The organism is Williamsia sp. Y712, assembly GCF_059445525.1.
This window is the reverse complement of record NZ_JCAIUN010000001.1, coordinates 2,443,491-2,500,578: the sequence shown is the minus strand read 5'-3', so window position 1 is coordinate 2,500,578 and position 57,088 is coordinate 2,443,491. Positions and strand designations below refer to the sequence as shown.

At 64.3% G+C, this 57,088-nt stretch carries 55 protein-coding genes and 2 tRNA genes (2 of these 57 only partly in view); 22 read left to right on the top strand and 35 right to left on the bottom strand.

Annotated elements, in window-relative coordinates; translation table 11 throughout:
- Positions 1-412 carry the 3' end of a CaiB/BaiF CoA transferase family protein gene (locus tag AC1D75_RS11415; protein ID WP_495515330.1) on the top strand. The gene continues 794 nt to the left of window position 1, outside the view, so 412 of the gene's 1,206 nt are visible here — the last part of the coding sequence; the start codon falls outside the window, past its left edge; its stop codon occupies positions 410-412.
- A gap of 49 nt (positions 413-461) precedes the next feature.
- Here AC1D75_RS11415 and AC1D75_RS11410 read toward each other — a convergent pair whose 3' ends face one another.
- From AC1D75_RS11410 to AC1D75_RS11395, 4 genes are all read right to left on the bottom strand, one after another.
- Positions 462-1,196, bottom strand: a complete 735-nt coding sequence (locus AC1D75_RS11410; RefSeq protein WP_482135048.1) for an alpha/beta fold hydrolase — start codon at positions 1,194-1,196, stop codon at positions 462-464.
- 158 nt (positions 1,197-1,354) lie between these two features.
- Positions 1,355-2,023 (bottom strand): HNH endonuclease family protein, encoded by a 669-nt coding sequence (locus AC1D75_RS11405; protein ID WP_495515329.1) that lies wholly within the window; start codon positions 2,021-2,023, stop codon positions 1,355-1,357.
- A 22-nt stretch (positions 2,024-2,045) separates the two neighbouring features.
- Positions 2,046-4,349: an ATP-dependent DNA helicase RecG gene (recG, locus tag AC1D75_RS11400; RefSeq protein WP_495516053.1), complete on the bottom strand. Its 2,304-nt coding sequence runs from the start codon at positions 4,347-4,349 to the stop codon at positions 2,046-2,048.
- Positions 4,346-5,998: a DAK2 domain-containing protein gene (locus AC1D75_RS11395; RefSeq protein WP_495516052.1), complete on the bottom strand. Its 1,653-nt coding sequence runs from the start codon at positions 5,996-5,998 to the stop codon at positions 4,346-4,348. The genes recG and AC1D75_RS11395 overlap by 4 nt, the downstream gene beginning before the upstream one ends.
- A 238-nt stretch (positions 5,999-6,236) precedes the next feature.
- Here AC1D75_RS11395 and rpmB point away from each other — a divergent pair, with 238 nt between their 5' ends.
- Positions 6,237-6,428, top strand: a complete 192-nt coding sequence (rpmB, locus tag AC1D75_RS11390) for a 50S ribosomal protein L28 (protein WP_036517975.1) — start codon at positions 6,237-6,239, stop codon at positions 6,426-6,428.
- Between the two features lie 2 nt (positions 6,429-6,430).
- Positions 6,431-7,249 (top strand): enoyl-CoA hydratase/isomerase family protein, encoded by an 819-nt coding sequence (locus AC1D75_RS11385; RefSeq protein ID WP_495515328.1) that lies wholly within the window; start codon positions 6,431-6,433, stop codon positions 7,247-7,249.
- Positions 7,250-7,349: 100 nt separating this feature from the next.
- Here the strand turns inward: AC1D75_RS11385 and AC1D75_RS11380 are convergent, their stop codons facing one another.
- Genes AC1D75_RS11380 through AC1D75_RS11370 form a run of 3 tightly spaced genes read right to left on the bottom strand, consistent with a single transcriptional unit; the run spans position 7,350 to position 9,578 of the window.
- Entirely contained in the window at positions 7,350-8,030 is a 681-nt protein-coding gene (locus tag AC1D75_RS11380; RefSeq protein ID WP_495515327.1) for a uracil-DNA glycosylase, read from the bottom strand.
- 6 nt (positions 8,031-8,036) lie between these two features.
- On the bottom strand, positions 8,037-8,558 hold the full coding sequence (locus AC1D75_RS11375) for a gamma carbonic anhydrase family protein (RefSeq protein ID WP_495515326.1): 522 nt from the start codon (positions 8,556-8,558) through the stop codon (positions 8,037-8,039).
- Positions 8,559-8,600: 42 nt separating this feature from the next.
- Complete coding sequence (locus tag AC1D75_RS11370) at positions 8,601-9,578, bottom strand: thiamine-phosphate kinase (RefSeq protein ID WP_495515325.1); 978 nt, start codon at positions 9,576-9,578, stop codon at positions 8,601-8,603.
- A gap of 124 nt (positions 9,579-9,702) precedes the next feature.
- On the opposite strand from AC1D75_RS11370, the gene AC1D75_RS11365 reads away from it, so the two are divergent.
- Entirely contained in the window at positions 9,703-9,951 is a 249-nt protein-coding gene (locus tag AC1D75_RS11365; RefSeq protein WP_495515324.1) for an Lrp/AsnC ligand binding domain-containing protein, read from the top strand.
- On the top strand, positions 9,948-10,493 hold the full coding sequence (locus AC1D75_RS11360) for a DUF3515 domain-containing protein (RefSeq protein ID WP_495515323.1): 546 nt from the start codon (positions 9,948-9,950) through the stop codon (positions 10,491-10,493). Before AC1D75_RS11365 ends, AC1D75_RS11360 begins: the two co-directional genes overlap by 4 nt.
- 47 nt (positions 10,494-10,540) lie before the next feature.
- Here the strand turns inward: AC1D75_RS11360 and AC1D75_RS11355 are convergent, their stop codons facing one another.
- The gene (locus AC1D75_RS11355; RefSeq protein ID WP_495516051.1) at positions 10,541-11,536 is read right to left on the bottom strand and encodes an NAD(P)H-dependent glycerol-3-phosphate dehydrogenase; all 996 of its coding nucleotides are present in this window, start codon (positions 11,534-11,536) and stop codon (positions 10,541-10,543) included.
- A gap of 124 nt (positions 11,537-11,660) precedes the next feature.
- Between AC1D75_RS11355 and cofC the strand changes: the two genes are divergently transcribed.
- From cofC to AC1D75_RS11340, 3 genes are read left to right on the top strand one after another with little or no spacing between them, the layout of a single operon-like run.
- A complete protein-coding gene (gene cofC, locus AC1D75_RS11350; RefSeq protein WP_495515322.1) occupies positions 11,661-12,356 on the top strand; it encodes a 2-phospho-L-lactate guanylyltransferase in 696 nt (231 codons plus the stop codon).
- A 7-nt stretch (positions 12,357-12,363) separates the two neighbouring features.
- Positions 12,364-14,565, top strand: coding sequence for an RNA degradosome polyphosphate kinase (locus AC1D75_RS11345; RefSeq protein WP_495515321.1), 2,202 nt, complete (start codon positions 12,364-12,366; stop codon positions 14,563-14,565).
- Complete coding sequence (locus AC1D75_RS11340; protein ID WP_495515320.1) at positions 14,562-15,470, top strand: NUDIX hydrolase; 909 nt, start codon at positions 14,562-14,564, stop codon at positions 15,468-15,470. Before AC1D75_RS11345 ends, AC1D75_RS11340 begins: the two co-directional genes overlap by 4 nt.
- A gap of 78 nt (positions 15,471-15,548) precedes the next feature.
- On the opposite strand, the gene AC1D75_RS11335 is transcribed toward AC1D75_RS11340, so the two are convergent.
- The 3 genes from AC1D75_RS11335 to leuC all read right to left on the bottom strand — a co-directional run bounded on the left by AC1D75_RS11335 (position 15,549) and on the right by leuC (position 18,394).
- On the bottom strand, positions 15,549-16,169 hold the full coding sequence (locus tag AC1D75_RS11335) for an HU family DNA-binding protein (RefSeq protein WP_495515319.1): 621 nt from the start codon (positions 16,167-16,169) through the stop codon (positions 15,549-15,551).
- Between the two features lie 130 nt (positions 16,170-16,299).
- On the bottom strand, positions 16,300-16,926 hold the full coding sequence (leuD, locus tag AC1D75_RS11330) for a 3-isopropylmalate dehydratase small subunit (RefSeq protein ID WP_495515318.1): 627 nt from the start codon (positions 16,924-16,926) through the stop codon (positions 16,300-16,302).
- Between the two features lie 25 nt (positions 16,927-16,951).
- Positions 16,952-18,394 carry a 3-isopropylmalate dehydratase large subunit gene (gene leuC / locus AC1D75_RS11325; protein WP_495516050.1) on the bottom strand — a complete coding sequence of 481 codons (1,443 nt, stop codon included), beginning with the start codon at positions 18,392-18,394 and terminating at the stop codon, positions 16,952-16,954.
- Between the two features lie 71 nt (positions 18,395-18,465).
- On the opposite strand from leuC, the gene AC1D75_RS11320 reads away from it, so the two are divergent.
- Both AC1D75_RS11320 and AC1D75_RS11315 read left to right on the top strand, forming a co-directional pair.
- A complete protein-coding gene (locus tag AC1D75_RS11320) occupies positions 18,466-19,185 on the top strand; it encodes an IclR family transcriptional regulator (protein ID WP_482135062.1) in 720 nt (239 codons plus the stop codon).
- A gap of 84 nt (positions 19,186-19,269) precedes the next feature.
- The gene (locus tag AC1D75_RS11315; RefSeq protein ID WP_495515317.1) at positions 19,270-19,770 is read left to right on the top strand and encodes a pyridoxamine 5'-phosphate oxidase family protein; all 501 of its coding nucleotides are present in this window, start codon (positions 19,270-19,272) and stop codon (positions 19,768-19,770) included.
- A 502-nt stretch (positions 19,771-20,272) separates the two neighbouring features.
- Here AC1D75_RS11315 and AC1D75_RS11310 read toward each other — a convergent pair.
- From AC1D75_RS11310 to AC1D75_RS11290, 5 genes are all read right to left on the bottom strand, one after another.
- Positions 20,273-20,345 (bottom strand) — tRNA-Glu (locus AC1D75_RS11310).
- 29 nt (positions 20,346-20,374) lie between these two features.
- Positions 20,375-20,446: transfer RNA gene (locus AC1D75_RS11305), tRNA-Gln, on the bottom strand.
- Positions 20,447-20,547: 101 nt separating this feature from the next.
- A complete protein-coding gene (gltX, locus tag AC1D75_RS11300; protein WP_495515316.1) occupies positions 20,548-22,020 on the bottom strand; it encodes a glutamate--tRNA ligase in 1,473 nt (490 codons plus the stop codon).
- Positions 22,021-22,067: 47 nt separating this feature from the next.
- Positions 22,068-22,895 carry an alpha/beta fold hydrolase gene (locus AC1D75_RS11295; protein WP_495515315.1) on the bottom strand — a complete coding sequence of 276 codons (828 nt, stop codon included), beginning with the start codon at positions 22,893-22,895 and terminating at the stop codon, positions 22,068-22,070.
- A 3-nt stretch (positions 22,896-22,898) separates the two neighbouring features.
- The gene (locus AC1D75_RS11290) at positions 22,899-23,672 is read right to left on the bottom strand and encodes a fumarylacetoacetate hydrolase family protein (protein ID WP_495515314.1); all 774 of its coding nucleotides are present in this window, start codon (positions 23,670-23,672) and stop codon (positions 22,899-22,901) included.
- Positions 23,673-23,819: 147 nt separating this feature from the next.
- On the opposite strand from AC1D75_RS11290, the gene AC1D75_RS11285 reads away from it, so the two are divergent.
- On the top strand, positions 23,820-25,025 hold the full coding sequence (locus AC1D75_RS11285) for an MFS transporter (protein ID WP_495515313.1): 1,206 nt from the start codon (positions 23,820-23,822) through the stop codon (positions 25,023-25,025).
- Positions 25,026-25,135: 110 nt separating this feature from the next.
- Here AC1D75_RS11285 and AC1D75_RS11280 read toward each other — a convergent pair whose 3' ends face one another.
- Together AC1D75_RS11280 and serA are read right to left on the bottom strand one after the other, a co-directional pair.
- A complete protein-coding gene (locus AC1D75_RS11280; protein WP_495515312.1) occupies positions 25,136-26,149 on the bottom strand; it encodes a 3-isopropylmalate dehydrogenase in 1,014 nt (337 codons plus the stop codon).
- Positions 26,146-27,741 carry a phosphoglycerate dehydrogenase gene (serA, locus tag AC1D75_RS11275; protein ID WP_495515311.1) on the bottom strand — a complete coding sequence of 532 codons (1,596 nt, stop codon included), beginning with the start codon at positions 27,739-27,741 and terminating at the stop codon, positions 26,146-26,148. Before serA ends, AC1D75_RS11280 begins: the two co-directional genes overlap by 4 nt.
- A gap of 271 nt (positions 27,742-28,012) precedes the next feature.
- Here serA and AC1D75_RS11270 point away from each other — a divergent pair, with 271 nt between their 5' ends.
- Complete coding sequence (locus AC1D75_RS11270) at positions 28,013-28,675, top strand: S1 family peptidase (protein ID WP_495515310.1); 663 nt, start codon at positions 28,013-28,015, stop codon at positions 28,673-28,675.
- 126 nt (positions 28,676-28,801) lie between these two features.
- Here the strand turns inward: AC1D75_RS11270 and ilvC are convergent, their stop codons facing one another.
- The 3 genes from ilvC to AC1D75_RS11255 all read right to left on the bottom strand — a co-directional run bounded on the left by ilvC (position 28,802) and on the right by AC1D75_RS11255 (position 32,334).
- Positions 28,802-29,803, bottom strand: a complete 1,002-nt coding sequence (ilvC, locus tag AC1D75_RS11265; RefSeq protein WP_495516049.1) for a ketol-acid reductoisomerase — start codon at positions 29,801-29,803, stop codon at positions 28,802-28,804.
- A gap of 84 nt (positions 29,804-29,887) precedes the next feature.
- On the bottom strand, positions 29,888-30,391 hold the full coding sequence (gene ilvN / locus AC1D75_RS11260; RefSeq protein ID WP_482135071.1) for an acetolactate synthase small subunit: 504 nt from the start codon (positions 30,389-30,391) through the stop codon (positions 29,888-29,890).
- Positions 30,388-32,334, bottom strand: coding sequence for an acetolactate synthase large subunit (locus tag AC1D75_RS11255; protein ID WP_495515309.1), 1,947 nt, complete (start codon positions 32,332-32,334; stop codon positions 30,388-30,390). Before AC1D75_RS11255 ends, ilvN begins: the two co-directional genes overlap by 4 nt.
- A 325-nt stretch (positions 32,335-32,659) precedes the next feature.
- Here AC1D75_RS11255 and AC1D75_RS11250 point away from each other — a divergent pair, with 325 nt between their 5' ends.
- The gene (locus AC1D75_RS11250) at positions 32,660-33,097 is read left to right on the top strand and encodes a PH domain-containing protein (RefSeq protein ID WP_495515308.1); all 438 of its coding nucleotides are present in this window, start codon (positions 32,660-32,662) and stop codon (positions 33,095-33,097) included.
- Between the two features lie 104 nt (positions 33,098-33,201).
- On the top strand, positions 33,202-35,049 hold the full coding sequence (gene ilvD / locus AC1D75_RS11245) for a dihydroxy-acid dehydratase (protein ID WP_495515307.1): 1,848 nt from the start codon (positions 33,202-33,204) through the stop codon (positions 35,047-35,049).
- A gap of 94 nt (positions 35,050-35,143) precedes the next feature.
- On the opposite strand, the gene AC1D75_RS11240 is transcribed toward ilvD, so the two are convergent.
- Positions 35,144-36,175, bottom strand: a complete 1,032-nt coding sequence (locus AC1D75_RS11240; RefSeq protein WP_495515306.1) for a DoxX family membrane protein — start codon at positions 36,173-36,175, stop codon at positions 35,144-35,146.
- Positions 36,176-36,281: 106 nt separating this feature from the next.
- On the opposite strand from AC1D75_RS11240, the gene AC1D75_RS11235 reads away from it, so the two are divergent.
- The gene (locus tag AC1D75_RS11235) at positions 36,282-37,424 is read left to right on the top strand and encodes a PQQ-dependent sugar dehydrogenase (protein WP_495515305.1); all 1,143 of its coding nucleotides are present in this window, start codon (positions 36,282-36,284) and stop codon (positions 37,422-37,424) included.
- An 83-nt stretch (positions 37,425-37,507) separates the two neighbouring features.
- Here AC1D75_RS11235 and gatB read toward each other — a convergent pair whose 3' ends face one another.
- On the bottom strand, positions 37,508-39,010 hold the full coding sequence (gatB, locus tag AC1D75_RS11230; protein WP_482135078.1) for an Asp-tRNA(Asn)/Glu-tRNA(Gln) amidotransferase subunit GatB: 1,503 nt from the start codon (positions 39,008-39,010) through the stop codon (positions 37,508-37,510).
- Between the two features lie 191 nt (positions 39,011-39,201).
- On the opposite strand from gatB, the gene AC1D75_RS11225 reads away from it, so the two are divergent.
- Genes AC1D75_RS11225 through AC1D75_RS11215 form a run of 3 tightly spaced genes read left to right on the top strand, consistent with a single transcriptional unit; the run spans position 39,202 to position 42,238 of the window.
- Entirely contained in the window at positions 39,202-40,431 is a 1,230-nt protein-coding gene (locus tag AC1D75_RS11225; protein WP_495515304.1) for an ABC transporter substrate-binding protein, read from the top strand.
- Positions 40,428-41,450 carry a FecCD family ABC transporter permease gene (locus AC1D75_RS11220; protein WP_495515303.1) on the top strand — a complete coding sequence of 341 codons (1,023 nt, stop codon included), beginning with the start codon at positions 40,428-40,430 and terminating at the stop codon, positions 41,448-41,450. The genes AC1D75_RS11225 and AC1D75_RS11220 overlap by 4 nt, the downstream gene beginning before the upstream one ends.
- A complete protein-coding gene (locus AC1D75_RS11215; protein ID WP_495515302.1) occupies positions 41,447-42,238 on the top strand; it encodes an ABC transporter ATP-binding protein in 792 nt (263 codons plus the stop codon). The genes AC1D75_RS11220 and AC1D75_RS11215 overlap by 4 nt, the downstream gene beginning before the upstream one ends.
- Before the next feature lie 75 nt (positions 42,239-42,313).
- On the opposite strand, the gene AC1D75_RS11210 is transcribed toward AC1D75_RS11215, so the two are convergent.
- The 3 genes from AC1D75_RS11210 to AC1D75_RS11200 all read right to left on the bottom strand — a co-directional run bounded on the left by AC1D75_RS11210 (position 42,314) and on the right by AC1D75_RS11200 (position 45,421).
- Entirely contained in the window at positions 42,314-43,348 is a 1,035-nt protein-coding gene (locus tag AC1D75_RS11210) for an ATP-dependent 6-phosphofructokinase (RefSeq protein WP_495515301.1), read from the bottom strand.
- A 122-nt stretch (positions 43,349-43,470) separates the two neighbouring features.
- Entirely contained in the window at positions 43,471-44,124 is a 654-nt protein-coding gene (locus AC1D75_RS11205) for a response regulator (protein ID WP_495515300.1), read from the bottom strand.
- Positions 44,125-44,152: 28 nt separating this feature from the next.
- A complete protein-coding gene (locus tag AC1D75_RS11200; RefSeq protein WP_495515299.1) occupies positions 44,153-45,421 on the bottom strand; it encodes a sensor histidine kinase in 1,269 nt (422 codons plus the stop codon).
- 155 nt (positions 45,422-45,576) lie between these two features.
- Between AC1D75_RS11200 and AC1D75_RS11195 the strand changes: the two genes are divergently transcribed.
- A complete protein-coding gene (locus tag AC1D75_RS11195; protein WP_495515298.1) occupies positions 45,577-46,191 on the top strand; it encodes a hypothetical protein in 615 nt (204 codons plus the stop codon).
- Between the two features lie 56 nt (positions 46,192-46,247).
- Positions 46,248-47,402, top strand: coding sequence for an alpha/beta-hydrolase family protein (locus AC1D75_RS11190; RefSeq protein WP_495515297.1), 1,155 nt, complete (start codon positions 46,248-46,250; stop codon positions 47,400-47,402).
- A 59-nt stretch (positions 47,403-47,461) separates the two neighbouring features.
- On the opposite strand, the gene gatA is transcribed toward AC1D75_RS11190, so the two are convergent.
- Both gatA and gatC read right to left on the bottom strand, forming a co-directional pair.
- Entirely contained in the window at positions 47,462-48,955 is a 1,494-nt protein-coding gene (gene gatA / locus AC1D75_RS11185; protein ID WP_495515296.1) for an Asp-tRNA(Asn)/Glu-tRNA(Gln) amidotransferase subunit GatA, read from the bottom strand.
- A complete protein-coding gene (gatC, locus tag AC1D75_RS11180) occupies positions 48,952-49,251 on the bottom strand; it encodes an Asp-tRNA(Asn)/Glu-tRNA(Gln) amidotransferase subunit GatC (protein ID WP_495515295.1) in 300 nt (99 codons plus the stop codon). Before gatC ends, gatA begins: the two co-directional genes overlap by 4 nt.
- Positions 49,252-49,426: 175 nt before the next feature.
- Between gatC and AC1D75_RS11175 the strand changes: the two genes are divergently transcribed.
- A complete protein-coding gene (locus tag AC1D75_RS11175) occupies positions 49,427-49,768 on the top strand; it encodes a YbjQ family protein (RefSeq protein ID WP_495515294.1) in 342 nt (113 codons plus the stop codon).
- A 74-nt stretch (positions 49,769-49,842) separates the two neighbouring features.
- Positions 49,843-50,511 carry an ACT domain-containing protein gene (locus tag AC1D75_RS11170; RefSeq protein WP_495515293.1) on the top strand — a complete coding sequence of 223 codons (669 nt, stop codon included), beginning with the start codon at positions 49,843-49,845 and terminating at the stop codon, positions 50,509-50,511.
- A gap of 26 nt (positions 50,512-50,537) precedes the next feature.
- Here AC1D75_RS11170 and AC1D75_RS11165 read toward each other — a convergent pair whose 3' ends face one another.
- The 7 genes from AC1D75_RS11165 to AC1D75_RS11135 form a co-directional block, all read right to left on the bottom strand.
- Positions 50,538-51,092, bottom strand: a complete 555-nt coding sequence (locus AC1D75_RS11165; protein WP_495515292.1) for a YdcF family protein — start codon at positions 51,090-51,092, stop codon at positions 50,538-50,540.
- Between the two features lie 149 nt (positions 51,093-51,241).
- Positions 51,242-52,576 (bottom strand): cation:proton antiporter, encoded by a 1,335-nt coding sequence (locus AC1D75_RS11160; RefSeq protein ID WP_495515291.1) that lies wholly within the window; start codon positions 52,574-52,576, stop codon positions 51,242-51,244.
- A 304-nt stretch (positions 52,577-52,880) separates the two neighbouring features.
- Entirely contained in the window at positions 52,881-53,696 is an 816-nt protein-coding gene (locus AC1D75_RS11155; protein ID WP_495515290.1) for a metallophosphoesterase, read from the bottom strand.
- Positions 53,696-54,391 (bottom strand): HAD family hydrolase, encoded by a 696-nt coding sequence (locus tag AC1D75_RS11150; RefSeq protein WP_495516048.1) that lies wholly within the window; start codon positions 54,389-54,391, stop codon positions 53,696-53,698. The genes AC1D75_RS11155 and AC1D75_RS11150 overlap by 1 nt, the downstream gene beginning before the upstream one ends.
- A 29-nt stretch (positions 54,392-54,420) precedes the next feature.
- The gene (locus tag AC1D75_RS11145; RefSeq protein ID WP_495515289.1) at positions 54,421-55,539 is read right to left on the bottom strand and encodes an ABC transporter ATP-binding protein; all 1,119 of its coding nucleotides are present in this window, start codon (positions 55,537-55,539) and stop codon (positions 54,421-54,423) included.
- Positions 55,536-56,246: an ABC transporter permease gene (locus tag AC1D75_RS11140; protein WP_495515288.1), complete on the bottom strand. Its 711-nt coding sequence runs from the start codon at positions 56,244-56,246 to the stop codon at positions 55,536-55,538. Before AC1D75_RS11140 ends, AC1D75_RS11145 begins: the two co-directional genes overlap by 4 nt.
- Positions 56,247-56,410: 164 nt before the next feature.
- Positions 56,411-57,088, bottom strand: partial view of an ABC transporter permease gene (locus AC1D75_RS11135; RefSeq protein ID WP_495515287.1) — the 3' portion only. The gene runs 201 nt beyond the window's last position; 678 of the gene's 879 nt are visible here — the last part of the coding sequence; the start codon falls outside the window, past its right edge — the gene reads right to left on this strand; its stop codon occupies positions 56,411-56,413.

Sequence of the window (57,088 nt, the reverse complement as noted above, 5' to 3'; positions counted from 1 at the left end):
CTGGGCCGATGTGTGCCACCATATCGACCGTCCCGATCTCGCGGACGATCCCCGCTTCGCCGACGCCGCGCTGATCGCCGCCAATACCGATGTGGCAGTGACTATTCTTCGTGAAGTCCTCGCCGGCCGAACCCTGGCAGAATGGACGGAGCGTTTCGCCACCTTGGCGGGCCCGTGGGCACCGGTGCAGGATTCGTTGCAGGTGTCCAACGACGCGCAGGTCGTGGCCAATGAATATATGCTGCCGGCGGGCGAACTGACACTGGCCGCCAACCCGGTGCAGTTCGATGTCACTGCACCCGAGCTCGGCCCCGGACCCGAGTTCGCCGCCCACACCGACGAAATTCTCGCCGAGCTGGGCTTCGATTGGGATCGCATCGTCACGCTGAAAATCGCGGGCGGAGTGACCTGACCGGCCCGCTCGACGACGACTTCGGCACGGTCGACGGCGGGCTGCCCGGTCAGTCGCGGCCCGCCTCGACGATCTTTTCCGCAAGCCGAGCAGGGGCGGTGAACATCAGTTCATGGCTCCCCGGCGTCTGCACGATCCGGCACAGGCCCAACCGGCTGGAGAACCTGGGATGCCATGCGAACTCGCCGTGAGGCATGGCGGTGTCGTCGGTGCAGTTCAAGTAAGAGGCGCGTAGTTGACCGGCCGCGATGAGTTCGTAGAACTTGCTCAGCTCGAGTTTGTCCTCCAGCATCCTGACAGGGGTCGCGCAGATGGTCTCGTAGGCTCGCAACGCGACATCACGATCGGCATCATTCAGGAATGCTTCCCGCCACACATCCCACGGAAGCATAAACATGCCGTCCACCGCGAACGCTTGAGTCATTTCTCCATAATGCGCCGGAGATTCATCGTTGATGCTATTTCCGTCCGCGAGGACGAAAGCGTTCCAATAGACAAGACGTCGAATGCGTTCGGGAATCTGTTCGGCGACCTTCGAGATGATCGTGCCGCCAAAGCTGTGTCCGAGGAGAACAAAATCTGTTAGTTCACGATCATTGATGTACTGCAGCACCGAATCAACGCCATCTGCGTGCGAAGCAGTCGATTTCTCCTCGCCGAAACCGGCGACTGTCGGAGTATGCACCCGATGCCCGGCCTTCTCCAGAAACTCCACCACTGGGGCCCAATGTTTTCCGGTATGCCACGCCCCATGTACCAGCACGAATGTGTACGACTGCGCCATTGTCTTCTCCTGAACGGTTGTTTCCGGAAGAGTAAAGCACATTTCTCTTTTGTTCCAATGAAACAATCTGTCGGCGATAGACAATTTCCTACCGATTGCATTCTGCAATTCATCTATAGCGATGCAATAAATCGGCCCCGCCCGATCACGACACCACGTCAGCAACGACGCAGTGCCGACTTCAACACCGGCACGGACAGGGCATCGAGATACAGCCCGTAGGTCCGCATCACCACCACGAACTGTGCCGCGTATTGACAGTGAAAAGACTCGTTCTCCGGCATCCACCGCGACGGCTGTTTGTCACTCTTGTCCTGATTCGCGTCGCCATCGACCGCGACCAGATTCGCCGGATCATTGGCAAAGCGTTGCCGCACTCGCGAACTCCAGTTCCGGGCACCCATATCCCAAGCAAAAGACAGCGGGACGATGTGGTCGATCTGAACCTTGGCGCCGGTCCCCTGCCCACGCCGGAAGACCACCCACCGACCGCTGTAGGGGCTACGGAACTCACCTGTGGCCACCGCCCGTGCGCAGCTGGTCAACACTGCGAAGGTCTTGTCCTGAAGATCACGGTCGAGGATGTCGTTGCGGGTGTCGCATCCGTTGCGTGAACCACCCGCATCGGTGTCGTCCGTCCAAGCGGTACCAAAGGCGCTGCGGTCGTAGTCCGGCGCATCCGGCCGGGCGGCGAGTGCCGGAATCAGCGTCAGCTCACCGAGCAGCCGCTGCGCGTCGGGTGAGATGGCGGGCGGGCGGTTGATCGCAATCCCGACACCGGCGACCACAACAGCCGAGGCAGCGAAAACAATCAGTAACGCCCACACCCGGGCCGAGAGTTGCCCTCCGCTAGGACTTGTCCAAAAACGCCAGCCGGACCGGCCCCAGAATCGAATCGACAAGCGCTGCCATCGGTTTGTGCTCGACCAGGGTGAGGTCCGAGCTGACCACCTCGTCGGCCAGGGCCCTCGTGTCATCGATGAGGTCACCGTCGGTGAGGAGCGAGAGGAAGCGGAGCGAGGAGGTCTGACCGGACTGGAGCGAGCCAAGCAGATCACCTTCCCTTCGCTGAGCCAGATCCACGAGCGACAATTCGAACCCGTCATTGGACGCCGCGACAGCACGCAAACGTTCCATGGCCGGCGACATATCTGCCGCACCGGTCATCAACAGACACAGGCCGGGCAACCCACCACGACCGACACGACCACGGAGCTGATGCAGCTGGCTCACGCCGAACCGTTCGGCATCGACGATCACCATGGTGGTGGCGTTGGGGACGTCGACACCGACTTCGATCACGGTGGTCGAGACCAGGATGTCGATATTGCCTGCCGTGAAGTCGGCCATCACCTGAGCTTTGTCATCGGCGTGAAGCCGCCCGTGCAGCAATTCGATTCGATACTTGCCCAGTGGACCCGTCGACAACGTGTTGAACATGTCGACCGCTGCGATGGCCGGCTCGCCACCCGCCTCACTCGATTTCTGCGCCGACTTCTGGCCGGCGGCGGTCCCGTCATCGCCGATCCGCGCACACACCACATAGACCTGGCGGCCGGCCTGCACTTCCTCGTCGACACGTTCCCACGCCCGCTGTACCCACTTCGGGTTGCCCTTGGGCACCACGCTGGTGGTGATCGGCTGACGACCCCGCGGCAGTTCCCTCAGCGTGGAGGTCTCGAGATCACCGAACACGGTCATCGCGACCGTGCGCGGAATCGGGGTCGCGGTCATCACCAACAGATGCGGAACGATGTGGTCGCGGCCCCGCGATCGGAGCGTATCCCGTTGTTCCACACCAAATCTGTGCTGTTCGTCGACGACAACAAACCCCAGGTTGAAGAAGTCGACATGCTCTTGCAGCAGGGCGTGGGTGCCGATGAGGATGCCCACCTGGCCGGTGACCGTCTCGAGGAGTGCGGTGCGTTTGGCCGCGGTCTTCATCGAGCCGGTGATGAGAGCGATGCGGGTGGCGCCCTCCTCCCCTTCGAGTTGACCCTCTTTGGCCAATCCACCGAGCATGTTTTCCAGCGTCCGGAAGTGCTGCGCGGCAAGAACTTCGGTAGGTGCGAGCAGCGCGCACTGGTACCCGTTGTCGATCACCCGGAGCATGCTGAGCAATGCCACCAGGGTCTTACCCGATCCGACCTCGCCCTGCAGCAGTCGACTCATCGGCGCGACCTTGGTCAGTCCCTCGGACTCCGGACGTGCCATATCTGCGGTGATCTCGTCGATGACCTCGTTCTGTCCGTCGGTGAGAGTGAACGGAAGACGTTTGAGAAACCGGTCTTCGAGCCCTCCGTCCACGTGGGGGCAGGAGGGGCCTTCCGCGCCGCGATCCACATATCTGCGCTGCGCCAGCGCCAGTTGGAGGGCCAGCGCTTCGTCGAACTTCAGGCGCGCCGATGCCTGGTCGATGTCGTTCTGCCCTTCGGGGATGTGGATCTTGCGCAGCGCCTCGTCGGCACCGATCAGTCCGCGGGCCTTGCGCTCGTCGTCGGGCAAGGAATCCTCGATCGGATCGAGATAACCCAGTACCGCGCGCACGCACTGCCAGATCGTCCAGGCCTGCAGCTTGGCAGTGGCCCGGTACACCGGTATGACGTCGCGCAGGAACTCGGAGAAATCGATTGTGCCGTCGACTTTTTCACCGCTACCGGCATCGGTCGCCAATGCCTTCGCGATGCCCTGCATCAGGGCGGAACCCACCGCGTCGTCTGCTTCGATCGACGTACCGTCTTCCGGCAGCTTCAGCCAGTTGGGGTGGGTGAGCTGCAACTCTTTGTTGAAGTACTTCACCTCGCCCGCCATCATCACGCGGGAACCCTTCGGGAGTTTCGACGCGATCCACGGCGAGTTGAAGAACGTCACCGAGATACGGAAATTCCCGTCGAAGACAACAAGTTTGGTCATCTTGCGGCGCGAGTTCCGGATCGGAATGGTTTTGCTGTCCTCGACACGGGCGACCACCGTCAGACGTTCCCCCGGCTCGGGTTTACGTTCGCCGGACAGATCTCCCTGTTTGACGTAGCGATCCGGCACATACCGCAACAACTCGCCGACGGTGTTCACGTTGATCTGCTCGGCCAGCAGATCGGCAGCCTTCGCTCCCAATACGACATCGAGCGACTCCGACAATGCCACCACTGCTATTCGACTCCCACCTGAAGCAGTTCGCCCACCTGCCCACCCGGAAAGCTCACGAACTCGACTCCGGGGTGCACGGTGTTCACATGATGCTCGAGCTGCTCGAGCACCTCGGGATCGAGATTACGCCCGGCGAGCACACTGACCATCTCACCACCGGTACTCAGCAGGAGATCGATCAAACCGGCAGCCGCGCCGATGATCTCGGGATGGATCACGAGCACGCCATCGCCGATGAGACCCAGGTGGTCGCCGGGTTCGCAGGTTCCGGCAAATGTCAGGGTTCGTTCGGTGGCCGTGACCACGGCGCCAAATCGGGTGGCAGCGGCGGCATCGGCCATCGCGTACGCGTCGTCGTCGGCCAATTCGCCGGGATCATGCACGGCCATCGCCGCCAGGCTCTGCACCATCGAACCGCCGGGCAAGATCACCACAGACCGTTCCCGGGAGCGCGCAGCCGCAGCCACGGCAACCAGGTCCTGGGCCGGTAGCGCTCCGTTACCCATCAAGATCACGTGCGCACTGTCGACGTCGATGATCGCCTTCGCGAGCACCTCGGCATCCAACTCGCCCTCGCCACCGGTGTCGGCCCGGACAACCACGGCTCCTTCTTGCTCGAACAGCTCCGCGGCCTCGTCGCCGGTGACAACCGCGACGACCGCACGCCTGCGACGCGGTGGACGCGAGGCCTTGTCCTCTTGTCCCCGGTGGGCATCGAGCAGGAAACAGCTGATCCTGATGTCACTCACGCGGCCGAGGGCCACGCCCGCTTCGACCGCAGCACCGGGCTGGCAAGTGTGGACGTGGATGGAAAAACGCTCGCCCGCACCGTCGTCGGCACTGTCGCCGACGATCACCACGGCATCGCCGATGTCGCCGAGTTTGGTGCGCAGTGTCGAGATCTGGTCGGCGGCGGCACCGTTGAGCAGGTACATCACCTCGAAGTCCATCTCGTCGTCGCTGTCGCACGACTCTCCGATCTGGTGCCCGATCCAATCCCCACCACCGACCAACGCTCCCTGGTACCGACGGCGCCGAGTCGACACACCGGTCAGCACCTTGACGAGCTCGTCGAAGATCACCAGAAGTCCCCGACCACCGGCATCCACCACTCCGGCCTGGGCCAGGACGTCCAACTGCGTTTGGGTGAGTTCGAGGTCGTCGGCACAACCGTCGGCGATGGCGCGGGCCAGGTCGGCAGGGGTGGCCTCGGCTTGCTCGGCAGCGTTCTCCGCCGACCGGCGCAGCAACGTCAGCACTGTGCCCTCACGAGGTTCGCTCACGGCCCTGGTCGCGGCCAGCGACCCCAGTCTCAGGCCGGCAACCCACAGTTTGTTGAAGGAGACCCGGCCCCCGATGGCATTGATCTCGGCGGCATCGGCCAATCCGACCAGAACCTGCGACAGGATGATTCCGGAGTTACCCCGGGCCTTTGCCACAGCGCCCTCGGCCATGGCCCGGGCAACCGTCGGGGTGTCGGCATCGTCGTCGAGTGCATCGACGGCCTCAGCGGCCGCTTTCATGGTGTGCAGCATGTTGCTGCCGGTGTCGGAGTCCGGAATCGGGAAGACGTTGAGGTCGTTGATCTCGGCACGCACCAGATCGAGGCTGGTCACGGCACCGTGAATCCAATCCCGCAACACCCCTGGGTCCATTGCAGGGGCCCCGACCGGATCCACCACGTGCCGCACCTCCTTCTTGTGGTCTGACACACAGACTAATCTGAGAGACCGACACGGTCGTTCGGCGACCACTCTGGCCAGGGGTTTGACCACCATTTGGATCACAGGCCCGGTGACAGCTATCCTTGCAGGGTTGCCCATTGGGCGTCGGCACCCGTGTCGACAACTCTGGGCCGATGACCACCTAATTTCTCATTGAAGGAGTTCGACGATGGCTGCCGTCTGCGACGTATGCGCCAAGGGCCCCGGCTTCGGTAAGTCGGTCTCGCACTCACACCGGCGTACAAACCGGCGCTGGAATCCCAACATCCAGTCCGTGCGTGCGCAGGTTGCCCCCGGAAACCGCAAGCGGATCAATGTTTGCACCTCTTGCCTAAAGGCCGGCAAAGTCGTTCGGGGCTGAGTGTGACCGAGTTGCGGTCCACTCCGACCGATTCCGACTCAGTTCAACTCACCGATGGCGTGCTCCGCATTGCCATCGCCTCAGACAAGGCCGGTAACTCGCTGGACCGGGTCTACTTCGATCGTGGCGCTGTTGCGCTGCGTCAGTTGGCCCGCGGCGAGATCAAGGCGGGTGCGGTGCTGCTCGTCGGTACCGGAGCGAATTTCTGCGCGGGCGGCAACGTCCGTGACTTCGCTTCTGCCGACGATCGTGCCGAGTTCCTGGCCGGACTGGCCGGAGACTTCCATGACTTCATCCGCGCGCTGAATTCTGCGAATGTACCGATCGTTGCTGCTGTGCACGGCTGGGCTGCAGGTGCCGGAATGAGCATCGTCACGCACTGTGACGTTGCCATCGCCGGTACCTCGACGAAGCTCCGTCCGGCATACCTCGGCATCGGACTGACCCCCGACGGCGGCCTCACCTGGACGCTGCCCCGGGTCGTCGGTGCCGCACGTGCACGCGACATCATCTTGACCAACCGCGCGGTCGACGCCGCCGAGGCACTCGACCTCGGCCTGATCTCGCGTGTGGTCGAAGACGATCAGGTACTGGTCACCGCCGAGGCTGCTGCAGCCTCGATCGCGGCAGGCCCGTGGCGCACGCTCACGGCCACTCGCAAGCTCCTGAACGCATCGGCGACCCGCTCGCTCACCGAGCAGCTCGACGCCGAAGCAGAGTCGATCGCTGCACTGTCCGCATTGCCGGACGGTATCGAGGGAGTCAACGCGTTCGTCGGCAAGACCAAGCCGGACTACGCGTCGGTCAACGCCAACAGCTGAGTCCTCTTGACCTGAAGCACATTCACACCTGAAAATGGCCACCTGCTTTCCGCGGGTGGCCATTTTTTGTATTCAGGTGTCTGTCAGATCTCGGATCCGGTCAGGGCAGGCGCCAATCGATTTCGGCGCCACCCTGCTCCACCAGTGCGGCGTTGGCTCGGGAGAACGGCTTCGAACCGAAGAATCCACGCCTGGCCGACAGCGGCGACGGGTGCGGCGAGACGATCGTCGCGACCCCGGGTAACCACGGCTGCAACGACGCGGCGTCCTTGCCCCACAGGATGGCAACCAACGGTTGATCCCTGGCCGCCAATGCCTTGATGGCACACTCGGTGACCGATTCCCAACCCTTGCCACGATGGCTTCCCGCAGCCCCCGGCGCCACGGTGAGCACCCTGTTGAGCAGCAGCACACCCTGTTTCGCCCACGGTGTCAGGTCACCGTTCGACGGCCGCGGGAGTCCGAGGTCATCGCTGTATTCGGTATAGATGTTGCCCAGGCTCCGCGGTACCGGTTTCACGTCGGGCGCCACCGAAAAGCTCAGGCCGACGGCGTGACCCGGCGTCGGGTAGGGATCCTGCCCGACGATCAGGACGCGCACCTGGTCGAATGGATTCGAGAAGGCCCGCAGCACGTTTCTGCTTTCCGGCAGATACGTGCGGCCTTCCGCGAGCTCGGCCCGCAGAAAGGTTCCCATCCGGGTGACATCGTCGGCGACCGGCGCGAGCGCGCGGGCCCACCCCGGATCCACCAGGGCCGAAAGTGGTTGTGTGTCAGGCATGACCGTCTAATCCAGGCGACGCAGCGCGGTGCGGTAGTACGCGGCGTTCGCCGCGTAGTTCTCGACGCTCATCTCGATATGGCCCTCGGCGACCTCGTAGCCCTGCCGGACCTTCGCCGGAACACCCAGGGCCATCGAGCGTTCGGGAAGTTCGAAGCCGTACGCGACCACCGCGCCCGCACCGACGATTGATCCGGCCCCGATCCGAGAACCGTTGAGTACCACCGAACCTGATGCGATCAGGCAGCTGTCGCCGATGGTCGCACCTTCGATGTGCGCGTTGTGCCCGACGACACAACGCGCACCGATCACCGTCGGATGCACGGGTGTGCAATGGATTACGGTGCCGTCCTGGATGTTCGTCTTCTCACCGATGTGGATGGTCCCGTAGTCGCCCCGCAGCACCGCGCCCGGCCAGACGGAGGCACCGGCCGCGAGGGTCACCGCGCCGATCACCACAGCGTCCGGGTGTACGTAGGCGCCTTCGCCCAGTTCGGGTTCGCGATCATCGAGTGCGTAAATAGCCATGAACGCCACAGTATCGGTAGTGCCGAATCCCACATGCACCCGTCAGAACGTATGCCAACCCGCCTCGGGATCAACCGTATCCATGCCGTGAACGGTGACCGGGGGCTGGGCAGGCCCGGCATGCACCGTACCGATCGCAGTCCACCCGACCGGAAGCTCCCCGGCAGCGAACGTGGCCAGCAGCTCGTGATCTTCGCCACCGGTGCTTGTCCAGACATTCATGTCCACACCGAGCCTGGCTGCGGCAACCGGCAATTCAGGCACCACCGGGATGGCGGCAACATCGATCTCGATCCGCAGCCCACTGGCCCGCGACATCGTATGGAGTTCGCGCATCAGCCCATCAGAGATGTCGGTCATCGAATGCACACCTGCCTCTGCAGCAGCAACGCCCAGCTCCAGGTGGGGCTCCGGCGCGCAGTGTGCGCGCACCAGACCGGCGAAATCGCTGACACCGGCCGACAACAGCTCCATACCGGCGGCCGACGAACCGAGCGGTCCCGAGACAGCCACCACATCGCCGACCTGTGCCGTCGACAGTCGGACCGGGGTGCGGGTGTCCATGGCACCGATCGCCGTCACCGCGAGTACGAGTTGATCGCCGGCCGTCAGGTCACCGCCGACAACATTCGCCCCGTATCGCCGGGCGGCCTCGCGCATCCCGTCGCGCAGACCCACCAGGGTGGCGACCGGAATGTCTTTCGGACAGGTCACCGAAGCAAGAAACCCGGTGACCCGGGCGCCCATCGAGATGACGTCGGCGGCGTTCGCGACCACGGCCTTGAACCCGATCTGTTCTGGACTGCTCCAGTCCATTCGGAAGTGCCTGCCGTCGACCAGCGCGTCGGTGCTGACCACCACCGGGCCGCCGCCGACGAGCACGGCGGCGTCGTCGCCGGGACCGACCAGCACCATGTGATCACCCCTGGCGTCGTCGTCGGGTGTGGTGAACAGATCGATCAGCACTTGCTCGCCGACCTCACTGACCGTGGGGACCGGATCGGTGGACAGCGTTCTCACCGCGCCTTTCGTTTGGATGTCGGCCTGCTTGATTGGCCACTCGACACCGTTGTCGGTGACAATATGTGCCAGTCTATTTGGGTCAGCCGCTCCGCTGATCGTCGTCGTGAACGAAAGGAACGCCGTGGTTCAGGCTTACATACTGATCCAGACCGAGGTCGGTAAGGCTGCGGTAGCCGCAGCAGCGATCTCGGATATCGCCGGCGTCACCTCGTCCGAGGAGGTCAGCGGACCGTACGACGTCATCGTGCGGGTCGACGCGACGAACGCGGCCCACCTCACCGAAGAGGTGGTTCCGAAGATTCAGCAGGTCGATGGGATCACCCGAACGCTGACGTGCCCGGTCGTGACAGGCATCCCGAGGCTGGTGTGAGCGAGTCGACCCCCAGCCGTCCCGGTCGCCTGCATCCGGCGATCATCGCAACCATCATCACGATTCCGGTGATGGTGATCGTGGCCTTCATCACCTATGCGGTCGTCAAGACCGACGACAGCACCTCCGCTGACACGCCCCTGAAATCGATGGCGGCACCCGAGCAATCATCACCGGACTGTGCGGCACTCATCGCCGCGCTGCCCGAGACCTTCGACGGTTTCGGCAAGAAGACCGTGTCCGACGACGGCATGGTCAGCTGGCCGCCTGGAGATCAGGTACCCGGACCGGTTCAGCTGCGATGCGGCGTCGATCGACCCGAGTCACTCTCCCCCACCTCGGGTCTGCAGGTGGTCGATCCGGTGCAGTGGTTCCTGGTCTCGGCGACCACCGACGCCCCGGGCTTCCTCTGGTACGCCGTCGATCACCGTCCCTACGTGGCGATCTGGCTCCCCGAGAATGTGGGAAACGGTCCGATCCAACAGTTTTCACAGTTGATCGACGAATACCTGCCGACAGCCCCGATCGATCTGGGTAACTGAAACCCCCGACCGACACTCGGGCTCGCGTCACGTTTAGCGTGACGGAGTCACTCCGGCTTTGTGCGCCGGCCCAGCAGTGAGTAGATGGCTTCGGTGACGGTCAGACCCTCGTGACACACCTGGTGTACCGCATCGGTCAACGGCATATCGACGTCATGCTTCTGGGCGAGCGCACGTACCGATGAACAGGACTTGACGCCTTCGGCGACCTGGCCGTGGGTCGCTTCCTGCGCCTCGGCAAGTGTTTTGCCTTCACCGAGGCGGCTGCCGAAGGTGCGATTGCGCGAGAGCGGCGACGAGCAGGTGGCCACCAGGTCACCGATTCCGGCCAATCCGGCCAACGTCTCGGGGCGTGCTCCCAGTGCAACACCGAGTCGAATGGTCTCGGCCAGCCCGCGGGTGATGATCGAGGCCCGGGTGTTGTCGCCCAGCCCCACGCCCGATGCCATGCCACAGGCCAATGCGATGACGTTCTTGACTGCCCCACCGATCTCGCACCCGACCACGTCGGTGTTGGTGTACGGACGGAAATACATGGTGCTGCAAGCCTTTTGAATCTCTCGAGCGCGAACCTCGTTCGCGCATGCCACCACTGTGGCCGCCGGCTGTCCCATCGCGATCTCCCGCGCCAGGTTCGGTCCCGACAACACCGCAACCCGATCCGCGGTCGCCCCGGTCACCTCGGTGATGACCTCACTCATCCGCAGCAGGGTGCCCGTCTCGACACCTTTGGCCAGCGACATCAGCGTTGCCGTGTCACTCAGGTGCGGCAGCCACGTCTGCATACTCGTGCGCAGGGACTGCGACGGCACCGCGCACACAACCAGATCCGCGCCATCGAGCACCTCGGCAAGATCGGCACTGGCGCGGAGGCCCACCGGCAGCGCTACGTCGTCGAGGTAGTCGGGATTGGTGTGCGTCTGATTGATCGCATCGGCCAGCTCGGCCCGTCGCGACCACAGGATCGTTTCGGTGCCGGCGTCCACCAGGACCTTGGCCATCGCTGTGCCCCATGAACCCGAGCCCATGACGACCGCGCGCATCACGCCACCCACCCTCTGTCTCCACGACTGTGTGCGGTCTCTCCGCGACGCTCCAAGCCTAGAGGTCGGCGCCAAGGCGGGGTACCTTTTCACCCCGGTGAGGGCGCCGACCATGATGGACCCCATGGAAACGCGGCCGATCGCAGTCGTCATTGCGGTCAAGGAACTGAGCGGGGCCAAGACGCGGCTGGCTCCGGCCATCGGCCGCGATGCGCGCCGCGCCCTGGTTCTGGCGATGCTCGAGGACACCCTCACCGCGGTGGTCGGCACCGGACTCGATCGGATCGTCGTCGTGTCTCCGGATCAAGCCGTGGCAACCACCGCCGGTGCATTCGGAGCCGAGACCGTTGTCGACAACGGTGACGTCCTCAACCAGGCGTTTGCGATGGGGATCGATCACGCGCTGTCCCGATGGCCCGGTAGCCGAATTCTGGTGCTGCAGGCCGATCTGCCCGCCGCGACCCCCGCCAGTCTCATCGCGGCCGTCGCGGAGTCTGCATCGCTGACGTCGTCGTACATCCCCGATCACGCCGGGACCGGCACCACCGCACTGTTTCTCGACCTCGAAGGTCCACATACAACCGACTTCCTGCGGTTCGGGGCCGACTCCGCGAAGCGCCATTCCGACCACGGCGCCATCGATCTCATCGACGACTCCGACCGGTGGCCGGACCTTCGGATCGACGTCGACACCATCGACGATCTGTTGACCGCCGCACGGTTCGGTCTGGGTCTGGCGACGTCCGCGATCGTCTCTCGCCTGCATTTGGGTGAACAATCACGAACTCGCGATTCCACAGCCCGGCCTGATGGGCCATGATGGTCACGTGAGCACAGCAGACGCGACGAACCAGCCGTCGAACCCACCCTTGATGCCGACAGCACCACCGGCGGCGACCGCTCTACCCACCAGCACCGCGGATCTTCCCGAAGATCGTTACCTCAACCGCGAACTGAGTTGGCTCGACTTCAATGCCCGGGTCCTGGCACTGGCCGAGGACACGTCACTGCCGCTGCTCGAGCGTGCCAAATTCCTGGCCATCTTCGCTTCCAATCTCGATGAGTTCTTCATGGTCCGGGTGGCCGGGCTCAAACGCCGTCACGAGACGGGACTATCGGTCCGCTCCGCCGACGGCCTGTCACCGCGTGAACAGCTGGCCCTGATCGCCCAGCGCACCCAGGTATTGGCCGACAGGCACGCTCGCGTGTTCCTCGACTCGGTACAACCGGCTCTGGCAGACAACAACATTCACATCGTCACCTGGGAGGCGCTGTCGGACGACGAGCGCCGCCGGATGAGCGAGTACTTCCATGAAGTCGTCTTCCCGGTGCTCACGCCGCTGGCCGTCGACCCGGCTCATCCGTTCCCGTACATCTCGGGCCTGAGCCTGAATCTGGCCGTGACGGTGAAAGATGTCGGCAAGGGTGGCGAGCACTTCGCGCGCGTGAAGGTCCCTGACAACGTCGACCGTTTTGTCCAAGTCGACCGCCTGATGCCCGCCGAGTTCCGGCATCTGTACACGAAAACCGATACCGCACCGGCAAAATCGATCCTCCTCCCGCTGGAGTATCTGATCTCCGCACAACTCGACCATCTGTTCCCGGGCATGGAGATCGTTGAGCACCACGCCTTCCGGATCACCCGCAATGCCGACTTCGAGGTGGAGGAAGACCGCGACGAAGATCTGCTCCAGGCACTCGAACGTGAACTCGCCCGTCGGCGTTTCGGTTCACCGGTCCGGTTGGAGATCGCCGGCGACATGACCGAGCACATGCTCGAACTGCTGCTGCGCGAACTCGATGTCGATCCGGCCGACGTGATCGAGGTGCCCGGTTTGCTCGACCTGTCGAGCCTGTTCCAGGTCGCCGCGATCGACCGGCCCGCACTCAAGGACCCACCCTTCGTCCCGGCCACCCACCCGGCTTTCGGCGAACGAGAAACCCCCAAGAGCATCTTCTCCACGCTGCGTGAGGGAGATGTGCTGGTGCATCACCCATACGACTCCTTCTCCACCAGCGTGCAACGATTCATCGAACAGGCAGCCGCCGACCCCGATGTCCTCGCGATCAAACAGACCCTCTATCGGACCTCCGGCGACTCCCCGATCGTCAACGCCCTCATCGATGCTGCCGCGGCGGGCAAACAGGTGGTGGCGCTCGTCGAGATCAAGGCACGCTTCGATGAGCACGCAAACATCAAGTGGGCCAGGCAGCTCGAGCAGGCCGGCGTACACGTGGTCTACGGGCTCGTCGGACTGAAGACACATTGCAAAACCTGTCTGGTGGTCCGGCGTGAGGGCTCGACCATCAGGCGCTACTGCCACATCGGCACGGGTAACTACAACCCCAAGACCGCGCGCCTCTACGAAGACATCGGTTTGTTCACCGCGGCGCCGGATATCGGTGCCGACCTGACCGACCTGTTCAACACGCTCACCGGTTACTCGCGAAAGGTCGAGTACCGCAACCTGCTCGTCGCACCGCACGGTGTGCGCGCGGGAATCATCGATCGCATCCGCGCAGAGATCGAGCGGGCGCAAAGTGGACACTCTGATGCCCGAATTCGATTGAAGGCCAATGCGCTCGTCGACGAGCAGGTGATCGATGCGCTGTATCGGGCATCCCAGGCCGGTGTCCCGGTCGATGTGGTGGTCCGCGGTATCTGCGCTCTGAGGCCGGGGGTTCCCGGTCTCAGCGAGAACATCACGGTGCGGTCGATCCTCGGTCAGTTCCTGGAACATTCGCGGGTCTTTCATTTCCAGTCGATCAACGAGTTCTGGTTCGGCAGCGCAGACATGATGCACCGCAACCTCGATCGACGGGTCGAGGTGATGGCTCAGGTTCGCGACCCGCGACTGACGCGCGAACTCGACGACGTGTTCGCCTCCGCGATGGATCCGACCACCCGTTGCTGGACACTCGAGCAGAACGGAAGCTGGACGGCCTCACCCGCTGCGGGTGAAGAGGTGCGCGATCATCAGCGTCAGATGATGCGGCGCAACCGTCGTCGGGCCGACCTGAGCCAGTGAGCAAATCGGCAAGCGGCAACGGCGCGGTGGTCTACGCGGCCGGTGGCGTGCTCTGGCGCGAGAATTCGGCCGGGGAGATCGAGGTCGCCATCGTCCACCGTCCCCGCTACGACGACTGGACCCTGCCCAAGGGCAAGGTCGAACCCGGGGAAACCTTCCTCAGTGCAGCGGTCCGTGAGATCGCCGAGGAGACGGGCTACCACGTTCGGCTCGGCAGGCATGTGCGGATGGTCAGCTACGACCTTCGTGGTCCCGGCCGCAAGCATGTTCACTATTGGTCAGCCGAGCTCGTCGCAGGCGAGTTCACGCCCAACGACGAGGTTGACGAATTACGTTGGCTCTCAGTGGAATCGGCAGAGTCTGCGATCTCGTATCATCTGGACCGGAAAGTCCTGAAGTCCTTTCGGGCCCTACCGGCAAAGCTTGATGTCCTGCTTTTGGTACGCCACGCCAAGGCCGGCCGCAAGTCCCGCTACAAAGGCGACGATCGGCTCCGTCCCCTGGAGAAGGTGGGCCAGGCTCAAGCCGAGGCACTGGTGTCGCAACTGCTGTTGTTCGGCCCCACAGACGTTCATTCGGCAGATCGCGTGCGTTGCGTGCAGACGGTGGCACCGCTGGCCGACGAACTCGGCGTCGACGTCGTGGCCGAACCATCACTGTCAGAAGAGTCATACGCCGACGACCCGAAGGCCGGGCGCCGCCGGATTCGAGAGATCGCGCAATCATCCGGGATTCACGTCGTGTGCAGTCAGGGCAAGGTGATCCCCCCGCTACTCAAATGGTGGGCTGCTCAGGACGAACTGAAGCTCCCGGCGTCACGAAACCGCAAGGGAAGTTTCTGGGTGCTCTCGCTGCACGACGGAAAGCTCGTTGCCGCGCACCACGTCGACAGCCCGATGGGTTAGCCGCCGGTAACCGAAATGCCTTGAACGCAAAACAAACCCCGGTGGAGGGAAGGTCCACCGGGGTTTTGTTTGTGTGCGTCAGCGCTTCTTGGCCGGAGCCTTCTTCGCCGGAGCCTTCTTGGCAGGTGCGGCCTTCTTGGCCGGAGCTGCCTTCTTGGCTGCAACCTTCTTGGCAGGTGCGGCCTTCTTGGCCGGAGCTGCCTTCTTGGCTGCAACCTTCTTGGCGGGAGCGGCCTTCTTGGCCGGTGCTACCTTCTTGGCTGCAACCTTCTTGGCGGGAGCGGCCTTCTTGGCCGGAGCCGCCTTCTTGGCTGCAACCTTCTTGGCGGGAGCGGCCTTCTTGGCTGCGGTCTTCTTGGCCGGTGCCGCTGCGACAGTTGCACTGCCACGCTTGACGGCCGGGCCCGATGCGCTCAGCTTCTGCTTGCCGGACACAACAAGTTTGAACTGTGCGCCCGGACGGAATGCCGGCACCCAAGTCGGTTTCACCTTGACGGTTTCGCCGGTGCGCGGGTTGCGAGCAACCCGAGCAGCGCGACGCCGCTTTTCGAAGACACCGAAACCGGTGATCGTCACGCTCTCACCCTTGTTCACCGCCCGCACGATTGTGTCGACGATGTGCTCGACGGCGTCAGTAGCCGTACGGCGATCGGTCCCCAACTTCTTTGTTAGTTCTTCGATGAGCTCTGCCTTGTTCATGGATTCAACCTCCGCAAACTGTTGACCCACTTTGGGCCATCTAAATGAACACGGTAAACGTCAAATCGCAAAACGTCCACGATCCACGCCAAATTCGCTCGGCGTGGCGAAAGGTATGCCGTCTAACAGGTTACGGCCGCGCCCTCGTTGCGCTCCCCGAAGCGGGCTCCGGCAGGGTCTTCGGTTTCCATACGGGCCTTGCCTTTTCATACTCAGAAATGGCTTCGACCTGCCGCAATGTCAATCCGATGTCGTCCAGACCCTCCATCAGACGCCACCGGGTGTACTCATCAATTGCAAAGGGCACCACTAGGTCCGCTGCTGTGACCGTCTGATCTTCAAGGCTCACCGTCAATTCCAACCCGGGCTGCTCCTCGAGCCGCTTCCAGATCAACTCGACGTCCGACTGGTCCACCTGCGCGGCCACCAACCCGGCTTTTCCGGCATTGCCGCGGAAGATGTCGGCGAAGCGCGACGAGATCACGACCCGAAAACCGAAGTCAGATAACGCCCAGACCGCATGCTCTCGGGACGATCCGGTGCCGAAATCAGGACCGGCCACCAGGACAGATCCGTGGTTGTAAGGCTCCACATTGAGAATGAAGCCCGGGTCCGCGCGCCAGCCGGCGAACAACCCGTCCTCAAATCCGGTGCGAGTCACCCGCTTCAGGAACTCCGCCGGGATGATCTGGTCGGTGTCGACATTGCCCTGGCGAAGCGGCACGCCGATTCCGGTGTGAATGCTGATCGGTTCCATCGTCAATTCTCCTTCTCGTCCGCGCTCAGACCGCGGGAACTGAATCGGTCAGGTCGGTCGGGGCACTGAGGCGTCCGCGAATTGCAGTGGCAGCAGCCACAGCTGGGGACACGAGGTGAGTTCGGCCTCCCTTGCCCTGCCGCCCTTCGAAATTGCGGTTCGAGGTCGATGCGGATCGTCCACCGGGTGCGAGCTGATCCGGGTTCATTCCCAGGCACATCGAACAACCCGGCTGCCGCCACTCCGCGCCGGCTTCCTCGAAGATGTCGCCAAGTCCCTCCGCTTCGGCCTGTAGGCGCACCCGCCCCGAACCGGGAACGATCAGCATCCGAATGCCCTCGGCCACGTGATGACCGGACAAGACCTCGGCCACCGCACGCAGATCCTCGATACGCCCGTTGGTGCACGAGCCGACGAACACGGTGTCGACCTCGATCTCGCGCAGCGGCATGCCGGGCGTCAAATCCATGTACCGCAGTGCCTTCTCGGTTGCCTCGGCCTCCGCTGCGTCGGCGATCTTGGCGGGGTCGGGCACCGAAGCACCCAGAGGCAACCCCTGCCCCGGGTTGGTTCCCCAGGTGACAAACGGGGTCAGCTTGGTCGCATCGATATGGACCTCTGCGTCGAAGACCGCGCCGTCGTCGGTGCGGAGCTGACGCCAGTTCTGCACCGCGGCATCCCAGTCGGCGCCGGCCGGTGTGTGCGGACGACCCTTGACGTATTCGAAGGTTATGTCATCGGGTGCAATAAGTCCGGCGCGAGCACCGGCCTCAATCGACATGTTGCACACGGTCATTCGGGCCTCCATCGAGAGCTTCTCGATGGCCGGGCCGCGATACTCGAGCACATAGCCCTGGCCGCCGCCGGTTCCGATCTGCGCGATGACCGCCAGGATGAGGTCTTTGGCGGTGACGCCGGGCGGCAATTCGCCGTCAACATTGATCGCCATCGTCTTGAACGGACGCAACGAAAGTGTCTGCGTCGCCAGCACATGCTCGACCTCGGAAGTACCGATGCCCATGGCAATAGAGCCGAAAGCACCATGCGTGGCGGTATGACTGTCACCACAGACGACGGTCATGCCCGGCAATGTCAGACCGAGTTCCGGTCCGATGATGTGGACGATGCCCTGATTGGCATCACCCATGGAATGCAACCGGATTCCGAATTCTTCGCAGTTACTGCGGAGGGTGTCGACCTGCAGACGCGAGATGGGATCGGCGATCACCTTGTCGATATCCATCGTCGGCACGTTGTGGTCTTCGGTCGCAATCGTCAGGTCGGGTCGTCGCACCGGACGATCCGCCAGGCGCAGGCCGTCGAATGCCTGCGGGCTCGTCACCTCGTGGACGAGATGCAGATCGATGTAGATCAGGTCGGGCTTGCGTCCGGATCCCTCTCCTTCACCACGCACCACAACATGTTCTTCCCAAACCTTTTCGGCCAAGGTCATCGGACGTTCGGTCATCATGATCACCAAGTTTCTTCTTCTGACGAGATGGGCTGGCATCTCAGTATGCGAGAGCATAGTATCGGCTTGTGAGAAATGATACCGCATCGGCAGTGGCCAGTGGGATCGGTGTTCTGGACAAATCCGTCGCCGTTCTGCACGCCGTCTCCGAAGGGCCGTGCAACTTGAATCAGCTGTGTACGCGCACCGGATTGCCGCGTGCGACCGCGCACCGGCTCGCCGTCGGCCTCGAAACCCACCGTCTGTTGGCGCGCAATACTTCCGGACTGTGGTGCCCTGGGCCCGCACTCGGCGAACTCGCCGCCGGAGCCACCGACACCGTGCGCGAGGCAGCCGCGCTGATTCTGCCCAGACTGCGGGAGATCACCGGCGAGAGCGTGCAGCTCTACCGTAGAGAGGGCGCCGACCGGATCTGTGTCGCTGCCATCGAGCCGCCATCCGGACTGCGCGACACCGTCCCCGTCGGAGCCCGGCTGCCGATGAACGCCGGCTCCGGGGCCAAGGTCCTGCTCGCCTGGGCCGATCCCGCCACCGCCCGGCTCCTACTGGGTGAGAACGGTTTCAGTGAACGGACCCTGCTCGAGGTCCGCCGCCGGGGATGGGCGCAGAGCATCGGCGAGCGCGAACCCGGCGTGGCCAGCATCTCGGCTCCGGTACGCGACAACGCAGGCGAGGTGATCGCCGCGATTTCGGTCTCCGGCCCGATCGACCGGATGGGACGGCGTCCGGGATCACGCTGGGCCGCCGACTTACTGGCCGCGGCGGATGCAATCAACAAACGACTCTAGGGTGGGGTATCGAAAGTCACATCATCGAACGACAGTGACCTGACCGGCGTCCGTAGAGCCGGCAGGAAAGCGAAAGGACACCCGATGGGAACGAACGAGCGCGGCAAGATCGTGATGGGCGACGACGAGATCGACGAGTTCATCGTCCGCAGCCGCACTGCAACGATGGCAACGGTGTCCGCCACGGGCCGTCCCCACCTGGTCGCCATGTGGTACGGCGTCATCGACGGCGAGATCTGGTTCGAGACAAAGGCGAAATCACAGAAGGCCGTGAATATTCGCCGCAATCCGATCTGCACCGTGATGATCGAGGCCGGCCTCACCTACAACGAGTTGCGCGGCGTATCGATCGACGGGACCGCCGAGATCCTCGACGACCCCGACTCGATCCTGAAGTGCGGCATCAGCGTGTGGGAACGCTACAACGGCCCGTACACCGACGAGATGCGCCCCTACGTCGATCAGATGATGAACAAGCGGGTGGCGATCCGGATCAAGACCGACCGCGTCCGCAGCTGGGACCACCGCAAGCTCGGACTCCCCGAAGTACCGCTCGCCGGAACCACGGCGGAGTTCGTGAAGTAGTAGACACACCCGCGGCGGCCTCCACATCAATTCGATGTGGGGGTTCTACGTCGCGGGGGCCAGAAGCTCGACCTTCGATCTGATAGGCGCGATCGGCGGATGCCGAACTCAAATCAGGCGTAAGCAGCATTCGCTTCTTGTGATTCATGACACACTCAGGCGTCCGCCGCGGCACAGCTCCAAGAATCCCTCTTTTGCCGGCCACAGCGGGTCCCCCCGCGCAAACCAGGTGGAGGGTTCACCAAAGGAGTATCAACAGTGGGTTCAGCCGATTTTGTCGGACTTGCTTTCGGAATCTTGGGTAGTGGAATCCAGTTGCTCGGGGTGTATCTCGCCGCCGCCCTCGCAGCGATTGGCCTATAGCTCCCAACAAGACTCGAAGGCCCCTGACCGGACATCAAGTTCCAGCGGGGGCCTTCGCTGCTGTGTGGAAGCCGACCGCCTTGGTCCGGACAGAGAAAAACCCTCCCCCTGCATGGCAGGAGAAGGGTTGATCTTGTTGTAGCCCCGACGGGATTCGAACCCGCGCTACCGCCTTGAGAGGGCGGCGTCCTAGGCCGCTAGACGACGGGGCCAGAACTGACACAGTATTACGCTGTTGTCGCTGGGGTACCAGGACTCGAACCTAGAATGGCGGTACCAGAAACCGCTGTGTTGCCAATTACACCATACCCCATTCGCTGCTCTCCCAGTCGCTTGTGGCGGCTGGAAAAGCAACGAGAAAGAGATTATCAAACCCTGCGCCCTAACCTGTAATCGCCAGGTCAGAGGCACTTTTTACACGATCGTTGCGCGAGCAGCGCGCAGTCGGGCGAGGCTGCGCTGAGCCCCGAGGAGCTCCAAGGACTCGAACAGCGGCGGGCTGATGTGCGACCCCGTCACCGCAACACGAACCGGACCGAACGCCTTACGCGGTTTGAGCTCGAGCCGCTCCACCAAAGCTTCCTTGAGGGCGCTTTCGATGGCCTCAGTCGTCCACTGAGGCAATGCCGACAGCGATTCGATGGTCGCGTCCAAAACGGGCGCCGCGTCGGCTCCGAGGTTCTTACGGGCCGCCGCTTCATCGATCGCAAAATCGTCGTCCGACACGTACAGGAATGCGATGAGTCCCCACGCGTCCCCGAGGACCTGGATGCGGGTCTGGACCAGATCCGCGACAACCGTCCACTGGGCTTCGTCGACCGGTTCGGTCAACTTGCCCGCCTTGACGAGGAAGTCCCGCAACCGCCCGGCAAAGTCCTCCGGGGTGAGCCGGCGAATGTGCTCGGCGTTGATCGAGTCGGCCTTCTTCTGGTCGAAACGGGCAGGGTTGGAGTTCACCTTCGAGATGTCGAACGCGGCGATCATCTCGTCGAGCGTGAAGATGTCGTGATCGTCCGCGATGCCCCATCCCAGGAGCGCCAGATAGTTCAGCAGGCCTTCGGGGATGAACCCGCGGTCGCGGTGGTGGAACAGGCTCGACTGTGGGTCGCGCTTCGACAGCTTCTTGTTGCCCTCCCCCATCACGAACGGGAGATGGCCGAACTTTGGTGTCTGGCTTGCGATTCCGACTCGGATGAGAGCCTCGTAGAGCGCGATCTGCCGCGGTGTCGACGACAGCAGATCCTCACCGCGCAGGACGTGGGTGATCTCCATCAACGCGTCGTCGACGGGATTGACCAAGGTGTACAACGGATCTCCGTTGCCGCGTGTCAGCGCGAAGTCCGGCACCGTCCCGGCCGGGATGGTGGTGGTGCCGCGCACCAGGTCGTCCCACGAGATGTCGCGAGCGGGCATCTTGAGCCGGACAACGGCCGGGCGGCCCTCGTCGCGGAAAGCCTGCCGCTGCTCCTCGGTGAGGTCGCGGTCGAAATTGTCGTAGCCGAGCTTGGGATCACGGCCGGCCGCCTTGTGCCGTGCCTCGACCTCTTCTGCCGTCGAGAACGCCTCATAGGCCTCACCGGCGTCGAGGAGTTTGGCGACCGCATCGAGATGCAGCGGTTTGCGTTGCGACTGGCGGTACGGCTCGTGCGGGCCACCGACCTCCGGGCCCTCATCCCAGTTCAGTCCGAGCCAGCGCAGCGCGTCGAGGATCGCGGCGTACGACTCCTCGGTGTCGCGTGCGGCGTCGGTGTCCTCGATCCGGAACACGAACGCACCACCGTTGTGCCGGGCGTAGGCGTAGTTGAACAACGCGGTACGCACCAACCCGACATGTGGTGTGCCGGTCGGAGATGGACAAAAACGGACGCGGACCTGCGATTCACTCATGCGCCCAGATTACGCGGGCGTAACAGTGTCACTGCCCCCTGGCATCCTCAGGCGGTCTGCTGCCCCAAGAATTCGATCAGGAGCGCGTTGACCTCGTCCGGCTGTTCGAGGTAACCGTAGTGACCGGCCTTGGACACTTCCTCGTATCGCGCACCGGGTATCGCGTCGGCGACCTCACGAGCCAGATGTGGTGGCAACGTACGGTCGTCGGCGAAACCGATCACCAGCGACGGCCTGCTGATCCCGGCATATGCGGCCAGACGATCACTCTCTCCGTCATGCAGACCGAGCTGCGCGCGCATCCCCGGTGTCACCGCCTGCCCCGAGAAATCGATCACATCCAGCCAGTCCCGCACCGCGGTGTCGTTGTCGAGGGTGTGCCGAGACAGATTGAGGTGCGCGGTGATCGCCGCGTGGAAGCGAGGAGGCAACGTGATCTTCTGGTCGTAGAGCGCCCTCTCCCCCTCTGAGATCCATTGCTGCAGTGGCCCACTGCGACCGTACGTCGCGATCATGACGGCGCACCGGACCAGGTCCGGTCGCGCCAACGCCAACTCCTGGGTCACCTTCGCGCCGAGCGAGGTTCCGATCACAGCCGCCGGCTCACCGCCGAGAAACTCGATCAGAGCGGCCGTATCGGCCACCATGTCGGCGATGGTGAAGCCTTCGGGGCATTCACTCGACGGTGCGATGCCGCGATTGTCGAAGGTGACGACGCGATAGCCCGCCTTGACCAACGCCGGCTGCTGGTGCGCTTTCCAGACCCGGCCCGGACTGCCACTGCCCATCACCATGACAACCAGTGGACCCGATCCGGTGTCCTCGTAGCTGAGCGAGATTCCGTTGACCTGAGCTGTTTTCGGCTGCGGACGCATCTGCTATCCCCGATCGGCGACCGGGTTGGTCAGCGTGCCGAGGCCTTCGATGGTGACACTGACCGTGTCGCCGGCGACCATCGGACCGATGCCTTCCGGTGTGCCGGTGAGAATCACGTCGCCGGGCAGCAGCGTCATCACGGCGCTGATCCATTCGACGATCTCGCCGACGTCGTGCAGCATCAGGCTGGTGCGGCTGCGCTGCTTGACCTCACCGTTGAGCTCGGTGCGGATCTCGAGATCACCGGGGTCGAGTTCGGTTTCGATCCACGGCCCGAGCGGACAGAAGGTGTCGTGGCCCTTGCCGCGCGTCCACTGCCCATCGGCCTTCTGCTGATCGCGGGCGGTGACGTCGTTGCCGATCGTGTAACCGAGGATCACATCCTTTGCCGCTGCTGCCTTCACATCGCGGCAGGGGCGGCCGATCACGATCGCGAGTTCACCCTCGAAGTCCACGCGGTCCGACGATTTCGGCCGCAGGATCGGCACCTGGGGGCCGATGATCGAGGTGTTCGGCTTAATGAAAATCACCGGATTCTCCGGTGCCTCGCCGCCCATCTCCGCGGCATGAGCCGCGTAGTTCTTACCAATACAAATCACCTTGCTGGCCAGGATCGGCGCGAGCAGTCGGGTGTCTGCCAACGGCCAGCTCCGGCCGGTGAACGTGGGCGTACCGAAAGGGTGTTCGGCAATTTCGCGTGCTGTGGCGGCGTCGCCGTCGCCTTCGATACTGACAAAAGCAACCCCGTCAGGGCTGGCAATTCGACCTAGTCGCATGGTCGCCAGACTATCGCACCCGGACCGTCCCAACTGTCGGGAGCCGCGCTTGGCACCTCAACCACCACTGTTTTAGTATATGGACACTTCATTCCATATATTGAGACTCAGTCCGAGTGTCATGAAGCCACCGAGGAGGCTCGCCCCATGCCAACCGAAGCCCGCCGCTGGGCGATGCTCGCGGCCTCCCTGCTGTCCGCGATGGCCACCACCTGCGTCGTCAGCGGTGTCGCCTTTCTCATCCCCGAACTGCACCGCTCAGAAGGGATGTCACTGACCGAGGCGTCAACGCTGGCAGCCGCACCCACGTTCGGTCTGTTGCTGTCGACCTATGCCTGGGGTATCGCACTCGACCGGTTCGGTGAACGCCGAATCCTGCTGCTGTCATTGGGCTCGACCATCGTCACCATGAGCACGGCATGTCTGGCCAACATGTGGGACGCACCCAAGGCCGTCCTTGGCCTGGCACTGTTGGTGGCAGGCGTCACCTCAGCCGCCACCAACGGGGCCGGTGGCCGCATCGTCGTCGGGTGGTTCTCGCCCGAGAAACGCGGCACCGCGATGGGTGTCCGGCAGACGGCGCAACCGCTAGGCATCGGTGTCTGCGCCCTGACGATCCCGGTTCTGTCCGAAAAGTTCGGTGTCACAACCGGTCTGGTGGTCCCCCTGGTGGTCACGGTGATCGCGACAGTGTTCGTCTTGGTTGTGGTAGCCGACCCGCAACGACCATCGACATCGGCCACCCAGACCGCCATGTCGTCGAATCCGTATCGCGGAAGCCAGTTCCTGCCACGCGTCCATGGCGTCAGCATCCTGCTGTGTGTCCCCCAGGGCATGCTGTGGACGTTTGTGCCGGCCTGGCTGATCGTTCAGCACAATTGGTCACCGATGGCCGCGGGCATCCTGGTGACGATGAGTCAGATCCTCGGCGCCGCCGGGCGCATCGGCGCCGGCCGATGGTCCGATGTCTGGGGCTCACGCACCAAACCGATCCGGTTGATCTCGATCGGCGCCACCGCGTCGATGGGCCTGCTCGCGTTCACCGACTGGTGCAACAGTCCCGTCGCGGCGGCCGTCATGGTGATCGCGAGCGTGATCACGGTGGCCGACAACGGATTGGCGTTCACCGCAATTGCCGAGTTCTCCGGACCACAGTGGAGCGGTCGCGCACTGGCTGTCCAGAACACCGGCCAATACCTGTGGATGGCCGCGTCCACACCACTGTTTGGCATGGCCATCGGCGCCTTCGGCTATCCGGCGGCGTTTCTGATCGCCGCGGTTGCCCCGGCCGCGTCCATCGGACTTGTGCCACCCGACGAAAAGCGCAACGCGTTGGTGACCACTCCGACCTGATCACCGGTGGCCACAACGACAAACCCCACCCGTTTCAGTCAAAACCACATGGTGCAACGTGTGGAAATGACTGGAACGGGTGGGGTTTGTGAGTGTGCCCGGCCTGCGGGTCAGCCCAGGGCTGCCCGGATCCGGGTACCGATCTCCTTGGTGTCGACCGGAAGTTCTCCGCGGCTTGCCAGGTCGGCGGCGACTGCCTGCGAGATCCGGTCGGCCTCGGCGTCGTAGCCGAGATGACGCAGCAGGAGTTCCACCGACAAGATGGCAGCCGTGGGATCGGCGATGCCCTTCCCGGCGATATCCGGAGCACTTCCGTGGACCGGCTCGAACATCGACGGGTTGGTGCCGGTCGCATCGATGTTGCCCGATGCCGCCAGGCCGATGCCACCGCTGACCGCACCTGCGATGTCGGTGATGATGTCGCCGAACAGGTTGTCGGTGACGATGACGTCGTAACGACCCGGGTTGGTGACCATGTAGATGGTCGCCGCATCGATGTGGTTGTAATCCACGGTGACCTCGGGGTACTCCACCGCAAGCTCGTCGACCGTGCGCTTCCACATCGATCCGGCAAACGTGAGCACGTTTGTCTTGTGGATCAGCGTGAGGTGCTTGCGACGGGCCTGGGCACGCTTGAAGGCATCGCGGACAACACGTTCGATCCCGAACCGGGTGTTGACGCTGACCTCGGTGGCGACCTCGTTCGGGGTGCCGACGCGGATGGCACCACCGTTGCCGGTGTATGGGCCTTCCGTGCCTTCACGGACCACCACGAAGTCGATGTCGGGGTTGCCCGCCAGCGGCGAGGTGACGCCAGGGTAGAGCTTGCTCGGACGCAGGTTCACATGGTGATCGAGCGCAAAGCGCATGTTCAGCAGCAAACCACGCTCGAGGATGCCCGGGGTGACCGACGGATCACCGATCGCGCCCAGCAGGATCGCGTCGTGCCCGCGAATCGCGGCCAGGTCCTCATCGGTCAGCAGTTCACCGGTGCGGTGGTAGCGATCGGCACCGAGATCGAACTCGGTGGTCTCGACGCCCGGAAGGACGTGGTCCAGTACCGCCAGGGCTTCGGAGATGACCTCGGGTCCGATTCCGTCGCCGGCTATGACAGCGAGTTTCATGACAGGTCGACCTGCTTGATGAGCGTCGCGCCAACTGCCTCACCGATGGCCGTCAGGACGGCCTCGGGGATCTGCTGGCTCACGCGCAGCAGGATGGTCGCGCCTTCACCCTCGGCGTCCTGTGACAGTCCGGCGGCCTGGATGTCGATGCCGGCGTTGCCGAGCAGGGTGCCGATCTTGCCCAGCGAACCCGGCTGATCTCCATAGGAGACAACAAGATTCAGACCTTCGGCACGCAGGTCGAAGTTGCGGCCGTTGATGTTCACGATCTTCTCGACCTCGGCAGGGCCCGACAGGGTGCCACCGACATTGAGGACGGTTCCGTCGCCGAAGACCGCACGCAGATCCACCAGGTTGCGGTGATTCGGGCTCTCCGGCGCGGTGGTCACCTCGGAGGTGACACCCCGCTCGGCGGCCAACGCGGGAGCGTTCACGAAGGTGACCGGATCCTCGATGACAGCGGAGAACAGACCACGCAGCGCGGACAGTCCGAGGACGTCGACATTGCGCGACGCGATCTCACCGCGGACGTCAACGCTGAGGTTGGCCGGAACCTGACCCGACAGGGCGCCCACCAGGACACCGAGCTTGCGGACGAGTTCGAGCCACGGGGCGACCTCGTCATCGACTGCGCCACCGGTGATGTTCACGGCATCGGGGACGAAGTGTCCGGCCAGGGCCAGACGCACACTCTTGGCGACGTCGGTGCCTGCGCGATCCTGCGCCTCCGAGGTGGAGGCACCCAGGTGCGGGGTCACGACAACCTGTGGGAGTTCGAACAGCGGCGAATCGGTGCACGGCTCGGTGGCGTAGACGTCGAGGCCTGCGGCGAACACATGACCGGTCTTGATGGCGTCGGCCAGGGCCTGCTCATCGATCAGCCCACCGCGAGCGGCGTTGACGACGATGACGCCCTTCTTGGTGCGGGCCAGTTCGTCGGCGCCGATGAGGCCGAGGGTCTCCGGGGTCTTGGGCAGGTGCACCGAGAACATGTCTGCGCGCTCGAGCAGCTCGTCCAGGGTGACCAGCTCGATACCGAGCTGGGCGGCGCGAGCCGGCGACACGTAGGGGTCGTACGCGATGATGTTGGTCTCGAAGGCGGCCAGGCGCTGTGCGAACAGCTGTCCGATCCGGCCGAGTCCGACAACACCGACGGTCTTGCCGAAGATCTCGACACCATTGAACTTCGAACGCTTCCACTCGTGCTCGCGCAGGGTGGCATCGGCGGCCGGGATCTGGCGGGCCGCGGACAGCAACAGGCTGACGGCGTGCTCGGCGGCGGTGTGGATGTTGGACGTCGGTGCATTGACCACCATCACGCCCCGCTCGGTTGCGGCCGCGACATCGACATTGTCGAGTCCGACGCCGGCGCGGGCGATGATCTTCAGGTTGGGTCCGGCGGCGAGGACCTCGGCATCAACTTGAGTGGCCGAACGCACGAGAATGGCGTCGGCATCCTTGACTGCCTCGAGCAACTTCGGGCGGTCGGGGCCATCGACCCAGCGCACCTCGACATCTTCGCCGAGGGCAGCAACCGTGGACTGTGCCAGTTTGTCGGCGATCAAGACGACTGGGCGGCCGGTGGGGCTCACAGTAAATTTCTCCTGGGGTCGGGTAGCGCCCGGCGCTTACCGGGAGCCAGCGAAAGTGGCAACTCCAGCGATCAGCTTAGTGGCCGCCCACAGCGATCCGTTCCCGGGTACATCGACGAACCCCGCGCGGACCTGCACGAATCGGATCAGACGGCCCGATGACCAGGGAAATGCCGCCGCGAAGATCGATTGCGACTATCTTTCAAGGAGGATATTCCGGCTTTGGGGGAGATACACCGGGATGGACCACAGCCGATGATTGGGGAATCCGATGCTGAAGAAATTGCTTGTGGCCTGCATGGCGCTGGCATCCGCGGTACTACTTGTGACCGGGGGCGGAGCTGCGGTCGCGGCTCCGGCGAAGGTGGCACTGGGCGGCGGTTCGGGCATCCTGATCCTCAAGGGCGGCAACAGCGCCTCGGCGTGCACGCTGACCACCATCGGCACCGACAACACCGGCGCGCTCTACGGATTGACCGCAGGCCACTGCGGTGAAGGCGGACAGCGGGTCGCCGCCGAGCAAAATCAGGATCGCGGCGTTCTGGGCCGGATCACGTTCTCCAATCACAAACTCGACTACGCGATCATCGCGTTCGATCCGGAGAAGGTCGCACCCACCCGCACGGTCGGGAACGTGACCATCCGCAGCGTGCAGACGACTCCCCCGCAGTTCCCGGACATCGCCTGCAAGGAAGGCCGCACCAGCGGCAACACCTGTGGTGTGACCTGGTTTGCCGACGGTGTCGAGCACATCAGTCAGATCTGCGTCCTCGAGGGCGACTCGGGCAGCCCGGTGGTCATCGGCGACCGACTCATCGGCATGGTGAACGCCTACTACTACGTCGGCTGCATCGGACCCGAGACAGGCACCAACATCAAGCCGATCCTGGACGACCTGCCTTTGCGCGGGGTCAACGGGTTCAAGGTTTACTGACCCGCTCGCTCGTATGCGCCCCCGCTCTGCGCACCGATGTGGTCACCGGATCCGCCTGGCCTGAGCCGAACAACAGAAAGGCCCCGAACCAATGGTTCGGGGCCTTTCTATGAATTCGCTTGAGTATCAGGCGGTTTCGGTGATCGGGCGATCAACCCAGCTCATCAGGTCGCGCAGCTTCTGGCCGGTGACCTCGATCGGATGCTCGGCGTTCTGCTTACGCAGACCTTCGAGCTCCTTGTTGCCACCCTCGACGTTGGCAACCAGACGCTTGACGAACGTGCCGTCCTGGATGTCCTTGAGGATGGCCTGCATGCGCTCTTTGGTCCCCGAGTCGATGACCCGCGGGCCCGACACGTAGCCACCGAACTCAGCGGTGTCGGACACCGAGTAGTTCATGCGGGCGATGCCACCCTCGTACATGAGGTCGACGATGAGCTTGAGCTCGTGCAGCACCTCGAAGTACGCCATCTCGGGCGCGTAACCGGCCTCGACCATGACCTCGAAGCCGACCTTGACGAGTTCTTCGGTGCCGCCGCAGAGCACGGCCTGCTCGCCGAAGAGGTCCGTCTCGGTCTCTTCCTTGAAGGTCGTCTTGATGACGCCCGCGCGGGTACCGCCGATGCCCTTGGCGTAGGACAGCGCGAGAGCCTGGCCCTCACCCTTGGGATCCTGATCGACCGCGATGAGCGCGGGAACGCCCTTGCCGTCGACGAACTGACGACGCACGAGGTGGCCGGGGCCCTTCGGTGCGACCATGCCGACGGTGACGAACTCCGGAGCCTTGATCAGGTCGAAGTGGATGTTCAGGCCGTGACCGAAGAACAGCGCGTCGCCGTCCTTGAGGTTGGGCTCGATGTCATTGGTGAAGATGCTTGCCTGAGCGGTATCCGGTGCGAGCACCATGATGACGTCCGCCCACTCGGAAACCTCTGCAGGCGTACCGACGGTCAGGCCGGCTTCCTCTGCCTTGGCACGAGACTTCGAACCTTCTTTGAGGCCGATGCGGACCTCGACGCCCGAGTCGCGCAGGCTCAATGAGTGCGCGTGACCCTGGCTGCCGTATCCGATGACCGCAACCTTGCGGCCTTGGATGATCGACAGGTCGGCATCGTCGTCGTAGAACATCTCGACTGCCACTTGACTTCCCTTCTTTGGTGAATCTCCTGGCCATCATTGGCCAGGGATCAGTTTGAGTTTGTCTAGATTGTGTCAGCGAGCCGCTGACATGCTCTTCGGGCCACGGCCAAGGGCGACGATGCCCGATTGGGCGATCTCCCTGATGCCGTAGGGATCGAGCATCTTCAACAGCGCGTCGAGCTTGTCTTGCGTACCGGTCGCCTCGACGGTGATCGAGTCGGGTGAAACGTCGATCACCTTGGCGCGGAACAGGTTGACCACTTCGATCACCTCTCCGCGTGCGGATGCATCGGCGCGCACCTTGACCATCAGGAGCTCACGGGCCACCGAGGTGTCGGGGTCCTGCTCGACGATCTTGATGACGTTGATCAGCTTGTTGAGCTGCTTGGTCACCTGCTCCAGCGGGAAGTCCTCGACGGAGACCATGATGGTCATCCGCGAGACACCCTTGAGTTCGGTGGCACCGACGGCCAGCGACTCGATGTTGAAACCGCGACGCGAGAACAGCGACGCCACCCGGGCCAGAACGCCGGGACGATCTTCGACAAGCACGCTGAGCGTGTGGTGGGTGGTCACTTCTGCTCGCCCTTCTCGACGCTGCGGGTCATCGCCTTGTGGATCTCATCGGGATGGGTGGACGCGGCCTCGTCGTCGTCGAACAGTGGACGAATGCCCCGGGCCGCCATGATCTGGTCGTTGCCGGTGCCGGCAGCGACCATCGGCCACACCTGCGCGTCGGCGCCGACGATGAAGTCGATCACGACCGGCCGGTCGTTGATCGCACGCGCCTGGGCCAGCACGGCGTCGACGTCTTCCTCACGCTCACAACGGAGTCCGACACAACCGAGGGCGTCCGCCAGTTTGACGAAGTCCGGGATGCGCTGCGACGGATCGGCGTTGTGCGTCGACAGGTTGGTGTTGGAGTACCGCTCCTCGTAGAAGAGGGTCTGCCACTGCCGCACCATGCCCAGGTTGCCGTTGTTGATCACGGCCACCTTGATGGGGATGCCCTCGATGGCACACGTGGCCAGTTCCTGATTGGTCATCTGGAAGCAACCGTCGCCGTCGATGGCCCACACCTCGGAGTCGGGCATGCCCATCTTGGCACCCATGGCAGCCGGAACGGCGTAACCCATCGTGCCGAGACCACCCGAGTTCAGCCAGGTACGCGGGTTCTCGTACGAGATGAACTGTGCCGCCCACATCTGGTGCTGGCCGACGCCTGCGCAGTAGATCGCGTCGGGTCCGGCGGTCTTGCCGATCGCCGAGATCACGAACTCGGGCGACATCGAGCCGTCCGAGGGACGGTCGTAGCTCAGCGGGTACGTGCGACGAACCCCGTCGAGGTAGGTCCACCACGTGCTCAGATCCGGCGCCTCGGTCGTGGTGGCACGCTCATCGCGCACCGCCTCGATCAGTTCGGTGATGACCGCCTTGCAGTCGCCCACGATGGGGACGTCGGCATGACGGTTCTTGCCGATCTCGGCGGGGTCGATGTCGGCGTGGATCACCTTGGCGTCCGGCGCAAACGAGTCGAGCATGCCGGTGACCCGGTCATCGAAGCGAGCGCCGAGGGTGATCAGCAGATCGCTGCGCTGCAAACCGGCAACCGCCGCGACGGTGCCGTGCATTCCGGGCATTCCCAGGTGTTGCTTGTGGCTGTCCGGGAAGGCGCCGCGGGCCATGAGGGTGGTGACCACGGGAATACCGGTGAGTTCTGCCAATTCGAGCAGTTCGGCAGAGGCGTTGGCCTTGATGACACCGCCGCCGACATACAGCACCGGCGCCTGGGCCGTGGCGATCATCCGCGCGGCCTCACGGACCTGCTTGCCGTGCGGCTTGGTCACCGGACGGTAGCCGGGCAGGTCGATCTGCGGGGGCCACGAGAAGGTGGTTTGCGCCTGCAGGATGTCCTTGGGGATATCGACCAGGACTGCGCCCGGACGGCCGCTCTCGGCGATGTAGAAGGCTTCGGCCATCACCTTCGCGATCTCGGCGCCATTGCTGACCAGGAAGTTGTGCTTCGTGACCGGCATGGTGATGCCGGAGATGTCGGCTTCCTGAAATGCATCGGTACCGATCAGCGCGCGGCCGACCTGTCCGGTGATGGCGACGATCGGGACCGAGTCCATCTGGGCGTCGGCCAGCGGGGTCACCAGGTTGGTGGCACCGGGACCTGAGGTCGCGATGCAGACACCGACACGGCCGGTGGCCTGTGCGTATCCGGTGGCGGCGTGGCCTGCGCCCTGTTCGTGACGAACGAGAATGTGCCGGACCTGCTTCGAATCGAACAGCGGGTCGTACACGGGGAGGACGGCTCCACCGGGGATGCCGAAGACCGACGTGACGCCGAGTTCTTCGAGCGAGCGCACTACTGCCTGCGCCCCACTGACACGCTCAGGCGCGACCGTGCGTCGCTGCTGCGACGCCGGTACGGCCGGGGCGCCGTTGCCCGTGTTGCGCGATCCCGTTCCGCGGGGGCCTGGCCCCGGCTGGGTGCGTGCTGTTGGTGCGCTCACTGCACTTTCCCTCTACTCAGACGCTCGGCCCGAGGGCCGCAACGTAGGTGGACAACAAAAAACCCCCGACAGCGGTGCTGTGCGAGGGTGGCGCGTCGATGCTTTGTGAGTACTTCGTGTACCCGGTCAGGCGGAGACGCGCCGGCCGAGTACGAGAATCTGTTTCTGCATCACAATTAAAGAGGCTAGAACTGCAGGTTCAAGGAGTCAAACTCATGCCATATCGATCCCACATCATGGGATCTCCGGCTCAATCAGCAGGCCACCGATTGTCCCGGCGACCGGACCGTCGAAGGCCACTCCCAAGGGATGGAACAATGTAGGGGTGTCTGAGCCAGAAGCAATCGAGTTGCCCGCGGAGTTCCGCATCCATCCCATCTCTTATTTCGCCGTCTTCATGATGGTGGTGTCCGCACTCGTGCTGGCCGGGGTTTCATTGACCTACCTGGGCTGGACACTCGCCGTACCCGTGGTCGTCGCGGTGTGGGTACACCGTCTTCGCACCACTGTCACCGAAGAAGGACTCACCACCCGGACACTGCGTGGTCAGCACAGCGCGACGTGGGATCAGATCACCGGGCTGCAATTCCCGCGTTGGGGCGCGGTGCGGGCGGTGCTGCAGGACGACTCGACGTTGACCCTCCCCGCGATCAGCTTCCGGGACCTGCCCCGACTGTCTGCCGCCAGCAAGGGCCGCATCCCCGACCCGTACGCCGCCTCGGACGCCGAGTCCCAGAGCAGCTCAGACGAAAAGGCCTCTTGACCACCGTTTTGAAACCACGCCGCATAGCGGAGTAGCGTAAACCGCGCAACTCTCCGCACCGCAGCCCCGGTCGGAGCTGGTCGATAGGCGAGGAACCAATAGTCATGCCGCAGTTGAGGTCACGAAAAACCACCATCGGACGCAACGCCTCGGGCGCACGCTCACTTTGGCGCGCCACCGGCATGACCGATGACGACTTCGGTAAACCGATTGTCGCCATTGCCAATTCGTATACCCAGTTCGTCCCCGGCCACGTACACCTGAAGGACGTCGGCGAAATCGTCGCCGCCGCGGTCCGCGCTGCCGGTGGAGTGCCCCGCGAGTTCCACACGATCGCCGTCGATGACGGGATCGCGATGGGCCACGACGGCATGCTCTATTCCCTGCCGAGCCGCGAGATCATCGCCGACTCCGTCGAATACATGGTCAACGCGCACACCGCCGACGCACTCGTGTGTATCTCGAACTGCGACAAGATCACTCCCGGGATGCTCAACGCCGCGATGCGCCTGAACATCCCCACCGTGTTTGTCTCCGGCGGACCGATGGAGGCAGGCAAGGCCGTCGTGGTCGGCGATACGGTTCATCCGTCGTCCGATCTGATCACCTCGATCTCCGCTTCCGCCAACGACTCCGTCGACGACGATGCACTGCGCGAGGTCGAGCTGGCCGCCTGCCCGACCTGTGGTTCGTGCTCGGGCATGTTCACCGCCAACTCGATGAACTGCCTGACCGAGGCGTTGGGTCTGGCGCTGCCCGGCAACGGCTCGACGCTGGCCACACACGAGGCACGGCACGCACTGTTCACCCGCGCCGGAACCGTCGTCGTCGAAGCCGCCAAGCGGTACTACCACGAAGAAGACGAATCGGTGTTGCCGCGAAATATCGCCACCCCCACCGCATTCCGCAACGCGATGGCCCTCGATGTCGCCATGGGCGGATCCACCAACACGGTCCTGCACGTGCTGGCCGCCGCGCAGGAAGGTGAGGTCGACGGCTTCGACCTCACCGTCATCGACGAGATCAGCCGCAAGGTTCCCTGCCTGTCGAAGGTTTCCCCCAACTCGGATTACCACATGGAAGACGTGCACCGGGCAGGCGGAATCGCCGCGATCCTGGGCGAACTGCGCCGTGCCGGACTCATCGACGACACCGCGAGCACGGTCCACTCCCCGACCATCGGGACCTTCCTCGACGACTGGGACATCCGCGGCGGCAAGGCGATCGACGAAGCCTTCGAACTGTTCCACGCCGCCCCCGGTGGCGTGCGCACCACCACTCCGTTCTCGACGGCCAACCGGTGGAGCTCACTCGACACCGATGAGGCTGGCGGTTGCATCCGCGACCTCGCGAACGCCTACACCGTCGAGGGTGGGCTCTGCGTCCTGCGGGGCAACCTCGCCGAGGACGGCGCCATCCTCAAAACCGCGGGCATCGACGAAGACCTCTGGCACTTCCAGGGCCCGGCGCGCGTCGTCGAGTCCCAGGAAGACGCCGTACAGGCCATCCTGAGCAAGACCATTCAGGCCGGTGACGTCCTGGTGGTCCGCTACGAAGGTCCCGCAGGCGGTCCCGGAATGCAGGAGATGCTCCATCCGACGGCCTTCATGAAGGGCACCGGCATGGGCAAGAAGTGCGCACTGATCACCGACGGGCGATTCTCCGGTGGTTCCTCGGGCCTGTCGATCGGGCACATCTCACCCGAGGCCGCCTCCGGTGGCGTGATCGGACTCATCGAAGACGGCGATCAGATCCTCATCGACGTCAAGACCCGCAAGATCGAGGTCCTCGTCGACGACGAGACCCTGGCTGTGCGTCGCGCGAAGATGGATGCCTCCGAGCGTCCGTGGCAGCCACGTGAGGTCCGCGAGCGCAAGGTCACCACCGCACTGCGCGCCTACGCCAAGCTCGCGACGTCGGCCGACAAGGGTGCCGTCCGCAAGGTCGACTGACCCCCGCACCACAAATGCTCCACCTATACGAGGACGCTCCACATATTTGTGGAGCGTCCTCGTATAGGTGGAGCGTTTGTGGTGGGGCCAGAGATCAGGGGACGGGGTTGCCCGGGGATTCGAACGGGTTGGTTCCGTTGAAGAAGAACCAAATGGCGATCGGCGCGGCGATGCCGACCACCAACCACGCCACCGAACCGATGAATGGCCGGGTGGCCCAACCTCGCCCGAAGTCGAGGGAGATACGGCCGGGTCCGGTCAGGATGATCGCCGCAGCGGCCAGTGCCAGGAACAACTCGAACTCGATACCGCCGCCGGCGTAATCCGGGTCGGAGGCGAAGAACCACACGCCGCCGGCAAGTGTTGCCTTGTAGGCCGACGCCACCAGCATCACGCCCAGCACCGCAGAGCCCGCGACCGGCGTCAGCAGACCGAGCACCAGCATCAGGCCACCGATGGTCTCGGAGAGCGCCCCGAGGACCGCAAGGGGTTTGGCGGCGTCGGAGTTGAAACCGATCGCCGTATCCGGTGCATTGATCAGGTAGTCCTCGAACCCGGACAGGCGCGGCCCGTTCCACCACCCGAACAGCTTCTGGCTACCGTGCGCCATCGCGATCAGGCCGACACCGAGCCGGAGCAGCAGCAGTCCGAGATCGAGCGTGCCGCGACGGGCCGGAAGCTCGGTCACCAGTGGTGCCACGGGTTCTGGTTCGGCCGGGCCCCCGGACGCGAAGTCGTCATCGTCGTCGTAGCGGGGTTGCGGGCCGTGCTCACGGTGGAAGTCGTCCCGGTCGATCGCTGCGACCGGGATGCGCGTCGTCGCGTTCGACGGTGGCGCATCGGCAGCCGGGGCCATCACCACGTCGGTGTCCTGGTCGGCGATGTCGGCCGGGACCGGCTCATTCGTCTGACGCTTACGCATGGTGGGTATCTGCTCGGTTTCCTCGAGCTCGGCCTCACCGTCGGAGAACCCGGCGGATCGGTACGGCTCGTAGCCGTACGTGCCGGTATCCCCCTCGTCCTGCGCCCTGCGCGGGTCGTGTGCCCGCGTCAGGGGCAACTCGATCTGTTCGGTGGGCTCGTCGTATGGGCTCGACCCTTGGCCGTCGGGATCTCGTTCGGTCACACGATGACCTTAGAGGTTGTGTCGAGGATGGTTGCGATCACCGGGCCCATCGCGGTCGACCAGTTCGGGGGTCAACCAGTTCAGGGCGATCAGTAGGGTGGACGCCATGACATTGCGCCACCGGCCTGCGCTTGCCCGCCTCGTGGTCTCGCTGGCGGCGGCGGCCCTGGTGGTGACCGGCTGCAGCGATGGTTTTGCCGAGCAGGACCGCAACCGGGAAGCCGGGGATTTCTCTGCAAATCAGAATCCGCAGATGCAACAGCCCTCCCAAACCCAACCCAGTGTTCCGTCGACCGACCCCGGAGCCGACCCCGGCCCGTGCCCGGATCCCGACCCGGCGGTCATCGCAACCTGTCTCGGTGCCACCAGCGGGGTCCTCGCGGCCAGCGCCGACGCCACCTCGACCGTGGTCGCCGAGCGGGTCACCGGCAGGATCGTGCGCACCAAACGTGGCGGCCCGACGACGGAGATCGCATCGTTGGATGTCGATGCCTCCGGCGACGGCGGTCTGCTCGACTTCGCGCCCTCCCCCGATTACGCGCAAGATCAATTGGTCTACGCCTACATCACCACCGCCACCGACAACCGGGTCGTCCGGATCGCCGAGGGCGATGTCCCCAAACCGATCGTGGTCGGTATTCCCAAGGGCACCACCGGAAATATGGGCACGATCTACTTCAAGAGCCCGACCGAACTGCTCGTCGCGACCGGTGACGCCGGCGATCCGCAGTCCGCAGCCGACCCGGATTCGCTTGCCGGGAAACTACTGTCGGTCACCGACCTCTCGTCGGGTGGCACCACGCCGCCGCGTGTGCTGACTTCCGGGCTCGGCGCCAACCCGGCGCTGTGCCCCGACGTCGTCACCGGTGCGCTGTATCTCACCGACCGCGCACCCGCCGAGGACCGACTGCAGCTCATCAGCCCCACCGGGGTCGGACGCACGCTGTGGACCTGGCCGGACAAGCCGGAGACCGCGGGCTGCGCAGCCGTCGGCGGGATGATCGTGGTGTCGCAGACCCGAACTCAGGCGTTGCAGTTCTTGAACGCGCCGACCGAGGAAAAGCCGGGCATCGAGGCGCCGACGACGTTCCTGGACAAGAAGTACGGCGCCCTCGGTCGTCTCACCGCGGTCCCGGCCGGACTACTCCAGGTCGGAACCGTGAACAAGCAAACCGGTACGGCCGGCCCGACCGATGACCGCGTCGTGATCGTTCCGCTACCGGCAGGCAGCGCAAATACCAACATGTAGGGCAGGCGCCGATATGTGAAACGGGCCCGGACCGGGGTTTCAATGCCCCGGGCCGGGCCCGTTCACGTTTGTGACCGTCAGACCTACTGGCAGGCAGCAAGCACCAGTTCTTTGACCCGGCCGGCATCGGCCTGGCCACGGGTGGCCTTCATGACGTCACCGACGATCTTTCCGGCGGCCGCAACCTTGCCGCTGCGAATCTTGTCGGCGATGTCGGGGTTGTTGGCCAGTGCCTCGTCGACCGCCTTCTGCAACGCCGAATCGTCCCGGACGACCTCGAGGCCGCGATCGGCGACGATCTGTTCGGGCTCGCCTTCACCGTCGAGAACCGCCGTCAACACCTGCTGGGCCAACTTGTTGGTCAGCTTGCCGTCCTCGACGAGCTTGATGACGGTTGCGACCTGCGCCGGGGTGATCGACAGATCCGCCAGGTCGGTACCGCGGGAGTTGGCCTGCTGCGCCAGGAACGACACCCACCAGCTGCGGGCTGCGTCGACCGGTGCACCGGCGTCGACGGTCGCGATGATCAGGTCCACGGCACCGACATTGACGAGATCACGCATCACCGCGTCGGAGACGCCCCACTCCTCCTGGATCCGCGCCCGGCGCAGCCACGGAAGCTCCGGCAATGTTGCCCGGATCTCCTCGATCCACGCGGAATCCGGTTGTACCGGAGGCAGATCCGGCTCCGGGAAGTAGCGGTAGTCCTCGGCGGTCTCCTTGCGGCGACCGGCCGACGTCGACCCGTCGGTCTCCTGGAAGTGCCGGGTCTCCTGGATGATCTCGACACCGGCCTTGAGCAACGCGGCCTGACGGCGCATCTCGTAGCGCACCGCCACCTCGACACTCTTGAGCGAGTTGACGTTCTTGGTCTCGGTGCGGGTTCCGAACTCGGTGGCGCCCTTGGGCATCAACGACAGGTTCGCATCGCAGCGCATCGAGCCCTGGTCCATCCGGACGTCGGAGACGTTGAGCGACTTGAGTAGGTCACGCAGGGCCGTGACGTAGGCGCGGGCCACCTCGGGTGCACGGGCGCCTGCGCCTTCGATGGTCTTGGACACGACCTCGATCAGCGGCACCCCGGCCCGGTTGTAGTCGAGCAGTGAGTGACTGGCACCGGAGATACGTCCGGTTCCGCCGACGTGCAGCGATTTGCCGGTGTCCTCTTCCATGTGGGCGCGCTCGATCTCGACTCGCCAGGTGGTGCCGTCGTCGAGCACCACATCGAGGTAACCCTCATAGGCGATCGGGTCGTCGTACTGCGAGATCTGGTAGTTCTTCGGCTGATCCGGGTAGAAGTAGTTCTTCCGGGCGAAGGTGCTCGATGGCCGGATGGAGCAGTTGAGGGCCAGCCCGATCCGGATAGCCGATTCGATGGCTTTCTCGTTGACGACGGGCAGTGAGCCCGGCAGTCCGATGCACACCGGGCAGACCTGCGTGTTCGGTTCGGCGCCGAAGGTTGTGGGGCAACCACAGAACATCTTGGTCTCGGTGCCCAGCTCGACGTGCACCTCCATACCCATCACCGGGTCGAAGTCGGCGATGACGTCGTCGTAGTCGAGCAGTTCGGTGGTCACAGCAGTCATGACACGTAGTTTAAACCGGCTCGAACCTGCAGGTTATAGTCGGTTCGCCGTGCGAGTGGGAAATCCGGTTTCAATCCGGGACGGTCGCGCCACTGTGAGATCACCGAGAGGTGATGAGTCAGAACACCGCAGCACGGTAGATATCCATCGAGTGCGGGACGCGTATATCCCGCAGAGGAGACGCCGTGCCCGTGCCATCGCCATTCCGATCCATTTCATCGTCTGCGCGCAGCGGCCGTGCCCGCAAGGCTTCGCAAGCCCTCATCGGTGTCACCGCACTCGTCGCGACGCTGCTCACCGCCTGCTCGGACGGTGGCAGCGATGACGATCAGGCCGTCGACAACCGCGATTGCATCGTCGACTTCGACGCCGACACCGACTACTACCCGGAGAAGTTGTCGATCGAATACGCCGACAACTTCGATCTGGACTACCGCGACTCGTACATCGTGGCGACCGTCAACGGGACGAGCCCGGATCAAAAGGACACGTTCGTGTTCACCAAGTGCGGCGCGCCCACACCCGAGCTGACCGAAGACCTCGCAGGCGCCACGGTCATCGACTCCCCCGCGTCCAGCCTGTTCCTCGGGTCGACCACGCAGCTCGCCGCTTTGGCAGAGCTCGATCAACTCGATGTGGTGACCGGTTTCGCCAACAGTGACTACGTCTACGGCGAGGCGGAGACCAAAGCGGTTGCCTCACTGCCGCAGTACGCGCCGACCGGTGAGATCGACCCGGAAATGGTGGTCTCGGCCAAACCGCAGCTGTTGATCACCGACTATCCGACCGATCGATCGCTGGCACAGATCGAAAAGGCCGGGGTGCCGGTGATGATCAACAGCGACTGGCTCGAGGTCGATCCGCTGGGCCGTGCGGAGTGGATCAAACTGTATGCGGCACTGACCAATACCGAAGAAGCCGCCAACCAGTTCTTCGACGGGGTCGCCCAGAATTACAACGACACCAAGGCAAGGGTCGGGGGCTCGACACCGGTGGAGGCCGCGCTCGGACTGCCGTACCAGGGCACCTGGTACATCCCCGGTGGTGGTAGCTACGGCGCGACGCTGATGAAGGCGGCCGGAATCACCTACGCCTGGGCCGACAATCCCTCGACCGGCAGCGTCTCCGAAGACATCGACACCGTGTACTCGCGCGCAGGCACTGCGCCGCTGGCCCTGAGCAGTGAGAGCACCGCGACACTGGCCGATGCCATCGCCACCGATCCACGGATTGCACAGTTCGCGGCCTACCGAGACAACAACGCCTGGTCCGCGTCCGCACAGGTCAACGACGCCGGCGCCAACAACTACTTCGAACTCGGCGCCATCCGGCCGGATCTGACGCTCGCCGACCTGATCGCGATCGCGCACCCCGAACAGATGCCCGACCACACGTTCACCTTCTACAAGAAGCTGAGTTGAGCCGGACCTCCTGGACCATCGCCGGCCTGCTGCTGGCGGTGGTCGCCGCGCTGATCGCGGCGATGTCGGTCGGGTCGACGATCATCCCGATCGGCAACTGTTTTCAGTATCTGTTCACCGGGGATGCCGGCGCCACCGAGTACACCACGCTGCTGCACGAGTTCCGGATGCCGCGGATCGTCACCGCGATCCTGGCCGGTCTGGCGATGGCTCTGGCCGGCCTGCTGATGCAGGCGATCTTCGCCAATCCCCTTGCCGAGCCCTACATTCTCGGTGTCTCGGCAGGCGCGAGCTTCGGTGTCGCGGTGGTGACGCTCGGTGCCGGTGGCGCCTTCCTCACGGTCGCCGATGATCATCAGACCTCGGTGACAGTCGCGGCCGCACTCGGAGCGGCCGCGGTGATGGGCGTGGTTGTGATTCTCTCCCAATGGATCACGTCGTCGTCGTGGCTGCTGATCACCGGCGTCATGTTGGGATCTGTGGTCAGTTCGATCGTGTCGTTCATGCTCGCCTACGCCAGCCCCGGCGACATCCGTGAGTTCGTGATGTGGGGACTGGGATCGTTCTCCGGTGTGCTGTGGGAAGACCTGCAGATCCTGGCCCCGGTGGTGGCCGTCGGCGCCGTCGTCACGATCGCCATGATCCCGGCGTTGAACGCGCTCCTACTCGGCGAGGCCTACGCCAGGACCATGGGCATCCGGATGAACCTGACGCGGGTGGGCGCAGTGGTCGCCACCGCGCTGTTGGCGGGTTCGGTCACCGCCTACTGCGGACCCATCGCATTCATCGGTATCGCGGCGCCACATGTCGCCCGGATCGCGCTCGGCAAGTCCGACCATCGGGTGGTGCTGCCGGTTGCCGCGCTGGTGGGCATCGTCATCGCTCTGATCTGCGCCGCGCTGACCACCATGCCGGGCCGCGACGGCATCCTGCCGATCAACGTGCTGACCGCATTCTTCGGCGCACCGATCGTGGTCCTGGTGCTGATCCGGTCATTGCGATCGGGGGCAACCCGATGACCTCGCTCGAACTGTCGAAGCTGCGGGTCGGATATCGCCGACACCGTTTCGGCGGCGACGACAACCAGATTCTGCAGGCGGCCGACATCACTGCCCAACCGGGTGTGGTGACCGCGGTGATCGGCGCCAACGGCACCGGCAAGTCGACGTTGCTGCGGACCCTCGCCGGACTGCAGCCGGCCCTGGGTGGCACGGCAGACCTGGGCGGCCACCACCTGCTGACGATGAGCCCGGCGTCCCGCGCCCGCGAGGTTGCGGTGGTGCTCACCGACCGCGTCGACGACAGCGGGCTGCTGACCGCCCGCGCCCTCGTCGAACTCGGCCGCACGCCCTATCACTCCTGGATTCCGGGCCGATCGTCACAAGTCGCACCCATCGTCGACGAAGCCCTCGCCCGGATGGGAGCCTCGGCGTTCGCCGAACGCCGGATCGGTGAACTGTCCGACGGCCAACGCCAGCGGGTGCTGATCGCCCGTGCGCTGGCCCAGGAACCACAGCTGCTGATCCTCGACGAACCGAGTTCCTTCCTCGATGTCGCCGCCCGCACCGAATTGCTGTTGGTACTGCGAAAACTGGCCGCCGAGACCGGAATCGTGGTGGTGATGTCGACCCACGACGTCGAGGTTGCACTGCGGATCGTCGGACCGGTCTGGCTTGCCCGCCGCGACGGCAACCTGGTGGCCGCCACCGCCGATCAACTGGTCGAAGACGGCACGATCGCTACCGAATTCGACTCTCCGACAGTCCGTTTCAACAGCGATGCGAGACTCTTCGAACCCCGCGTCTAACCCGAAAGTGTGCCCTTTTGGCGACGCCCACCTGGGGTTTTGTTCGCCAAAAGGGCACAGAATCGGAGTTGGGGGTCAGCCGAAGAAAGCGGCGGCGTCCTCATAGCGGTTCTGGGGGACGAGTTTGAGTTCTTTGACCGCGTCGTCGAGGGGCACGAGCCCGATGTTCTGGCCCTGCAGGCTCACCATCTGCCCGGTGTCGCCGTTGTGCGCGGCGTCGGAGGCGTTGACCCCGAAACGGGTGGCCAGGACCCGGTCGAAGGGGGTCGGCTTGCCGCCGCGTTGCACATGGCCGAGCACCGTTGTCCGGACCTCTTTGTTGATCCGGCGCTCGATCTCCACGGCCAACTGCTGTGCGACCCCGGTGAAACGTTCATGGCCGAACTCGTCTGTGCCACCCTTGACCACCTCGAACGAGTCCCCCTCCCGGGGTTTGGCGCCTTCCGCGACCACACAGATGAAATGCGAGTCACCACGCTGGAATCTGCGCTTCACCAGACGGCAGACCTCTTCGACGTCAAAGGGCTGTTCGGGGATGAGGATCATGTGCGCACCGGACGCGATACCGGAATGCAGCGCGATCCACCCGGCATGACGGCCCATCACCTCGACGAGCATCACCCGCTGGTGCGACTCCGCGGTGCTGTGCAGGCGGTCGATGGCGTCGGTGGCCACGGTCAGTGCGGTATCGAAACCGAAAGTGACGTCGGTGCAATTGATGTCGTTGTCGATGGTTTTCGGGACACCGACCACCGGCACCCCTTCGTTGGACAACCAACTCGCCGCGGTCAGCGTGCCCTCGCCACCGATCGGGATGAGTACGTCGATTCCGTTGTCGTCCAACGTCTGCCGGATCTGATCGAGTCCTGCGCGCAACTTGTCGGGGTGGGTTCGGGCGGTACCGAGCATGGTGCCACCCTTGGCCAGCAACCGATCGTTGCGGTCATCGGCGGCCAGATGGATCCGCCGGTCTTCGAGTAGTCCACGCCAGCCGTCGAGAAATCCGACCACCGCCGAACCGTATCGGACCTCGCTGGTTCGGACCACGGCACGGATGACTGCGTTCAATCCCGGGCAGTCGCCGCCACCGGTAAGCACTCCAATGCGCATCAGGTGTCCTGCTCCTCGTCTGACGTTTGTCACAACGGCGGGCGTTCGTCCCGCCGTTGTCAATTGTGCTACCGATCTCCGAGTCTGGCTGAACTACGGTTGCACCACGTCATCCGGGGAGGTCAGCGCACTCCGTTTTCGAAGGCGTAGACAACGGCCTGCGCCCGGTCGCGCAGATGGAGCTTCGAGAGCACGTTGCTGACATGGGTCTTGACCGTCTGTTCCGCGACGAACAGGTGTCCGGCGATCTCGGCATTCGACTTGCCCTCGGCAACCTGCTCGAGCACCTCGCGCTCGCGGGGTGTCAGAGCCGCCAACTCCCCCGGTGCGGCCTTGCGCGGCCGATGTCGGCTGTTCACCTCCGCGATGAGACGGCGCGTGACCGACGGCGCCAACAGCGCCTCACCGGCAGCAACCACCCGTACCGCACGCACCAACTCATCGGCGGGTGCGTCTTTGAGCATGAATCCGGACGCCCCGATCCGCAGTGCCTGGTAGACGTAGTCGTCGATGTCGAATGTGGTGAGCATCAGGATCTTGCTCGGCACCCGCAGCGACCCGGTGAGCAGTTGTTCGGCCGCGGCCAACCCGTCGAGGATCGGCATGCGGACATCCATCAGCACCACATCGGGATGCAACTCGCGGACACCTTTCACCGCAGCCTGACCGTCAGCGGCGTCACCCACCACCGAGATATCGGGCTGCGCGGCCAACAGCGCACCAAAACCCTGACGCACCATTGCCTGATCGTCTGCGATGAACACCGTGATCGACACCCGGCCAACCCTACTTTCACTCGGGGGATCAGTCGGTGGTCGACCCGGGGAGTTCGGGCACACCGACCGCTCGGAGCGGCAGGCGCGCACGGACCACAAACCCACCACCTGGCTGCGGCGCTGCCGACAACACCCCACCGACCGCCTTTGCCCGCTCGATCATCCCCGGAATCCCTTGCCCACCTGACGACTCCAGATTGATCGACTGCCCGGTGGATGCGGTGTTGGCAACCGTGATGTTCACATCATCACCGAGTACCGACAATTCGACGGTGACCTGGGCACCGACTGCATAACGAGTGGTGTTGGCCAATGACTCCTGCACGATGCGGTAGGCAACCAGCGCACTGGCATCACCGACTTGCTCACCGGTCGACAACGGGTGGTACGTGACATCGACCCCGGCACCGCGGGTCGCCGCGACGATCCCGTCGATCTGTTCGATCCCGGGATTGGGGTTGCGCGCATATGCCTCGGCGCCCGGCGAATCGTCCTCCAGTCGGAGCACTCCCAACATCATCCTCACCTCGTCGAGGGCTTCGCGGGCGACATCGGCGATGGCATCGAACTCTGCTGCCGCCTCCTCCCCCACTCCGTCCACCCGATACTTCGCGGTCTGTGCCTGCACCACCACCACCGACATCCGATGCGCAACAACGTCATGGAGGTCGCGGGCGATGCGGGTTCGTTCGGAAAGCACTGCATTCTTGGACTTTTCGGTGTCTTTCAACACCGTTTGTTGTGCCAGCGCAACCCGCGACCGCACGATGATCCGGATCAGGATGCAGATGACGGCCGCAATGGTCAGCCCTACGACCCAGCCGGCCTGGGCTTCCGGCGGTGTCGCCTGATACATCACAAAGCTGGACACCGCCCAGAAGACCGGCAGCAATCGCAGCGGCGCCCGCAGATACGCCAACACGGTCAGGACCAGGATCTCGATCAGGTGCACCACCGAAATCGTGTGGTTCCAGTCGTTGACCGGATCGATGGTCAATCCGATGAGCTGTGCCGAGACCACCGAGATTGCCCAACCCAGGGTCGGATTGGACCAGCCGAGCATGATCGGGAACGCGGCAAACGCCGCCACGATCGGCATGACGGCAGGCCGCACATCGTGTGTCTGCGACAGCGTCGGCCAGGCGATCGAATACATGATCAACGCGACCAGCGTGAGGAAGATGTTGATCCGATGCCCCAAGAATCGAGCGACCGCAGGGTCGGCTGCGATCGGCAATTTCTTGACCTCGCCGACCACGTAGTCGGCAGGTGCTGTCCACAGTTTCACCTCTGCCACGCTAGCTCCCCTTTCCTGGTTGGTCCTCATACCTGAGAGTGAGATCAAGACGCCCCCGCCGTAGTGGACGGCGGCGCAACTCACCCGGATACGTCGGACGCATACACCCCGGTCGACCGATGTGCCGTAGCGCCTGCGATTTCTAGGTTGATCTCATGCGAGCTGCCGCGAGTCGAATCTTCCTGTCCAGCATGGTGATCAGCACAGTCGTAGCGGTGGGTATGTGGCCCGCCGCAGCGAACGCCGCCTCGGCGCCGGTGGGTATGTCGGCAATCGAGATGGCCGAACGTCAGAGCCCGGCCGGAATTGTCGTGACCGCCTTGGCCGGACGCGACCCGCAGCAGGCGATGCAATCGCTGCCGGACGATTTCGCGGCGTCGCTCGGTTACCAGCCGCAGATGACGCACGGAGTGCCCAGCAACCCGGACGGGGCATGTTCGTCGCCCATCCCTCTCCCCGAGCGATTCGAAGATCTCTGCAAGGCCCATGACTTCGGTTACGACCTCTTGCGCTACGCACAGCGCCACGGTGAACCGTTGGGCCCCTGGGCACGAAATTCGTTGGACCACATGTTGATCGAGTCGATGCACGACTCCTGCAGCAACCCGGCCTGCCACTGGGCTGCGGACCTGGCACGAATCGGTTTGGCGTTCAACACCTGGCGCCAGCATGCCGGCGCGCCCGTGAGCAAGGAATCATTGTCATCGATCGTGGTGACCTCGGTTCAGCGCGGCGGCGAATCGCTCGCCTCGCTGGTGGGTCTGGCATGAGTACGCGACAGCGCAGAGCACCGAGTTGGCCCCGTCCACTGACCAGCATCGGGGCAATGACCGGTGCTGCACTGGCGCTCGCGCCGGCATCGCTGCCACGCGGGGCGTTGGTGGCAGGACTGGTCCTGGCCGTATTCGGCGGACTGGGCGCGTTGTTCGGCCGAGTCGCGGGCCGACGGCGGCCAGGGAACCTCCGGTCCAGGAGGTATATCGGATGGATCTGCGCCGGACTGTTCACCGGCCTGTTCGGCCACATGATCTGGTGGCAGAACGGATTACGTACACACCTGGAGATGGCTCCCATCGACATCCGGTGGATCCTCGGCACACTGGCTCCGTCGGCGCTGATCGCAGCCGCCTGTCACGCCCGCCCCCGGACGCGGGCGGTCGTCGCCGCACTGGCCGCGGTGGCGGTACTGCCGCTGATACCGTCGCCCGCCGGCGCGGCCGGACCTAACCCCAGTCCGGCGCAGAAGTTCGTCAGCACGGATGCCACCGCATCGTCCCTGCGGATCTACGGTGAACTCGACGACCGTGATGTGCAGGTCCGGGCGACCGAGACCGTACGGCACTGGCAGGAGTCCGGCGGATTGCAGCGGCGGACGGTGGTGATCGCGGTTCCCACCGGATCGGGCTGGGTGGATTCCGACGCGGTCACCGGATTCGAAACCCGCTTCGGCGGTGACGTCAGCGTGATCACGTTGCAGTACAGCGACATTCCGTCGTGGCAGGCTTTTGTCTCGTCCCCGCAACCGGCCCGGGACAGTGCCGTGGCGCTGACAGAGGCGGTGGTGTCGGCCGTCGAACAATCCCCGACGGATGAGCGCCCCGAGATCTACCTCTACGGCCAGAGTCTGGGCGCGATCGGTGCCGACGCCGCTCGGCGCCAACTTCTCGATGCCGAACCCGACGCGATCTGCCACACGATTCTCGCGGGCGCACCGGAAGGCTCGGCCACTGTCGCCGCACCCGACACAACGGTGCTGGCCAACAGTTCCGACCCGGTCATCCGATGGTCGCCGCGACTGCTCTGGCAACCGCCGCAGCTACCGACCGATCTGCGTTCCGACATGCCACAGGCACCATGGATACCGATCGCCGGTTTCCTTCAGGCCAGCGTCGACCTCATCGGAGCACTGTCATTCCCGGCCGGATTCGGCCATCAATATGGCACCGAGCAGGGTTTACTGGCGCCCGCGTGCCACCGATGATGTGCCCTTTTGGCGACCCCCACCTGGGGTTCTGTTCGCCAAAAGGGCACAGGATCGGGTCAGACGATGGGGCCTCGAGCGGCTTCGTAGGCGGCACCGACGCGGTAGAGACGTTCATCGGCCATCGATGGCGCCATGATCTGCAGTCCGACGGGCAGTCCGTCGTCCACCGACAGTCCCGACGGCACCGACATCGCGCAGTTGCCCGCCAGGTTGACCGGCAGGGTGCACAGGTCGAACAGGTACATGGCCAGCGGATCGTCGACCTTCTCGCCGATCGCGAACGCGGTGGTCGGTGTCGTCGGCGAGATGAGTACATCCACCGATTCGTAGGCCTTGGCGAAGTCGCGGGCGATGAGCGTCCGAACCTTCTGTGCCTGGCCGTAATACGCGTCGTAGTAGCCCGACGACAGGGCGTAGGTACCGATCATGATGCGGCGCTTGACCTCAGCACCGAAACCGGCGTCACGGGTCATCGCCATCACCTGGTCGGCGCTGTTGGTGCCGTCGTCGCCGACGCGCAATCCGTATCGCATCGCGTCGAAGCGGGCGAGGTTGCTCGACACCTCCGACGGCAGGATCAGGTAGTACGCACCCAGCGCGTAGGTGAAGTGCGGGCAGGAGACCTCGACGATCTCGGCGCCGCGCTCTTTCAGAGTTGTCACGGCTGCGTTGAACGATTCGAGCACACCCGCCTGGTAGCCATCACCCTGGAGCTCGGTGACGACGCCGATCCGGACACCCGAAAGATCTTCGGCAGCACCGGCTTTGGCAGCGGCAACCATGTCCGCGATGGGCTTGTTGATCGACGTCGAATCGCGGGGGTCGTGGCCGGCGATCACCTGATGCAGCAGAGCGGTGTCCAGAACCGTTCGGGCACATGGCCCACCCTGATCAAGTGAGGAGGCGCAAGCGACCAACCCATACCGCGACACCGTGCCGTACGTCGGCTTGACGCCGACGGTGCCGGTGACCGAAGCCGGCTGCCGCACCGAACCACCGGTGTCGGTACCGATGGCGAGCGGGGCCTGGAACGACGCCAGCGCGGCTGCACTGCCGCCACCCGAGCCACCGGGAATCTTGGTGGTGTCCCACGGATTGCGGGTCACGCCGTAAGCGGAGTTCTCGGTGGACGAACCCATCGCGAACTCGTCCATGTTGGTCTTGCCCAGAATCGGAATGCCTGCCGCGCGCAGCTTGGCGGTGACGGTGGCGTCGTACGGCGAAACCCAGCCTTCGAGGATCTTCGAGCCGCACGTCGTCGGGGCGTCAGTCGTAGTGAACACGTCCTTGAGCGCCAGCGGAACTCCGGCCAGCGGAGAGGCGGGGGCCTGACCGGCGGCGACGGCCTTGTCGACCTCTGCCGCGGTCGCCAGCGCCTGCTCGGCACCGACGTGGAGGAAGGCGTTCAGCTCACCGTCGACCGCCTCGATCCGATCGAGGTGGGCCTGGGTGACCTCGACCGCGGACAGCTCACCGGCGTGAATCTTGGCGGCGAGGTCGGCAGCGGACTGTCCGGTGATGGCACCGGACTCTCTGGTGGGGGCGCTCACGCTTCTTCTCCGAGGATCTGGGGGACGGCGAACCGCTGTTGCTCCACTGCGGGCGCACCGGACAGGGCTTCATCGGGGGTCAGCCCGGGCACGACAACATCCGGACGCAGCACATTGGCCAGGTCGGCGGGATGTGCAGTGCCGGGGACGTCAGCAGCGGCGACCTCGGAGATGTTCGCGACGTGCGACAGGATCGAATCGAGCTGACCAGCGTAGTGGTCGAGTTCGTCGTCGGTCAGCGCCAGCCGGGACAGCCGGGCCAGATGCGCTACTTCATCACGCGAGATGGCAGACACGCAGATGCACCCTTTCTTGTCGGTGTGGGCAGCTCACGAACTGTGGGCCGAACCCTTCGGCCAGAGTAGTCGGCCGCCGACCGACGGCAGGCATGGCCGTCCGGTCCCTCCACCGACGATCACACGCCTGCGTTCTGAGGCCACCCGCCACAACGCGATTCAGTTAGGGTTGCGCATGATCATCGTCACATCCAATGACATCCCGGGTTACCGGGTCGCCCACACGATCGGCGAGTGTTTCGGCCTGACAGTTCGTTCACGCCACCTCGGATCGAACATCGGCGCCGGGTTCAAGTCGATGGTGGGCGGAGAACTCAAGGGCATCACCCAATTGCTGCACGACTGCAGGCAAGAGGCACTGTCACGTCTGGCCACCGAAGCTCAAAATCGGGGAGCCAATGCCGTGGTGGCCTTCCGATTCGAGACCACCGAGTACGCAGGCACCGGCATCGAGGTCTGCGCATACGGCACCGCAGTCGTCGTCGAACCGCTCGCCGGGAATCCCCCTCAGAGCTGACCACCTCGTATCACGCGGTCCTGGATCTCCGCTGAGCGGCGCCTGAACAGCGCCGGACCAGCTCCGGTGGGACAATGACCGGCGTGTCCTACCTGTTGCGCGTCTACCTGCAAGATCGTCCCGGCTCACTCGGTCTACTGGCCGTGTCACTCGGTTCCGTCGGCGCCGACATCCTCTCGTTGGACGTCGTCGAGCGCGGTGAGGGCTACGCGGTCGACGACATCGTGGTCGAGGTCCCCCGCGGTGCACTGCCCGACACGTTGATCACGGCGGCGGAGAAGGTGGACGGGGTCCGCGTCGACTCGATCCGGCCCTACACCGGTCTGCTCGAAACCCATCGCGAACTCGAACTGGTCAACGACATCGCCCGCGCAGGCCGCGATCGTCTGCAGGTGCTGGTCGATTCCGCACCCCGAGTTCTCCGGGTCGACTGGGCGACCATCATCACCACAGGCGGTGGCGGCGGCGCAATCCAGTTGTTCGGCAGCTCGAGTGCTCCCGAGACCCAGCTGACCGATGCCAGCTGGCTGCCCATCGCCGAGACCGCCGAGCTCAATCCCGAAGCGCCCTGGGTCCCCCAGTCATGGCGCGACATGGACATCCGGCTGGCCGCCGCTCCAATCGGTACGCCCGGCAAGGCGCTGTTGCTCGGACGACCAGGTGGCCCGGACTTCCGGCCGTCCGAGATCGCCCGCATCGGCTACCTGGCGAAAATCGTCACCACCGTGCTCTCGCAGAGCTGACGGCGAGCGCCGGGGCGTGTCCCCCGTCAGGCGTATCCGGGTACAAACGTGAGGTTCACCCGCTGTTCGGCCGCTTGTGCGCGGAACAGCTTCATGGCACGGGGCATATGAAAGTCGTTGGTGACGATGACGGCGCCGGTGGCGCCGAGACCCTTGAGCATCGCAACCGCCCGGATCGCGTTGTCGTTGGTACTCATGGCTGTGTGTTCGTCGATGACCAGCCAGGGCGCAATGCCGCGTTCGACGAGTTCACGATGCATGAAGGTGGCCTCGGATATCGGCACCACCCCGGTGTTTCCACCGGTGACGATGATCCTGTTGAACGGATTCACGTATGACAGCGCTGCAGCTCGGTCCAGGCGCTGCACGAGTATCGGAGGCGGGGTTCCTCGGGCCTCGATGCGTGCACCGAGAACCACGATGTAACGGCCGATCGGATCGCCCGCGAGAAATGCGTCGGGCGAGGCTTCCGGCTCCGCGTGGACAACCGGCGGCGCGATGGCCGGAGGCACCAGAAGCGCGCCGGTCAGCGCTGTCACGGTCGCGGCCACAACCGCGAACCCTCTTTGTAACGATTTCATACACTTCACCGTCCTGGAATGTCTTTGTTGTCTTTTCGTGCCTCCATCGCAACATTCGTAGGGTGTTTGTGTTCAGCAATTGACATGATCAGTATCAAATTATTTCGGCTTGGCCACGCCGGTCATCCGGAGCAGCAACCCGGTGCACTTCACGACCGATCGGGGGGTGACTCGTGTTCGGCGCCGCGCGGTCCGATGTGCAGCATCACCCGCCGGGTCGACACCGCGGTCACCGCCACCCGCTCAGGAGCATCGTCGGGCAGGGACGCCGCCCACCGCCCGTAGCGTCCCGCCAGCGGGAACGCACTGAGGCCGTGCGCCAGGATCGAGAACACCACCGTCAGCGAGGCGACCTCGATCAGGTGATCGGAGACCGCGGACGTCCCCAGTTCCTGCGCCGCGATCATCACGAAGATCACCGTCGCCAGGCCCCGCGGACCAAACCATCCGACGAACAGGATCGTCTGCCATCCCCACCGGCCGCGGGCCATCGCGATGGCCACCGGAACCATCCGAACCACCGTCAACGCACCGACCGCGACCACCACGGTCCGCACGGTGGCATGCTCGAGCGCCGTCCCGACCATGGTGGCGCCGAACGCCATCCACACCACATAAGACGCCAACAACCCCATCGTCTCGGTGAACTCGGACCGCACGCGCAGCGACGGCGGCGTCGCGAATCCGAAGAGCATCCCGCCCACGAACGCCGCGACAAACCCGTTGCCGTCGATCTCGGTCGCGGCGAGATAACACAGCAGCGCCATCATCAGGACGGCTACCTGCTCCGACAACGGCGATGTCCACCCGCGGCCGCGACACCAGCGCAGCACCCAGCCGCCACCACCGCCGACAACAATCGCGACCACCACGGCAACCGACATCGCCCAGGCGGCATCCAGGACCCAATCGAGAGAACCGAGCTTTTCGGCCTCCGACGCGACCACCGTGATCAGCACCATCACCACCGGCGTGGCCATGCCGTCGTTGAGTCCACTTTCGACATTCAGCATCCGGCGTATCCGGGCGGGGATCCGGGTGTCGCTGACCACCACGGCACCGAGCGCGGCGTCGGTCGGGGCGAGGAGTGCGGCGATCAGGGCGGCCACCACCCATCCGCGATCGGGGAACATCCAGAATGCGAGCAGGGTGCCCGCGAGCAGAGTGAGCGGCAACCCGATCAGCAGCAACCGGGTCGGCGGTCCCGAATCGCCCTCGACGTCACGCAACCGCAAGTGCGATGCATCCGAGAAGAGCAGCAGGGCAAGGGTCAACTCGGCGACCGTCAGCAACCAGTGGCCGCCCGGATCCACCCGCACGAGCCCGAGACCGGAGGCCCCGATCAGCACCCCGATCGCCACGAACACCATCGGCGCACTCACCCGCGCCCGATCCAGTCGCGCCGACACGATCGAGTAGACGAACACCGAACCAACGAGCACCAACGGAACCGCCGAATGGATGGTCTCCTGGTGGTCGCTCATGACTGCGCGCCCCGGCACCACACGACAGCCGCTCGCCGATCACACACCGAGCCGCGGATATCGATCGCCAAACCCCCGAATCGGTTGGTATGCCCTGACGCCCAGAACGCGCCCGACTACCAGCATCGGCAGCAGTGGCGCCGCGCGCATCACCCGAAACGGGTGACCACCAGCCGCGATTTCCTCGCCAACATCGAACGTTGCGGGCCTGGTGTCCGCCCAGAATCGATTCATGATCGAACGCCCGCCCTGACCGCCGTCGACTGCCCGCCCTGACTGCCAAACGCGCGCGAGAGGTTGTCCCCTACTCGCTCGACATCGTGTAGACCGGCGCCTCCGTCAACAACGGATGAGCGAGTCCGAAAGCGGTCTCCGAATGCAGTTGAATCTTCGAAATCATCGGCATGCGTAGCCCCTGATGCAGTCCGCTCGGAGCAAAGGCGCTACCGGTGTACGACACTGCGCCACCTGCCCAGAGCGGGATTCCGGCGAGCACGGCGCCGACCGGCTGGTGGTAATGACCGGAGACGATCATTCGCACATCCGAGTCGCGAACAAGATCGCCAAGCTGTTCCCGATCGTCGGGATCGAGGATGTAGTCCTCGAGATACGGCGAAGTGGCCGGCATCGGCGGGTGATGGATGATCAGCACCGTACCGTCGGCAGCCTTGGTGCTCAACGTTTCTGCCAGCCATTCGAACTGGTGGGGACGGATCTCCCCGTGTCCGGCGCCCAGCACGTTGCTGTCCAATCCGATCACTCGCAGATCCCGGACGTGCGTGGTGAAGTCGAGTGTTCCCTGAGCAGAAACCGGCGTTCCCAGCTCTTCGGCGAACAGGGTGGGATCATCATGATTGCCGGACAGGTAAATCGCGGGTACACCCAAGTCCGCACTCAGATCACCGATGAGGGACGAGAGTCGTTGGTAGGCTTCGCGTCCGCCCCCATCCACCAGATCGCCGGTCAGTAGGATCGCGTCGAACGTGGTGTCAGCGGCGCGGATCGCTTCGCAGGCAAGTTCGAGGTGGGCCTGCGTGTCGAGCCCTTCGAGCAATTCGCCCGAAGCGACCAGATGGGTGTCGCTGATCTGAACCAATTCGTAGCAATTGTCGTATGCCATTACAGAATTCCATTCAGTGTCGGTGTGTTGCGAACGGTGTTGCAGAGATCCTCCAGGCTGGAGACGACCAGATCCGCTCCGGCGGCGGACAACGATTCCGCATCAGCGGTTCCGGTACTCACGGCCACGACCCGGGCACCGTTCCGTCGAGCCGCCTCGACGTCGAGTACGGTGTCGCCGATCAAGAGCACGTCAGCAGGGTCGACGCGCCGACCCAGTCGACGTTCCGCGTTGGCGATGGCAATGGGAACCAAGTCAGGTCGTTTCATCGTGTCCTTGCCAAAGGCTCCCTGCTGGAGGTCGAGTCCGTCGAGCAGTCCGTACGCCGCCAATTTGATTTCGGCCACTTCGATCTGATTTCCGGTGAGTGCGGATTGATATATGTGCGAGTAGCGCGAAAAGTCCTCGATCGCCGACTTGGCGCCGGGCAATGCGCGGCCTCGTTGCACCAGCAACGCACGGCGTTCCCGCAGGAGTTCGACCTCTCGGGCCAACGCCCGCGGCAACAGTTGGTCGGCCTCGGATTCGGGGACGTCGAACTGTTGCAGTATCGAGCGCAGCAACCCACGGATGGTGCTTCCCTCGATGACCTTCGCGTCGGCGATGGGCCGGCCCACTATTTCGGAACACAGTTCGAACCAGACCTCGCGGTCGACGCCCGCTACGTCAAGCAGCGTACGGTCGAGGTCCCACAGGATCAGCGTCTCCCGGCCGCCCTGCGCCTCTAGTGTGGCAGTAATGATGAAACCCTTTCGTCAGCAACAGAATTGACTGTGATCGATCCGGGAACAGGCACGAGTCCGATCCAGTCGGTGACAGCAATCGATGACGGCAACTCCACTGTCAGCGCAGTGTCGGAGAGACCGATCCGGCCGTGCACCCGCACGAGATCCCCGAGGTACTCACTCTGGACAACGCGCAGCGGCAAGCCGGCCCCGGGCTCGGTGCAATGAGCGAAACTGCGTGTCCGGAGGACGAGTTCGCAGTTCTGACCGGCGACCAGGCCGCTGGAGGCAATCTGGTCGACGGGGATCTCCCAACCACCGTTGACCGCTATTGTCCGGTTCGCCGTGACGCTGCCGCTCACCAGTGCGGCGCGCCCGAGGAAGGCCGCGACGAATGCATTGGCCGGCTGCTGCCAGAGTTCTCGTGCCGTGGCGCACTGCTCCATTCGGCCATCGCGCATGACTGCGATGCGATCAGCGAGGGCCAGCGCTTCTTGCTGATCGTGTGTGACCAGGATCGTCGCGCGCCCCGAAGCACGCAGGATCGTGGCAAGTTCGAGGCGCAATTCATCGCGAAGTTGCGGGTCCAGCGCGGCGAGGGGTTCGTCGAGAAGTAGCACTCGAGGATCGGTGGCGAGGGCTCGCGCCAGTGCAACCCGTTGGCGCTGACCGCCGGACAGCTGCCGCGGGGACCGCTCGGCCAACTCCGAGACACGGGCCAACCTCAGGGCCTCGGCGACGGCAGCGACGCGTTCGTCCTTGGAGACGCGCCGCGCGCTGAGTCCATAGCCGACGTTGGCAGCCACACTCATGTGCGGAAACAATCCGTAACTCTGTGGAACCCAGCCGATTCGACGGCCTTCCGGACGGGTTCCGGTGGCATCGGTACCGTCGAGCGACAACGTACCGCCGTCCAGTGGCTCCAGTCCGGCAATCATTCGCAGAGTGGTGGACTTGCCGCAGCCCGAGGGTCCGACCAACGCCAGTACCTCTCCGGAGGAGACATCGAAGCTCACGCCGCTGACTGCGTCTCGATCCGATTTGGGATAGCGCCGGACCAGCGCGGTGGCCTCGACGGCGGGTACCGAGGCTTCGGATCCTTCTGTCCTTGAGGTCATTTCGATCTCCTAACCGTCAGTGTGCCGAGAATGTGAAGGGCGATCGCCATCGGAATCACCGCAGCGCAGTACCAGAGCGTCAACGCCGCACCAGCGGAGGTTTGGCCGTAGACGAAGGAGCTGAACAGCACGACCGGCAGTGTCTGCTGTGCTGGATTGACGAGGAAGTACGTCAGGTTGAACTCACCAAAACTCAATGTGAGCACCATCAGCGCCGCCGCCAGCAACGACGGCCGGATGTGCGGCAGCGTCACGGTACGCAGTCGGCGTAGCACCCCTGCCCCCAGCGTCGCCGCGGTCTGTTCGAGCTCACGCAGGTCTGGGTCCCGTAGGACCGGGGTGAGGGCGGCGACCAGGAAAGGCATCGTGACGACCACGTGACCGCAGATCAGCAACCACCCCGACCGCTGCATCTGGGGATACATGGCGCTCAGGGCCAACCCGACCGCAATTCCGGGAACGGCCAACGGGAGACTTGTCACCCATCTGACGATCCCGATGCCGGGGAGCCGACTGCGGGCAAAGAGCAGCGCCAGCGGAATCCCGAGTGGTATGCCGATCACCAGCGTGTAGAGCGCCACCTGCAGGCTGATCGACAGTGCCGGAACGAATGTCGTCAGCGCCTCGTCGACCCACTTGGTGGTGAGACCCCCGCTGAGCGGACCGTTGTTCCAATTGTCGGTGAATGCGACGAGAACGGTTACCACGATCGGCAAGATCGAGAAGACGACGCAGAACCAGGCGGCGGAGCCGGTGACCCAACGGCGCCGGGAACGCTGCGCTCGGCGTGGAGCCGGTCGGGGTGATCGGCGATCGGATCGAGTAGTCGAACCTACGGGGTCGACCGGCGCCGTCAGAGTTGTACGCATACTCATCTTGCACGCTCCGATTTCGCGATGAGACGCTCGCCCACAGTGTTGAGGAGCGTGAAGACGAGGGCGACTGCCGCCAGCGTGATGGACATCGCGCCGGCCAACGCAGTGTTCTGCAGAGCTGTTCCCTGCTCCGCGATTTCCAGCGGCAAGACCCGGAAACCCTCGGAGAGCGCGGCCACGGTTCCGTAGGCGCCCAGCGAACTTGCGACCGCAAGCCCGGCCGCGGACAGGATGGCAGGCCACAACGCAGGCAAGACCACCGTTGCGAATATCCGCACCGGGGACGCACCCAGGGTGCGGGCGACCGCACTCAGATCTGCATCGAGGCCGCTGGCCGCACCGCGGAGAATGCCCAGGGTACGAGGCAGCTGAAAGTAGAGATAAGCAATCAGCAGACCGGGCATCGAGTAGGCGATGACCAGCATCGGCTGTCCGGTCAACGCGGTCCCGGCGGCCTGCGCCAGCCCGGCGCGGCCGAACAGCACGATGACGAAGAATCCGATCACCAGCCCGGGTAGCGAGAGCGGGAAGGTCAGGATCGCGTCGAAGCCCGCCGCCCGGCCACTGGTGAGTCGGGCCAGATGAAGCGCGGCCGGAAGGGCGACGATCAGGGTGACCACGGTGGAGGCGATCGCAAGCCACAGTGAATTGATCAGGGCGGTACGGTAATTCGC

Excerpts from the sequence above, each read along its gene's own strand:
- AC1D75_RS11410 (WP_482135048.1), bottom strand. The coding sequence starts at position 1,196 with ATGGCGCAGTCGTACACATTCGTGCTGGTACATGGGGCGTGGCATACC.
- AC1D75_RS11395 (WP_495516052.1), bottom strand. The coding sequence starts at position 5,998 with ATGGACCCAGGGGTGTTGCGGGATTGGATTCACGGTGCCGTGACCAGC.
- rpmB (WP_036517975.1), top strand. The coding sequence starts at position 6,237 with ATGGCTGCCGTCTGCGACGTATGCGCCAAGGGCCCCGGCTTCGGTAAG.
- AC1D75_RS11380 (WP_495515327.1), bottom strand. The coding sequence starts at position 8,030 with ATGCCTGACACACAACCACTTTCGGCCCTGGTGGATCCGGGGTGGGCC.
- AC1D75_RS11375 (WP_495515326.1), bottom strand. The coding sequence starts at position 8,558 with ATGGCTATTTACGCACTCGATGATCGCGAACCCGAACTGGGCGAAGGC.
- AC1D75_RS11355 (WP_495516051.1), bottom strand. The coding sequence starts at position 11,536 with ATGCGCGCGGTCGTCATGGGCTCGGGTTCATGGGGCACAGCGATGGCC.
- cofC (WP_495515322.1), top strand. The coding sequence starts at position 11,661 with ATGGAAACGCGGCCGATCGCAGTCGTCATTGCGGTCAAGGAACTGAGC.
- AC1D75_RS11335 (WP_495515319.1), bottom strand. The coding sequence starts at position 16,169 with ATGAACAAGGCAGAGCTCATCGAAGAACTAACAAAGAAGTTGGGGACC.
- leuD (WP_495515318.1), bottom strand. The coding sequence starts at position 16,926 with ATGGAACCGATCAGCATTCACACCGGAATCGGCGTGCCGCTTCGCCAG.
- leuC (WP_495516050.1), bottom strand. The coding sequence starts at position 18,394 with ATGACCGAACGTCCGATGACCTTGGCCGAAAAGGTTTGGGAAGAACAT.
- AC1D75_RS11315 (WP_495515317.1), top strand. The coding sequence starts at position 19,270 with ATGGGAACGAACGAGCGCGGCAAGATCGTGATGGGCGACGACGAGATC.
- gltX (WP_495515316.1), bottom strand. The coding sequence starts at position 22,020 with ATGAGTGAATCGCAGGTCCGCGTCCGTTTTTGTCCATCTCCGACCGGC.
- AC1D75_RS11295 (WP_495515315.1), bottom strand. The coding sequence starts at position 22,895 with ATGCGTCCGCAGCCGAAAACAGCTCAGGTCAACGGAATCTCGCTCAGC.
- AC1D75_RS11290 (WP_495515314.1), bottom strand. The coding sequence starts at position 23,672 with ATGCGACTAGGTCGAATTGCCAGCCCTGACGGGGTTGCTTTTGTCAGT.
- AC1D75_RS11285 (WP_495515313.1), top strand. The coding sequence starts at position 23,820 with ATGCCAACCGAAGCCCGCCGCTGGGCGATGCTCGCGGCCTCCCTGCTG.
- AC1D75_RS11280 (WP_495515312.1), bottom strand. The coding sequence starts at position 26,149 with ATGAAACTCGCTGTCATAGCCGGCGACGGAATCGGACCCGAGGTCATC.
- AC1D75_RS11270 (WP_495515310.1), top strand. The coding sequence starts at position 28,013 with ATGCTGAAGAAATTGCTTGTGGCCTGCATGGCGCTGGCATCCGCGGTA.
- ilvC (WP_495516049.1), bottom strand. The coding sequence starts at position 29,803 with ATGTTCTACGACGACGATGCCGACCTGTCGATCATCCAAGGCCGCAAG.
- ilvD (WP_495515307.1), top strand. The coding sequence starts at position 33,202 with ATGCCGCAGTTGAGGTCACGAAAAACCACCATCGGACGCAACGCCTCG.
- AC1D75_RS11235 (WP_495515305.1), top strand. The coding sequence starts at position 36,282 with ATGACATTGCGCCACCGGCCTGCGCTTGCCCGCCTCGTGGTCTCGCTG.
- gatB (WP_482135078.1), bottom strand. The coding sequence starts at position 39,010 with ATGACTGCTGTGACCACCGAACTGCTCGACTACGACGACGTCATCGCC.
- AC1D75_RS11215 (WP_495515302.1), top strand. The coding sequence starts at position 41,447 with ATGACCTCGCTCGAACTGTCGAAGCTGCGGGTCGGATATCGCCGACAC.
- AC1D75_RS11210 (WP_495515301.1), bottom strand. The coding sequence starts at position 43,348 with ATGCGCATTGGAGTGCTTACCGGTGGCGGCGACTGCCCGGGATTGAAC.
- AC1D75_RS11195 (WP_495515298.1), top strand. The coding sequence starts at position 45,577 with ATGCGAGCTGCCGCGAGTCGAATCTTCCTGTCCAGCATGGTGATCAGC.
- AC1D75_RS11190 (WP_495515297.1), top strand. The coding sequence starts at position 46,248 with ATGACCGGTGCTGCACTGGCGCTCGCGCCGGCATCGCTGCCACGCGGG.
- AC1D75_RS11175 (WP_495515294.1), top strand. The coding sequence starts at position 49,427 with ATGATCATCGTCACATCCAATGACATCCCGGGTTACCGGGTCGCCCAC.
- AC1D75_RS11170 (WP_495515293.1), top strand. The coding sequence starts at position 49,843 with ATGACCGGCGTGTCCTACCTGTTGCGCGTCTACCTGCAAGATCGTCCC.
- AC1D75_RS11165 (WP_495515292.1), bottom strand. The coding sequence starts at position 51,092 with ATGAAATCGTTACAAAGAGGGTTCGCGGTTGTGGCCGCGACCGTGACA.
- AC1D75_RS11160 (WP_495515291.1), bottom strand. The coding sequence starts at position 52,576 with ATGAGCGACCACCAGGAGACCATCCATTCGGCGGTTCCGTTGGTGCTC.
- AC1D75_RS11155 (WP_495515290.1), bottom strand. The coding sequence starts at position 53,696 with ATGGCATACGACAATTGCTACGAATTGGTTCAGATCAGCGACACCCAT.
- AC1D75_RS11145 (WP_495515289.1), bottom strand. The coding sequence starts at position 55,539 with ATGACCTCAAGGACAGAAGGATCCGAAGCCTCGGTACCCGCCGTCGAG.